The organism is Ideonella sp. WA131b, assembly GCA_023657425.1.
Taxonomy (GTDB): domain Bacteria; phylum Pseudomonadota; class Gammaproteobacteria; order Burkholderiales; family Burkholderiaceae_C; genus Rubrivivax.
On record JAGTJW010000003.1, the window covers coordinates 277,162 to 332,350 of the forward strand.

At 69.8% G+C, this 55,189-nt stretch carries 56 protein-coding genes and 2 tRNA genes (2 of these 58 running past the window's edge); 41 read left to right on the forward strand and 17 right to left on the reverse strand.

Annotated features, from left to right (window positions below; all coding sequences use genetic code 11):
• Together KA711_16415 and KA711_16420 are read left to right on the forward strand one after the other, a co-directional pair.
• Positions 1-1,206, forward strand: the 3' end of a protein-coding gene (locus KA711_16415; GenBank protein ID MCM0610555.1) for a PAS domain S-box protein. It extends 2,085 nt beyond the left edge of the window; only the last 1,206 of its 3,291 coding nucleotides appear in the window; its start codon lies beyond the left edge, outside the window; it ends in the stop codon at positions 1,204-1,206.
• A 10-nt stretch (positions 1,207-1,216) separates the two neighbouring features.
• Positions 1,217-1,873 (forward strand): response regulator, encoded by a 657-nt coding sequence (locus KA711_16420; GenBank protein ID MCM0610556.1) that lies wholly within the window; start codon positions 1,217-1,219, stop codon positions 1,871-1,873.
• Between the two features lie 16 nt (positions 1,874-1,889).
• On the opposite strand, the gene KA711_16425 is transcribed toward KA711_16420, so the two are convergent.
• The gene (locus KA711_16425) at positions 1,890-3,155 is read right to left on the reverse strand and encodes a hypothetical protein (GenBank protein MCM0610557.1); all 1,266 of its coding nucleotides are present in this window, start codon (positions 3,153-3,155) and stop codon (positions 1,890-1,892) included.
• Positions 3,156-3,345: 190 nt separating this feature from the next.
• Here KA711_16425 and KA711_16430 point away from each other — a divergent pair, with 190 nt between their 5' ends.
• The 8 genes from KA711_16430 (at position 3,346) to KA711_16465 (ending at position 11,715) form a co-directional block, all read left to right on the forward strand.
• The gene (locus KA711_16430) at positions 3,346-3,720 is read left to right on the forward strand and encodes an Hpt domain-containing protein (protein ID MCM0610558.1); all 375 of its coding nucleotides are present in this window, start codon (positions 3,346-3,348) and stop codon (positions 3,718-3,720) included.
• Between the two features lie 31 nt (positions 3,721-3,751).
• Complete coding sequence (locus KA711_16435) at positions 3,752-5,956, forward strand: EAL domain-containing protein (protein ID MCM0610559.1); 2,205 nt, start codon at positions 3,752-3,754, stop codon at positions 5,954-5,956.
• A 24-nt stretch (positions 5,957-5,980) separates the two neighbouring features.
• Positions 5,981-7,648 carry a GGDEF domain-containing protein gene (locus KA711_16440; protein ID MCM0610560.1) on the forward strand — a complete coding sequence of 556 codons (1,668 nt, stop codon included), beginning with the start codon at positions 5,981-5,983 and terminating at the stop codon, positions 7,646-7,648.
• A gap of 212 nt (positions 7,649-7,860) precedes the next feature.
• The gene (locus KA711_16445) at positions 7,861-8,718 is read left to right on the forward strand and encodes an ABC transporter ATP-binding protein (GenBank protein MCM0610561.1); all 858 of its coding nucleotides are present in this window, start codon (positions 7,861-7,863) and stop codon (positions 8,716-8,718) included.
• A gap of 9 nt (positions 8,719-8,727) precedes the next feature.
• A complete protein-coding gene (locus KA711_16450; GenBank protein MCM0610562.1) occupies positions 8,728-9,591 on the forward strand; it encodes a metal ABC transporter permease in 864 nt (287 codons plus the stop codon).
• Between the two features lie 5 nt (positions 9,592-9,596).
• Positions 9,597-10,517, forward strand: a complete 921-nt coding sequence (locus KA711_16455) for a zinc ABC transporter substrate-binding protein (protein MCM0610563.1) — start codon at positions 9,597-9,599, stop codon at positions 10,515-10,517.
• Between the two features lie 26 nt (positions 10,518-10,543).
• Positions 10,544-11,071 (forward strand): DUF2796 domain-containing protein, encoded by a 528-nt coding sequence (locus KA711_16460; GenBank protein MCM0610564.1) that lies wholly within the window; start codon positions 10,544-10,546, stop codon positions 11,069-11,071.
• 35 nt (positions 11,072-11,106) lie between these two features.
• A complete protein-coding gene (locus KA711_16465; protein MCM0610565.1) occupies positions 11,107-11,715 on the forward strand; it encodes a heme-binding protein in 609 nt (202 codons plus the stop codon).
• A 24-nt stretch (positions 11,716-11,739) separates the two neighbouring features.
• Here the strand turns inward: KA711_16465 and KA711_16470 are convergent.
• Together KA711_16470 and KA711_16475 are read right to left on the reverse strand one after the other, a co-directional pair.
• A tRNA-Ser gene (locus KA711_16470) sits at positions 11,740-11,827 on the reverse strand.
• Positions 11,828-11,841: 14 nt separating this feature from the next.
• Positions 11,842-12,666, reverse strand: a complete 825-nt coding sequence (locus KA711_16475; protein MCM0610566.1) for a symmetrical bis(5'-nucleosyl)-tetraphosphatase — start codon at positions 12,664-12,666, stop codon at positions 11,842-11,844.
• A gap of 62 nt (positions 12,667-12,728) precedes the next feature.
• Between KA711_16475 and KA711_16480 the strand changes: the two genes are divergently transcribed.
• Together KA711_16480 and KA711_16485 are read left to right on the forward strand one after the other, a co-directional pair.
• Positions 12,729-14,030 (forward strand): HlyC/CorC family transporter, encoded by a 1,302-nt coding sequence (locus KA711_16480; GenBank protein ID MCM0610567.1) that lies wholly within the window; start codon positions 12,729-12,731, stop codon positions 14,028-14,030.
• A complete protein-coding gene (locus KA711_16485) occupies positions 14,027-14,797 on the forward strand; it encodes a SapC family protein (GenBank protein MCM0610568.1) in 771 nt (256 codons plus the stop codon). The genes KA711_16480 and KA711_16485 overlap by 4 nt, the downstream gene beginning before the upstream one ends.
• Before the next feature lie 3 nt (positions 14,798-14,800).
• On the opposite strand, the gene KA711_16490 is transcribed toward KA711_16485, so the two are convergent.
• The gene (locus KA711_16490; GenBank protein MCM0610569.1) at positions 14,801-15,151 is read right to left on the reverse strand and encodes a hypothetical protein; all 351 of its coding nucleotides are present in this window, start codon (positions 15,149-15,151) and stop codon (positions 14,801-14,803) included.
• 171 nt (positions 15,152-15,322) lie between these two features.
• Between KA711_16490 and KA711_16495 the strand changes: the two genes are divergently transcribed.
• Positions 15,323-16,720, forward strand: a complete 1,398-nt coding sequence (locus KA711_16495; GenBank protein ID MCM0610570.1) for a leucyl aminopeptidase family protein — start codon at positions 15,323-15,325, stop codon at positions 16,718-16,720.
• Positions 16,721-16,988: 268 nt separating this feature from the next.
• Here KA711_16495 and KA711_16500 read toward each other — a convergent pair whose 3' ends face one another.
• The gene (locus tag KA711_16500) at positions 16,989-17,966 is read right to left on the reverse strand and encodes a tRNA-dihydrouridine synthase (protein ID MCM0610571.1); all 978 of its coding nucleotides are present in this window, start codon (positions 17,964-17,966) and stop codon (positions 16,989-16,991) included.
• A gap of 150 nt (positions 17,967-18,116) precedes the next feature.
• Here KA711_16500 and KA711_16505 point away from each other — a divergent pair, with 150 nt between their 5' ends.
• The 9 genes from KA711_16505 to KA711_16545 all read left to right on the forward strand — a co-directional run bounded on the left by KA711_16505 (position 18,117) and on the right by KA711_16545 (position 25,183).
• The gene (locus KA711_16505; GenBank protein MCM0610572.1) at positions 18,117-18,902 is read left to right on the forward strand and encodes a 2-(1,2-epoxy-1,2-dihydrophenyl)acetyl-CoA isomerase; all 786 of its coding nucleotides are present in this window, start codon (positions 18,117-18,119) and stop codon (positions 18,900-18,902) included.
• Between the two features lie 2 nt (positions 18,903-18,904).
• On the forward strand, positions 18,905-19,366 hold the full coding sequence (paaI, locus tag KA711_16510) for a hydroxyphenylacetyl-CoA thioesterase PaaI (protein MCM0610573.1): 462 nt from the start codon (positions 18,905-18,907) through the stop codon (positions 19,364-19,366).
• A 22-nt stretch (positions 19,367-19,388) separates the two neighbouring features.
• Positions 19,389-20,696: a phenylacetate--CoA ligase gene (gene paaF / locus KA711_16515; GenBank protein MCM0610574.1), complete on the forward strand. Its 1,308-nt coding sequence runs from the start codon at positions 19,389-19,391 to the stop codon at positions 20,694-20,696.
• Positions 20,697-20,707: 11 nt separating this feature from the next.
• Positions 20,708-21,709 carry a 1,2-phenylacetyl-CoA epoxidase subunit A gene (gene paaA, locus KA711_16520; protein ID MCM0610575.1) on the forward strand — a complete coding sequence of 334 codons (1,002 nt, stop codon included), beginning with the start codon at positions 20,708-20,710 and terminating at the stop codon, positions 21,707-21,709.
• The gene (paaB, locus tag KA711_16525) at positions 21,706-22,002 is read left to right on the forward strand and encodes a 1,2-phenylacetyl-CoA epoxidase subunit B (protein ID MCM0610576.1); all 297 of its coding nucleotides are present in this window, start codon (positions 21,706-21,708) and stop codon (positions 22,000-22,002) included. The genes paaA and paaB overlap by 4 nt, the downstream gene beginning before the upstream one ends.
• 7 nt (positions 22,003-22,009) lie before the next feature.
• Entirely contained in the window at positions 22,010-22,819 is an 810-nt protein-coding gene (gene paaC / locus KA711_16530; protein ID MCM0610577.1) for a phenylacetate-CoA oxygenase subunit PaaC, read from the forward strand.
• Positions 22,819-23,340 (forward strand): phenylacetate-CoA oxygenase subunit PaaJ, encoded by a 522-nt coding sequence (gene paaJ, locus KA711_16535; protein MCM0610578.1) that lies wholly within the window; start codon positions 22,819-22,821, stop codon positions 23,338-23,340. Before paaC ends, paaJ begins: the two co-directional genes overlap by 1 nt.
• A gap of 125 nt (positions 23,341-23,465) precedes the next feature.
• Positions 23,466-24,545 carry a 2Fe-2S iron-sulfur cluster binding domain-containing protein gene (locus KA711_16540; GenBank protein MCM0610579.1) on the forward strand — a complete coding sequence of 360 codons (1,080 nt, stop codon included), beginning with the start codon at positions 23,466-23,468 and terminating at the stop codon, positions 24,543-24,545.
• Between the two features lie 5 nt (positions 24,546-24,550).
• A complete protein-coding gene (locus tag KA711_16545; GenBank protein MCM0610580.1) occupies positions 24,551-25,183 on the forward strand; it encodes a TetR family transcriptional regulator in 633 nt (210 codons plus the stop codon).
• On the opposite strand, the gene KA711_16550 is transcribed toward KA711_16545, so the two are convergent.
• Positions 25,173-25,487 (reverse strand): VanZ family protein, encoded by a 315-nt coding sequence (locus KA711_16550; GenBank protein ID MCM0610581.1) that lies wholly within the window; start codon positions 25,485-25,487, stop codon positions 25,173-25,175. The genes KA711_16545 and KA711_16550 overlap by 11 nt on opposite strands.
• A gap of 58 nt (positions 25,488-25,545) precedes the next feature.
• Positions 25,546-26,295 carry a HesA/MoeB/ThiF family protein gene (locus KA711_16555; protein MCM0610582.1) on the reverse strand — a complete coding sequence of 250 codons (750 nt, stop codon included), beginning with the start codon at positions 26,293-26,295 and terminating at the stop codon, positions 25,546-25,548.
• A gap of 608 nt (positions 26,296-26,903) precedes the next feature.
• On the opposite strand from KA711_16555, the gene KA711_16560 reads away from it, so the two are divergent.
• Positions 26,904-26,979 (forward strand) — tRNA-Thr (locus KA711_16560).
• A gap of 236 nt (positions 26,980-27,215) precedes the next feature.
• Here the strand turns inward: KA711_16560 and KA711_16565 are convergent.
• From KA711_16565 to KA711_16595, 7 genes are all read right to left on the reverse strand, one after another.
• Entirely contained in the window at positions 27,216-27,461 is a 246-nt protein-coding gene (locus tag KA711_16565) for a hypothetical protein (GenBank protein MCM0610583.1), read from the reverse strand.
• On the reverse strand, positions 27,433-27,837 hold the full coding sequence (locus tag KA711_16570) for a VRR-NUC domain-containing protein (protein MCM0610584.1): 405 nt from the start codon (positions 27,835-27,837) through the stop codon (positions 27,433-27,435). The genes KA711_16565 and KA711_16570 overlap by 29 nt, the downstream gene beginning before the upstream one ends.
• A gap of 108 nt (positions 27,838-27,945) precedes the next feature.
• Positions 27,946-29,931 carry an AAA family ATPase gene (locus KA711_16575; protein ID MCM0610585.1) on the reverse strand — a complete coding sequence of 662 codons (1,986 nt, stop codon included), beginning with the start codon at positions 29,929-29,931 and terminating at the stop codon, positions 27,946-27,948.
• Between the two features lie 204 nt (positions 29,932-30,135).
• The gene (locus KA711_16580; protein MCM0610586.1) at positions 30,136-30,489 is read right to left on the reverse strand and encodes a hypothetical protein; all 354 of its coding nucleotides are present in this window, start codon (positions 30,487-30,489) and stop codon (positions 30,136-30,138) included.
• The gene (locus KA711_16585) at positions 30,486-30,734 is read right to left on the reverse strand and encodes a DNA-binding protein (GenBank protein MCM0610587.1); all 249 of its coding nucleotides are present in this window, start codon (positions 30,732-30,734) and stop codon (positions 30,486-30,488) included. Before KA711_16585 ends, KA711_16580 begins: the two co-directional genes overlap by 4 nt.
• Positions 30,735-30,873: 139 nt before the next feature.
• Positions 30,874-31,428, reverse strand: a complete 555-nt coding sequence (locus KA711_16590) for a hypothetical protein (protein ID MCM0610588.1) — start codon at positions 31,426-31,428, stop codon at positions 30,874-30,876.
• Positions 31,429-31,534: 106 nt separating this feature from the next.
• The gene (locus KA711_16595; protein MCM0610589.1) at positions 31,535-32,893 is read right to left on the reverse strand and encodes an integrase family protein; all 1,359 of its coding nucleotides are present in this window, start codon (positions 32,891-32,893) and stop codon (positions 31,535-31,537) included.
• Positions 32,894-33,236: 343 nt separating this feature from the next.
• Here KA711_16595 and KA711_16600 point away from each other — a divergent pair, with 343 nt between their 5' ends.
• The 5 genes from KA711_16600 to rlmD are packed head-to-tail and all read left to right on the forward strand — an operon-like array spanning position 33,237 to position 38,266.
• A complete protein-coding gene (locus tag KA711_16600; GenBank protein MCM0610590.1) occupies positions 33,237-34,355 on the forward strand; it encodes an IS630 family transposase in 1,119 nt (372 codons plus the stop codon).
• Positions 34,356-34,364: 9 nt separating this feature from the next.
• Positions 34,365-35,129, forward strand: a complete 765-nt coding sequence (surE, locus tag KA711_16605) for a 5'/3'-nucleotidase SurE (protein ID MCM0610591.1) — start codon at positions 34,365-34,367, stop codon at positions 35,127-35,129.
• On the forward strand, positions 35,126-35,941 hold the full coding sequence (locus tag KA711_16610; protein MCM0610592.1) for a protein-L-isoaspartate O-methyltransferase: 816 nt from the start codon (positions 35,126-35,128) through the stop codon (positions 35,939-35,941). Before surE ends, KA711_16610 begins: the two co-directional genes overlap by 4 nt.
• A 56-nt stretch (positions 35,942-35,997) precedes the next feature.
• On the forward strand, positions 35,998-36,906 hold the full coding sequence (locus tag KA711_16615) for a peptidoglycan DD-metalloendopeptidase family protein (GenBank protein MCM0610593.1): 909 nt from the start codon (positions 35,998-36,000) through the stop codon (positions 36,904-36,906).
• A gap of 4 nt (positions 36,907-36,910) precedes the next feature.
• On the forward strand, positions 36,911-38,266 hold the full coding sequence (gene rlmD / locus KA711_16620) for a 23S rRNA (uracil(1939)-C(5))-methyltransferase RlmD (GenBank protein MCM0610594.1): 1,356 nt from the start codon (positions 36,911-36,913) through the stop codon (positions 38,264-38,266).
• Between the two features lie 45 nt (positions 38,267-38,311).
• On the opposite strand, the gene KA711_16625 is transcribed toward rlmD, so the two are convergent.
• On the reverse strand, positions 38,312-39,007 hold the full coding sequence (locus tag KA711_16625) for a Bax inhibitor-1/YccA family protein (GenBank protein MCM0610595.1): 696 nt from the start codon (positions 39,005-39,007) through the stop codon (positions 38,312-38,314).
• A gap of 127 nt (positions 39,008-39,134) precedes the next feature.
• On the opposite strand from KA711_16625, the gene KA711_16630 reads away from it, so the two are divergent.
• From KA711_16630 to KA711_16650, 5 genes are all read left to right on the forward strand, one after another.
• On the forward strand, positions 39,135-39,542 hold the full coding sequence (locus tag KA711_16630; protein MCM0610596.1) for a heme-binding protein: 408 nt from the start codon (positions 39,135-39,137) through the stop codon (positions 39,540-39,542).
• 189 nt (positions 39,543-39,731) lie between these two features.
• The gene (gene carA / locus KA711_16635) at positions 39,732-40,907 is read left to right on the forward strand and encodes a glutamine-hydrolyzing carbamoyl-phosphate synthase small subunit (protein ID MCM0610597.1); all 1,176 of its coding nucleotides are present in this window, start codon (positions 39,732-39,734) and stop codon (positions 40,905-40,907) included.
• On the forward strand, positions 40,891-44,202 hold the full coding sequence (gene carB / locus KA711_16640) for a carbamoyl-phosphate synthase large subunit (protein MCM0610598.1): 3,312 nt from the start codon (positions 40,891-40,893) through the stop codon (positions 44,200-44,202). Before carA ends, carB begins: the two co-directional genes overlap by 17 nt.
• A gap of 106 nt (positions 44,203-44,308) precedes the next feature.
• Entirely contained in the window at positions 44,309-44,785 is a 477-nt protein-coding gene (gene greA / locus KA711_16645) for a transcription elongation factor GreA (protein ID MCM0610599.1), read from the forward strand.
• Positions 44,786-44,796: 11 nt separating this feature from the next.
• A complete protein-coding gene (locus tag KA711_16650; GenBank protein MCM0610600.1) occupies positions 44,797-45,273 on the forward strand; it encodes a DUF4149 domain-containing protein in 477 nt (158 codons plus the stop codon).
• On the opposite strand, the gene KA711_16655 is transcribed toward KA711_16650, so the two are convergent.
• A complete protein-coding gene (locus tag KA711_16655) occupies positions 45,251-45,724 on the reverse strand; it encodes a YhbY family RNA-binding protein (GenBank protein MCM0610601.1) in 474 nt (157 codons plus the stop codon). The genes KA711_16650 and KA711_16655 overlap by 23 nt on opposite strands.
• A 32-nt stretch (positions 45,725-45,756) precedes the next feature.
• On the opposite strand from KA711_16655, the gene KA711_16660 reads away from it, so the two are divergent.
• The 4 genes from KA711_16660 (at position 45,757) to glmM (ending at position 50,845) form a co-directional block, all read left to right on the forward strand.
• Positions 45,757-46,416 (forward strand): RlmE family RNA methyltransferase, encoded by a 660-nt coding sequence (locus KA711_16660; protein ID MCM0610602.1) that lies wholly within the window; start codon positions 45,757-45,759, stop codon positions 46,414-46,416.
• 210 nt (positions 46,417-46,626) lie between these two features.
• Positions 46,627-48,531, forward strand: a complete 1,905-nt coding sequence (gene ftsH, locus KA711_16665; GenBank protein MCM0610603.1) for an ATP-dependent zinc metalloprotease FtsH — start codon at positions 46,627-46,629, stop codon at positions 48,529-48,531.
• Between the two features lie 107 nt (positions 48,532-48,638).
• On the forward strand, positions 48,639-49,451 hold the full coding sequence (folP, locus tag KA711_16670; protein ID MCM0610604.1) for a dihydropteroate synthase: 813 nt from the start codon (positions 48,639-48,641) through the stop codon (positions 49,449-49,451).
• Positions 49,452-49,510: 59 nt separating this feature from the next.
• Positions 49,511-50,845 (forward strand): phosphoglucosamine mutase, encoded by a 1,335-nt coding sequence (gene glmM / locus KA711_16675; protein MCM0610605.1) that lies wholly within the window; start codon positions 49,511-49,513, stop codon positions 50,843-50,845.
• An 81-nt stretch (positions 50,846-50,926) separates the two neighbouring features.
• Here the strand turns inward: glmM and KA711_16680 are convergent, their stop codons facing one another.
• Positions 50,927-51,409: a fasciclin domain-containing protein gene (locus tag KA711_16680; protein MCM0610606.1), complete on the reverse strand. Its 483-nt coding sequence runs from the start codon at positions 51,407-51,409 to the stop codon at positions 50,927-50,929.
• 211 nt (positions 51,410-51,620) lie between these two features.
• Between KA711_16680 and pstS the strand changes: the two genes are divergently transcribed.
• The 4 genes from pstS to pstB form a co-directional block, all read left to right on the forward strand.
• The gene (gene pstS / locus KA711_16685; protein ID MCM0610607.1) at positions 51,621-52,661 is read left to right on the forward strand and encodes a phosphate ABC transporter substrate-binding protein PstS; all 1,041 of its coding nucleotides are present in this window, start codon (positions 51,621-51,623) and stop codon (positions 52,659-52,661) included.
• A gap of 119 nt (positions 52,662-52,780) precedes the next feature.
• Positions 52,781-53,791 (forward strand): phosphate ABC transporter permease subunit PstC, encoded by a 1,011-nt coding sequence (gene pstC, locus KA711_16690; protein ID MCM0610608.1) that lies wholly within the window; start codon positions 52,781-52,783, stop codon positions 53,789-53,791.
• A complete protein-coding gene (gene pstA, locus KA711_16695) occupies positions 53,788-54,654 on the forward strand; it encodes a phosphate ABC transporter permease PstA (GenBank protein ID MCM0610609.1) in 867 nt (288 codons plus the stop codon). Before pstC ends, pstA begins: the two co-directional genes overlap by 4 nt.
• 13 nt (positions 54,655-54,667) lie before the next feature.
• Positions 54,668-55,189 carry the 5' portion of a phosphate ABC transporter ATP-binding protein PstB gene (gene pstB, locus KA711_16700; protein ID MCM0610610.1) on the forward strand. The gene runs 264 nt beyond the window's last position, so 522 of the gene's 786 nt are visible here — the first part of the coding sequence; the start codon lies at positions 54,668-54,670; its stop codon lies off the right edge, out of view.

Below are 55,189 nucleotides of genomic sequence, written 5' to 3' on the forward strand. Positions count from 1 at the left end.
GCGGTGCTGCAGGAAGGCACGGCCGAGACTTTCGAGTGCCGTCTGCGCGGCCGCGACGGGCGCGAGTTCTGGGTGGCCGGCAACGCCGTGCTCAGCCGGGGCCTGAGCGGTGGTCGCGAGGTGACCTTCGCGCTCCTCGACATCGAGCGGCGCCGCCAGGCCGAACTGCGCATCGCCGAGGCCCAGGCCTCCCTGCAGCGCGTGATCGAGACCGCGCCGGCCGCCATCGCGCTGTTCGACGCCGACACGCAGGTCGTGCGCCAGGCCAATCAGACGGCCGGGGCCTTCCTCGGGGCCGGGCTGTTCGCGGGCCGCGGCGACGCGGTCGGTGCGGTCGTGGCCGACCCGGCCCTGGCGGATGCGCTCGCCGGGTGGCTTCGGAGTGTCGTGGCGGGTGGTGTCCAGCAGCGCCACGAGTGGCGCAGTGGTGGCGACGATGCCGCCGACGCGCGGGTGTGGGACTGTCGGCTGGCGCCGCTGTCGGAGCCCGGCGAGCCTGGTTCGCGGCTGGTGTTGCTGGTGGCCAGTGATGTCACCGAGCAGCGCGCCGCGGAGCAGGCACGCCTGCTGGCCGCGATCGCCCAGCGCGAGACCCTGGTGCGCGAGGTTCACCACCGCATCAAGAACAACCTGCAGGGCGTGGCGGGCCTGTTGATGCAGACCGCCGGCAAGCACCCGGCGGTGAAGGACATCCTGACCGATGCGGTGGGCCAGGTGCAGGCCATCGCCCAGGTTTACGGCCTGCAGATGGGACGCGCGGGCCCGCTGGCCCTGACAGGTCTGCTGCGCGCGGTGACCGCATCGATGGCGCGCATGTCCGGCCGCACGATCGATGTGCAGGTGCGGGGCGAGGTGCCGCACGAGCTGCCGGAGAACGAATCGATCCCGATCGCGCTGATCCTCAATGAGCTGCTGAGCAACGCCATACGCCACGGCCAGGGCGGCGACGTGCGCTGCACCTTGGCGGTTGACGGCGAGGCCGTGGTGCTGGGCATTGCCTCGCAGGGCCGCCTGCCCGAGGGCTTCGAGCTGCAGCGCACCGGGCGCAGCGCGGTGGCCGGTCTGGGCCTGGTCAGGGCCCTTCTGCCGCGGCGAAGCGGCCGCCTCAGGCTCGAGCAGCAGGGTCAGGAGGTGGTGGCCGTCATCGAGCTGCAGGCGCCGGCGGTGCGGTTGCCGACGCCATGGGCGGCCGACCCCGATCGGTGACAATCCGCAGATGGTGGATGCCCCCAACGCCCTGTCCCCGCCTGCCCCGGCCAGCAAGGGCCGGGTGCTCGTCGTCGACGATGACAGGCTGGTCCTGGCCACCGTCTCCCAGGGCCTTGCCGATGCCGGCTACGAGGTCATCGACGCTGAAAACGGCGACGATGCCATCCTCTTGGCGCGCCAGCACCGGCCCGCGCTGGCGCTGCTCGATATCCGCATGCCGGGCATGACCGGCTTTGATGTGGCCGAGACGCTGCGCGACAAGTACGGCATCCCATTCATGTTCTTGTCGGCCTTTTCTGACGAGCCGACATTGGCCACCGTAAAGGCGCTGGGTGCCATCGCCTATCTGGTGAAGCCGCTCGAGGTGGGGCAGATCGTGCCGGCCGTCGAGGCCGCCTTCGGGCGCCTGCGCAGCGAAGGCCTGCCGGCCCGGACGTCGCGGCGCGACGCCGCCGGCTATGCGACGGCCGTTCCCCTGGCCGAGCCTCGGGCTGACCCGCTGGCTGACCCGGTGCCGCTGGCGGTCGGTGTGCTGATGCACCGCTTCTCGCTCACGCGGTCGCAGGCACTGCAGCGCCTGCAGCGTCAGGCCCAGGAGCAGGGCCTGGCACTGGCGCAACAGGCTGCCCGGCTGCTCGTGGCCGTGGAGCAGTTGTCGGCCTGACCGGCCGGCCGCAAGCTCAGCCCGCACCCAGCACGACGTGGAAGCTGGCCCCGCGACCGGGGACGGAATCCGCCCATACCCGCCCGCCGTGGCGTTCAACGATGCGGCGAACCGAGGCCAGGCCCACCCCGTGGCCCGGGAAGTCGCTGGCGCTGTGCAGGCGCTGAAAGAGGCCGAACAGGCGGTCGGCCGAGCGCATGTCGAAGCCGGCGCCGTTGTCTCGCACCACGAAGCCCATCCCGCCCTTGCCACTGGGCGGCTCGCTCCGCACTTCGATGAGCGGGTGCGTGGCCTTGGCCGTGTACTTCCAGGCGTTGCCCAACAGGTTGTCGAGCACCAGGCGCAGCAACGTCGGGTCGCCATCGGCCTGCAGGGCGGGCTCGATATCCACTTCGACGACGCGATCGGGCGCGCTGCGCCGCAATTCCTCGACTACCAGGCCGGCCAGCTGCGACAGGTTCACCCGCTGGCGCGTCAACGGCTGCTGCGACAGCCGGGCCAGCGAGAGCATCGCGTCGATCATCAGGTTCATCCGCGCGGCGGCGCCGATCACGCGGTCGAGGTGGTCATTGCCGACGCGGTCGAGCTGCGTGCCGTAGTCTTCCTTCACGATCCGCGCGAAGCCCTCGACCACACGCAGCGGTGCACGCAGGTCGTGCGACAGCGTGAAGCCGAAGCTCTCAGACTCGGACCGCCGCTTGGAATCGGCACTGGCCACGGACAGCGCCGCCGCTGCGTGCCAGGCCAGCAGCCAGGACGGCCCCGCCAACAGCTGCCATGCGTCATCGGCCGCGGCGGCAGTCGGCCCAGCCAGGCGCTCGTGCAGCCCGCCCGGCCAGTTGTCGCCGTCTGCCTGCGGCCAGGTCCGGCGGGCCGCGGCGTTGGCGTGCCGACACTGCCATTCGGCCCCGTTCGACACCAGGAGCACGGCCGGCGCCGGAAGGGCGTCGGTCAGCGCCTCGGCCTGTGCCAGGCAGGCCGGGTTGACCGGGACGTGCATGGGCAAGGCCTTGCCCGGCACCTCAGTTTCGCGAGGGTCGCGCGCCTGGCGCCCCAGGCGATAGGCCAGCACCGCGGCCAGAGCGCCCAGCGCCACGGCCACCGCTCCCAGTGTGGCGCCGGCCACCGGGGCCAGCGCGGTATCGGCGTCGGCGGCGGTGGCGGCCGACAGCAGCGCGGCCGTCACCGCGGCTGACACCGCGGCCTGTCGCAGCGCGGCCTGTCGCAGCGCGGGGCGCGTCGGCGTTGACGGCCGACTGCGCAGCGGGTGGGTCCAAGGCATTCGAGGATTCTAGGGACCGCGCGCTGCGCATCGGAATCCGACCATGGGCTCAAGTTCGGGCCGGCAGGGGCCGAAACTGCAGCGGTGGGCGTCAATCGCCTGCAGGGCTTGAGCAGCGCCTGTGATGGTTATGCTGCGGCCCGGGCGCATCAACCGACCGGCCTTGACTCACCCCCGCGAAACAGAAGCCATGAGCGCTGACCCCGACCCCAAGCCCGAGCCGCTGGACGAGCAGGCGCTGACCCGATTGCGGGAGCTTGATCCTGACGGCCGCCAAGGCGTGGTCCGGCGGGTGCTCACGGCCTACGAGACCTCGCTCGCGCGCATGATCGCGCAGCTGCAATTGCAGACTGACACGGCCGATCCGGTCATCGTGGCAAGCATCGCGCACACGCTGAAGAGTTCGTCGGCCAGCGCCGGTGCGCTCTCGCTGGCACAGGCCTGCGCTGACGTCGAGGCGCGGCTGCGCGGTGGCCAGGTAGCGAACTTACGCCACGAAATCCACCGGCTCGTCGCGCTCGCAGAGGCGGCACAGCAATCGGTCGCCACTATTCTCCGCGGGTAAAACCACCCGCTGCCCAGCCCCACGCGCGCCAATGACATCCGCTCCGCTCCAGGTGGACGACGGCCTTCCCGAACAGCCTGCGGTCCTCCTCGTCGACGACGACGAAGTCAATCTCCTGTTCACGGCGCTGGCCCTTCGCGAACGCGGGTTCCGCATCACCGAGGCTGCCGGCGGGGAGCAGGCGCTGAAACTGCTTCGGCAGCAGACCTTCGACGTGGTGCTGCTCGACGCCATGATGCCGGGACTTGACGGCTTCGACACCTGTCGCTCGCTGCGCCGCATGCCGGGTCTGGAGAACCTCCCCGTGTTGATGCTGACCGGCCTGGACGACGACGCCTCGATCACGAAGGCGTACAACGTCGGCGCGACAGACTTCTTCGTGAAGAGCAACCAGTGGAGCCTGCTCGACGGACGCCTGCGTTACCTGCTGCGCGCCAGCCGCACCCGGATGGAGCTGGAGCGAAGCCGCGCCGAGCTTGCGCGCGCCCAGGATCTCGCCCGCATGGGCAGCCTGCAGACGCGGCGCCATTCCGGCTTCCGGCTCGCGCCCGAGGCGCTTCGGGTCTTCGGCTACCCGCCCCAGGATTCGATCTCGCTGCGCGCGCTGCTGCGCATGGTCCCGGTCGATTCACGCCGCAAGCTGTCCGACGAACTGCACAGGGCGCTGCGTCACATGTCGCCGGTGGCCATCGACGTGCCCACCGTGCTGCTCGATGGCCGCGCGCGCATCGTGCACGTCGAGGCCGAGCCCGAGTTCAACGAGGCCGGTCGCGCCTCGGCCTACCGCGGCATCGTTCAGGATGTGACCGAGCGCCGCCAGGCCGAGGACGAGATCCGTCGCCTGGCCAACTTCGACGCGCTCACCGGCCTGCCCAACCGTCGCCAGCTGATCCTGCGCGCCGAGCGGGCGCTCGAGCATGCCAAGCAGCTGCATCACCAGTTTGCGCTGCTGCTGATCGATCTCGACCGCTTCAAGGTGATCAACGACACGCTCGGCCACGGTGCCGGCGATGAGTTGCTGCTGCAGGTGGGCCGCAGGCTGGTGGCCTGCGTGCGCCACTCCGAAGCGGTGCTCGACGGCTCGATGGACAGCGCTGGGCTGCGCTCTCACCGCTCGCTCGAGGCCGTGGGCCGGCTGGGCGGCGACGAGTTCGTCGCGCTGCTGCCCGAGGTCGACGCCGACGCCGACGCGGAGCGTGTCGCCCAGCGGGTGCTGGACGAGCTGCGCGAGCCCTTCCTCGTGGCCGGGCAGGAGTGCTTCGTCACCGCCAGCGTGGGCGTGGCGATCTACCCGCGCGACGGCGTCAGCGTTGTCGACCTGCTGCGCAACGCCGACGTGGCGATGTATTCGGTCAAGAACCAGGGCAAGAATGCCGCAGCGGTGTTCAACCCCATGCTCGCCGGGCGGGGCCGCGAGAAGCTGGAGCTCGAGACGGCGCTGCACAAGGCCATCGAGCGAGACGAGCTGGTGCTGCACTACCAGCCGCAGATCGACGTCCTGGCGGGCCGCGTGTCCAAGGTCGAAGCGCTGATGCGCTGGCAGCGCCAGGGCCGGCTGGTGCCGCCGGGGGAGTTCATCCCGCTGGCCGAGGACACCGGTCTCATCGTGCCGATGTCGGAGTGGGCGCTGCGCGAGGCCTCGCGCCAGGCCCGGTTGTGGGTGGACTCGTTCGGTTTCGACGATGCCATTGCGGTGAACATGCCCAGCCGGATGTTCGAGCGCTCCGACCTCGTCGAGCGCATCCACGAGTACGTGTGCCAGGCCGGCGTGCCGCACCGCATGATCCACCTTGAGATCACCGAGGACAACCTGATGAAGGATCTCCAGAGCGTGATCCCTTCGATCCACCGGCTCAAGGACATTGGGGTCGAGATCGCGATCGACGACTTCGGCATGGGCTACTCGAGCCTGGCCTACCTTTCCCAGCTGCCGATCGCCGAGCTCAAGATCGACCGCAGCTTCGTGCGTGAGCTCGACCTTGCACCCAAGAGCACGGCGGTGGTCACGGCCATCATCGCGCTGGCACGCGCTCTGGGGCTGCGTGTGGTGGCCGAGGGCGTAGAGACCGACCGCCAGCTGCGGGTTCTGCAGCGCTTGGGCTGCACGGTGATGCAGGGCTTCAAGTTCAGCCGTGCGCTGCCGGCGGTTGAGCTGGAACGCTGGATCGATCAGAACCGGCAGCTCCTGGCGGTGATGGCCGACGACGACGGCCAGCCGCTGCAGGCCAACGGTTGAGCCGTGGCGGTGGCCGTCAGCGCGATGGCCGGTCCCGCGCCTGCGGAGCGACCGACGCCGGCCCAGCTGGCCAAGGGTGCGCTGCGACGCCTCGCCCAGGCCCAGCTCGAACCCACCCCCGAGCACTTCGCCCGGGCCTACGCCGAGGAAGCCGGCGGGCCGGTGGCGGCAGTGCCTCCCGCCGCCGACTCGCGCGCCATCGGCATGGCCTGGGTACAGCTCTTCGAGCGCCTTGCGCGCCAGCTGCCGCGGGGCGGTCGCCAGTGGACGCAGGCCCGCCGGCGCGACAGCCTGCAGCGCGTGCTGGATGGCAGCCGCAGCGATGCCGTCCGCCTGCAGCAGCGCCTGGGCGCTCTGATGACGGCCTGGGAGACCGATCAGGCGGCTGACCCGGTGATCAGCGGCCTGGAGGACGGCGGCCTGCCTCCGGCCGCCGCCGAGTCGCCGTCGCCGATGCCGGTGCCGGTGTCGGCCGGTGACATGGGGACCTGGAACGCGATCGTGGCGTCCCTGGCCGGCACGCTGCGTGTGGCACTGCCGGCTGCCGAGCCCGACGCCGCTGCACTTGCGCAGCGCCTGGCCGCGGTGGCCGAGGCCATCGCGGCCGACGGGGCCACTGCGGCGCATGTGCTGTCGGTGTCGGTGCTGTGCGACGAGGCCAGCGAGTTGCTCGGACGAGGGCACCGCATCGTCGAGCGGCTGGCAGCGCTCTGCCACGAGCTGACCGAGGGCCTTTCCGAGCTCACCGAGGACGACGGCTGGGTGCAGGGTCAGTGCGGGCGCCTGCGCGCCGCCGTGGCCGGTGATCGCAGCGTGCGGGGCCTGCGTGCCGCGCAGTCGTTGCTGGCCGAGACGCGCCAGCGCCAGCGCGGCATGCTCGGCGAACGCCGCGCCGCCCGCGAGGCGCTCAAGCTGCTGATGCAGGACATGGTGCGCGAGGTGGGCGACCTCGGCGAGCATACCGGCCGCTTCCAGCTGGCCACCGAGCAGCACGCCGAGGCCATCGCCGCGGCCGACTCGTTGCCCGGGCTGGCCCAGGTGGTGCAGGCCCTGCTCGACGACACGCGCACGGTGCACGGTGCGGTCACGCGCTCGAAGGAGAAGCTGCAGGCCGACCAGGCCCGGGCAGGCGAGCTCGAGGCGCGCGTGCGGGCACTCGAGGCCGAGCTCAAGCGGCTGTCGGACGAGGTCTCCACCGACCTGCTGACGCAGGTGGCCAACCGCCGCGGCCTGATGCTGGCCTTCGAGGCTGAAGTGGCGCGCTGCGACCGTGAGGCCGCCAGCGGCAGCGAGCCGCTGCTGGCGGTGGGCCTGATCGACATCGACAACTTCAAGAAGCTCAACGACACCCTGGGCCATGCCGCCGGCGACGAGGCGCTGAGGTCGTTGGCCTCCGCGGTGCGCCAGCGTCTGCGCCCTGAGGACCACTTCGCCCGCTTCGGGGGTGAGGAGTTCGTGGTGCTGATGCCGGGCACCGGCGTCGAGGAGGCGCGCCAGGCATTGACGCGGCTGCAGCGCAGCCTCTCCGAGGCCCTGTTTCTGCACGAGGGCGGTGAGGTCTTCGTCACCTTCTCGGGTGGCGTCACGGCCTGGCGAAGCGGCGAAGCCCTGGATCTGGCGCTGGAGCGTGCCGACCGCGCGCTCTATGAGGCCAAGCGAACCGGCAAGAACCGCACCTGCTTGCTCCGCTGAGTCCGTCCTCGCGTCTCTCGGCCGGAGGATGCCTTCGGTGACAGCGATCAGACCGGTTGGCGGGTGCGAGATGTCGACAAACAACCTGCGGTGGACGTTTGTTTGGTCACGGCGCCAGCCTCGCGTCCTGAGCCCATGGCCATCATCAGCCGGTCGGGGTAAACGTCCTGAGTTGATAATCTCGTCTCAACAAAGCCGAGACCCACCTGCTCATGAGGGCCCCCACCCCGACTGTTGCTGCGCCAGACCTGCGCCTGCTCGACCTGACGGTCGGCTACGACCGCCACCCGGCGGTGCACCACCTGCAGCTCGACGTGGCCGCGGGAGAGTTGCTGGCCGTCGTAGGCCCCAATGGCGCGGGCAAGTCGACGCTGCTCAAGGCGCTGGCCGGCGTGCTGCCGCCGATGGGCGGGCGCATCGAGCGGTCGGCCCAGGCGCAGGCCGGCGCGCGCACCGCCTACCTGCCGCAGCAGGCCGACATCGACCGCAGCTTTCCGGTCACGGTCATCGACACCGTGGCCATGGGCCTTTGGCACGAGATCGGCGCCTGGGGGCGCCTGGGCCGCGCGCGGCTGCAACGGTGCCGCGACGCGCTGGCCGAGGTGGGTCTCGACGGCTTCGACCGCCGCACGCTCGACACGCTGTCGGGCGGCCAGTTCCAGCGCGTTCTGTTCGCGCGGTTGATGCTGCGCGACGCCCAACTCATCCTGCTCGACGAGCCCTTCGCCGCCGTCGACGAGCCCACGGCCGACCATCTGCTTGAGCTGGTGCGGGTCTGGCACGCCCAGGGCCGCACCGTGGTCGTCGTGCTGCACGACCTGGCGCTGGTGCGCCGTGTGTTCCCACGCACCTTGCTGCTGGCGCGCGAGGCCATTGCCGCCGGGCCCACGGCCGAGGTTTTGGCGCCGGCCAACCTGCTGCGCGCGTCGGGCCTGGTGGAGGCCTTCGACGACCACGCCAAGCCGTGCGAGGCGCCTGGGCCGGCGGCGCCGGGACGCGAGGACGCCCGCTTGCACCCCCACCCGCACGCCCACCCGCGGGCGCATGCGCACGGCGACCACACCCACTGAAGGCGGCCGATGGATCTGCCCTGGAACCCCTACGCCGAGTTCGGCTTCATGCAGCGGGCCCTGCTGGGTTGCCTGCTGCTGAGTGTGAGCGCGCCGCTGGTGGGCGTGTTCCTGCTGCTGCGCCGCATGAGCCTGACCGGCGACGCCATGGCGCATGCCATCCTGCCCGGCGCAGCCTTGGGCTACCTCGTCTCGGGCCTGAGCCTGGGAGCGATGACGGTCGGTGGGCTGGTGGCTGGCCTGGCGGTGGTGTTGCTGTCGGGCCTGGTGGCGCGCAGCACCGTGCTGCGCGAAGACGCCAGCCTGGCCGCCTTCTACCTGCTGTCGCTGGCCGCGGGCGTGCTGATCATCTCCAGCCAGGGCCGCAATGTCGACCTGCTGCGCGTGCTCTTTGGCAGCGTGTTGGCGCTCGACGACCCCACGTTGGCCCTGCTGGGCCTGGTCGCCATCCTCACGGCGGCGGGCTTGTGGCTGCTGCAGCGTCCACTGGTGCTGGAATGCGTGGATCCGGCCTACCTGCGCTCGGTCAGCCGGCTCAGCCCGTTGGCACACTACGGTTTTCTGGTGCTGCTGGTGCTGAACCTCGTGGCCGGTTTCCATGCCCTGGGCACGCTGCTGTCGGTCGGCATGATGATCCTGCCGGCCGCCGCGGCGCGGCTGTGGGTGCGGCGGCTGCCGACGCTGCTGATGCTGGCGGGCGCGCTGTGCGCCGTCGGCAGCAGTGCCGGGCTGGCGCTGTCGTACCACCATGAACTGCCCACCGGTCCGGCCATCGTGCTGAGCCTGGGGATGATCTACATCGTGTCGGTGCTGCTGGCGCCGCGCGGGCTGCGTTCGGCCTCGCGGCCACCGGCTCGCCACCTGAGGGCTTGAACGTGATGCGAGTTTCGATCGTCGCCGTGGTGACGGCGCTGGGCATGGCCCTGGCCGGCAACGCGGCCGCGGCGAGCGTGCCGCCGCTGCCGGTGGTGGCCAGCTTCAGCATCCTGGGTGATGTGGTGTCCCAGGTCGGCGGCGATCGGGTCGCCGTCAAGGTGCTCGTAGGGCCGGGCAGTGACGCGCACGTGTTGCAGCCCACCCCCGCCCAGGCGCGGCAGGTGGCGCAAGCCCGCCTCGTGGTGTCGCACGGCCTGGGCTTCGAGGGTTGGATGCCGCGGCTGCTCAAGGCGGCCGGCTTCCGTGGCCGCGAGCTGCGCGTGGCCGAGGCCGCGTCGCTGCCGCCGCCGCTGCGTGCTGCACCGGGTGCCGACCGTCATGGCCACCAACACGACATCGACCCGCACACCTGGCAGGACGTTGGCCGGGTGCGGCAGTGGGTGCCGCTCATCGCCGATGCGCTGTGCGAGGCCGACGCCGAGGGCTGCGCCGGTTACCGCAGGCGCGCCGAGGCCTACGCCGCCCGGCTGCAGTCCCTGGACGCCGAGATCCGCGCCCAGTGGGCCGGCCTGGCGCCGGCCGAGCGCAAGCTCATCACCTCGCACGACGCTTTCGGGTACTACGCCGCGGCCTACGGCGTGCGCTTCTTGTCGCCGCAGGGCCTGAGCACCGAGGCGGAGGCCTCGGCGCGCGGGGTGGCCCAGCTGGTGCGGCAGATCCGCGCCGAGGGCATCCGCGCACTCTTCGTCGAGAGCATCGCCGACCCGCGGCTGATCGAACAGATCGGCCGCGAAACGGGCCTCAGGCCCGCCGGGCGGCTGTACAGCGATTCGCTGTCGCCGCCCGACGGGCCGACGGCCAGCTATGAGGCGCTGATGCGCCACAACACGCGGCTCATGGTCGAGGCGCTGCGCACGCGCTGACCGGCCACACCACCCGGAGTCGTCCCATGCCCATCGTTCCTGCCCTTGTCCTCGTGGCCCTGGCGATCACGGCCGTGCCCGCCACGGCCCACAAGGCCCACGTGCACGGCGTCATGACCCTGAACCTGGCGATCGACGGGCCCTTGCTCGCGGTGGAGCTGGTGACCCCGCAGGACAGCCTCGTGGGCCACGAGCGCCGCCCACGACCGGGCGCCGAGACCACCGCCGCCGCCGCGGCCCTGGCGCTGCTGCGCGAGGCCCCGCGCTGGCTGCGGCCCGATGCCGCTGCCGGGTGCACCGCCGGCACGGTGACCATCGTGCCGGGCAAGCTCGCTGGCGCGGCGCAGCCGGGCGAGAAGGACACCGGCCACGCCGATGTCGAGGCCCGTGTCGAGTGGCGTTGCCAGGCGCCGGCCGCGCTGCAGGGCGTGGACTTGCTGCTGTTCGAGGCCTTCCTTCGCACCGAGCGCATCGAGGTGCAGGTGGCCGGCGGCAGCGGCCCGGCCAGGCAGACGCTGCGCAAGGGGCAGCGCCGCGTCGTCCTGTCGCGCTGACGCTGCCAGCTGCCGGGTGGCGTAAGCTCGACGGCGTGAAGCGACTACTCGGGCTCCTGCTCGTGACCCTCCTGCCTGCCGCGGCGCCGGCCGTCGAGGAACCCCGGTACGCGCTCGTGCGCAACATCGACGAGCGCGTCGAGCTGCGCCTCTACCAGCCCTATGCCGTGGCCGAGGTCGAGCTCGACGTCGGTGCCGCCGAGGCCGGCAACCGGGCCTTCCCCATCCTGGCCGGCTACATCTTCGGCAAGAACAAGGGCGAGCGGAAGTTCGCGATGACGGCGCCCGTGACGCAGACCGCGGCGCCGGTGAAGATGGCGATGACGGCCCCGGTGACGCAGAGCGCCACGCGCGCGGGCACGCGGGTGCAGTTCGTGCTGCCCGCTGGCGTGACGCTGGCCACCGCGCCCGAGCCGCTGGACCCGCGCGTGCGCCTGCGCGAGGAGCCGGCAGCCACCTGGGCCGTCATCCGCTACTCGGGCAGCTGGTCGCAGGCCCGCTACGACGAGCACGTTCAGGCCTTGCGGGCGGCCCTGGCGGCGGCCGGCGTGGCCACCGAGGGCGAGCCGGTCTGGGCGCGCTACAACGGCCCGATGACGCCCTGGTTCCTGCGCCGCAACGAGATCTGGCTGGCGGTGCGCTGATCCGGGTGTTGGTCCGCGTCGCCGTGGCGGAGGCTGTGAGATTCGAACTCACGGGCCCTTGCGGGCCGGCAGTTTTCAAGACTGCTGGGTTAAACCGCTCCCCCAAGCCTCCGGACGTGCGAGATTCTAGGTTCCGGGCTGGCGCTGGGCCGTGCAAGGCACCTGCAGCAGTTCGACGCGCTCACCGTCGACGCAGGCCGCGCTGAGCGCGCCGCCCCAGACGCAGCCGGTGTCCAGCGCCATCAGCTGCGGCTCCAGCTTCAGGCCCAGCGTGCTCCAGTGCCCGAAGGCGATGCGCTCGGCCTGGCTGGCCCGGCCCGGCACCTCGAACCAGGGCATCAGCCCGGGCGGGGCGGTGCCGGCAGCCTCCTTCAGCTTAAAGTTCATGTCGCCGTCGGCGCTGCAAAACCGCAGCCGTGTCAGCGCATTGATGACGATCCGGTGGCGGTCGTCGCCGCGCAAGCCCTCGTCCCAGCGTGTGGGGGTGTTGCCGTACATGCGCGGCAGGAAGTCGGCCAAGGCCGGGTCGCGCAGCAGCGCCTCGACCTCGGCGGCCAGCGCCAGAGTCTGGTTGCCGTCCCAGGCCGGCAGCAGGCCGGCGTGCACGCACAGCCAGCCGGCCTCGCGCACGGCCAGGCGGCCGTGGCGCAGCCAGTCGATCCAGGCCGCGGCATCCGGGGCGGCCAGCACGTCGCCGAAGCTGTCGTCGCGGTGGCGATGGCGCGCGCCGTGGGCCACAGCCAGCAGGTGCAGGTCGTGGTTGCCCAGCAGCCGCACCGCAGAGTCGCCCCAGGCCGACACGCGGCGAAGCACGGCCAGCGAGGCGGGGCCGCGGTTGACGAGATCGCCCAGCAGCACGAGGCGGTGTCGCGAGGGGCTGGCTCCGGCCTCGGCCAGCAGGCGCGCCAGCGCGTCGTCGCAGCCCTGGACGTCGCCGATGAACAGATGCATACGGGCATTCTGCTACGCTGCCGCCCCTCTCGACCGACGACCGCCAATTGCCGGCGGCCTGCATGGACGTTGCGCTTCTGACCTTCTTGATCCTCTTGAACGCGGCCTTCGCGATGAGCGAGATGGCGCTGACCGCGGCCCGCAAGGCGCGGCTGCAGGTGATGGTGGAGAGCGGGGATTCGGGCGCGCAGGCCGCAATGGACCTGCACGAGAACCCGACCAAGTTCCTGTCGACGGTGCAGATCGGCATCACCTCGATCGGGGTGCTCAACGGCATTGTCGGAGAGGGCGCGTTCGCCGAACCCTTCGCCGTCTGGCTGGTGCAGGCCTTTGCGTTCAATCCCGAGATGGCGCGCTTCGGCGCCACCGCGCTGGTGGTGGTGGTGATCACGGTGCTGACCATCATCTTCGGCGAGCTGGTGCCCAAGCGGCTGGGCCAGATGTACCCGGAGGCCGTCGCCCGCCTGGTGGCCACGCCGATGAACTGGCTGAGCACGGCCACGCGGCCGCTGGTGGCGTTCCTGAGCCTGGCCACCGAAGGCGTTCTGCGGCTTCTGGGCATCCGCGGCGGACCGACGCGTGCCGTCACCGAAGAGGAGATCGCGGCGCAGCTCGAGGAGGGTCTGGACGCGGGCGTCATCGAGGCGCAAGAGCATCAGATGGTGCGCAATGTGTTCCGGCTCGATGACCGTCAGATCGGCTCGATGATGGTGCCGCGCGCCGAAATCGTCTGGCTCGACGAGTCGGCGACGCTGGCCGAGTTGCTGGCGGTGGTGGCCGACAGCGGCCACAGCCGCTATCCAGTGTGCCGGGGCTCCCTGGACGACGTGCGGGGCGTGCTCAGCGTGGCGCGGCTGCTGCCGGTGGCCGTGCAGGGCGGCGAGCCCGATCTGGCAACCCACCTGGACACGTCGGTGTTCGTGCCCGAGACGCTGTCGGGCATGGAACTGCTCGACCACTTCCGCGCCGCTGGCACCGACCTGGTGTTCGTGGTCGACGAGTACGGCGCCGTGCAGGGCTTGATCAGCGAGCGCGACCTGCTCGAAGCCATCACCGGCGAGTTCGGTGCGCCCACCGACGAGGACGCCTGGGCCGTCAAGCGCCCCGAAGGCGGCTGGTTGATGGACGGCCTGATCCCGGTGCCGGAGCTGAAGGACCGGCTCGAGATCAAGGAGCTTCCCGAAGAGGACCGCGGCCGCTACAACACCTTGGCTGGCATGATCATGCTGCTGCTGGGCCGGCTGCCCCGCACCGCGGACACGGTGCTGTGGGAAGGCTGGCGCTTCGAGGTCGTCGACCTCGACGGCAAACGTGTCGACAAGGTGTTGGCCACCCGCACCGAAACCCCTGGAGAAGACTCTTGATCAATCAGAACCTGCACCGCAAGCCCAAGGGACTGGACAGTGCCTTGCACCGCGAGCTCAAGCTGCAGCTGCCGGTCACCGACTGGAGCGTGGCCAGTCAGCTGAACGCGTTGTTCGTGGCGGCCGTGGAGTTCATCGACGTCTGCCTCGAGTTCCCGATCGTGTTCGTGAAGGCCGGCACCGAGCCCGACGGCAGCGATGCCATTGCCCCGATCGCTGTGCTGGGCCTGACGCAGAACAGCAACCTCTACCTGGCCGGCGATCAGTGGCGCGCCCGCTACATGCCGGCGCTGCTGCGCCTGTACCCCTTTTGCGTTGCCCGGCTCGACGAGCAGAAGTTCGCCGTCTGCTACGACGCCGACTGGCACGGCGCCCAGCAGGCCGAGGGCCAGACGCTGTTCGACCCCCAGGGCCAGCCCACCGAGCTGCTGAAGAAGGTGCAAGGCCAGCTCGAGATGCTGGAAAACGAAGTCCAGCGCACGCGCGCCACGTGCAAGCGCTTCCAGGAGCTGGGTCTGTTCCAGGACATGCGCTTCGACGTGACCTTGCCCGACGGCAGCAAGCACACGGTTGACGGCTTCATGACGCTGGACGACAAGAAGGTGACAGCTCTGCCCGACGACGTGGTGGGCGAGCTGCATCGCAACGGGCTGTTGGGCCTGATGCACCTGCACTGGGCCAGCATGGGCAACATGCGGCGCCTGGTGGACTGGCATGTCGAGCGTGCTGCCGCGGCACCAGCCCCAGCCGCCGTGCCGGCGGCCTGAACCTCAGGCACCGGCCGGGCGGCGCAGGGCCGCCACCACCTCGGCCGCCCTGGGTCCGGTGCGCTCGACCCAATCGTCGAAGCGGCGGCGGGCGTCGTCGCCATAACGCTGCCAGATCTTCCAGCCCACCCAGGCCACCAACCCCAGGAGCAGCAGCGACTTGAGCGCCCGCCCCAGGCTCGCCAGCACAGCAATGCCCATGCCCAGCGCCACCCACTTGAACCACCAGGTGCCGCTGTAGGTCATGTAGTTGATGACACCCGTGATGCCGACGACGAACAGCGCGCGGAACGGCATCACGAGCGCATCCAGCACGTCCTTCACAGGGCGCGTGACGATCTTGAACGGGTTCATGGGCGCTGCTCCAAGGCTTGAGTCAATCCGGTGCGGCATGTTCGGGCCGCTGCGTCCAGCGTGCAAGGCGGGTGCGACGGGCGGTGCCGGCGTGGTGCGTATCGACGCCGGGCCGGCGCGGACGGTGGGGCCACAATCCGCGCCTTCTTCGACTGCCGCCGGCCGTGACCCATGAGCGTTCGCCTCGCCAAGCCCCGCAAGGGCAGTGTTCCGATCCACGTCGTCGACCGCGAGCGCCTGGCCACGACCCTGGCTGCGCTGGAGCCGGCCGGCCGCGCCTGGGTACAGGCGCTGGGCTTCAGCGGCAGCCCTGACACGCACGTTCTGGTGCCTGGCGCCGACGGCAGGCCCGCCTCGGTGCTGGCCGGCGTGCGCTCGGGTGCTGACCCCTTTGCGCTGGCCAGCCTGCCCAAGGCGCTGCCCGCGGGCGCCTACCACCTGGCCCCGGTGCCCGAGGGCGGCGTGGCGCTGGACGACGGCACCGCGGCGCTGTCGTGGGAGCTGGGCGGCTACACCTTCGACCTCTTCAAGCCCGCACGCCGCGAACCGGCCGAGCTGACGCTGTCGTCCACCGACGAGGCGCGCCGCGCGCTCATCGTGGCCGAGGCCATGGCAGCCACGCGCGACCTGGTCAACACGCCGGCCGAGCAGCTGGGCCCGGGCGCGCTGGCCGAGGCCGTGCGCCTGGTGGCTCAGCAGCACGGCGCCAAGTTCCGCCAGGTGGTGGGCGACGAGCTGCTGGCGCAGAACTTCCCCGCCATTCACGCCGTGGGCCGCGCGGCCGATGCCGCCAGCGGGCGCGCGCCGCGCCTCATCGAGCTCACCTGGGGCCGCCCGAAGCACCCGCTGGTGACGATCGTCGGCAAGGGCGTGTGTTTCGACAGCGGCGGTCTGGACATCAAGAGCGCCGAGGGCATGCGCCTGATGAAGAAGGACATGGGCGGCGCCGCGCACGCGCTGGGCCTGGCGCAGCTGGTGATGGCGCTGGAGCTGCCGCTGCGCGTGCAGCTGCTCATTCCTGCGGTGGAAAACGCCATCGCCGGCAACGCCTTCCGCCCGGGCGACGTGTTCAAGACGCGCAAGGGCCTGCACATCGAGATCGGCAACACCGACGCCGAGGGCCGCGTGATCCTGAGCGACGCGCTGGCCTTTGGCGCCGAGAGCCAGCCGGCGCTGATGGTGGACATGGCCACGCTCACCGGCGCGGCGCGCATCGCGCTGGGCGCGCAGCTGCCGGCCCTCTTCTGCCGCGACACGGCCCAGGCGCGCGAGATCGTCGACCTGGGCCTGCAGATCGGCGACCCGCTGTGGCACCTGCCGCTGTGGGCCGGCTACCACGGGCTGATCGAGAGCGACATTGCCGACATCGTCAACACCGGCCGCGGCGGGCTGGCTGGCGCCATCACCGCGGCGCTCTTCCTCGAGGACTTCGTGCCTGCGGGCCAGGAATGGCTGCACCTGGACCTCTTCGCCTGGAACGACCAGGCCCGTCCTGGCCGGCCGGTGGGCGGCGAGGCGCAGACGCTGCGCACCTTGCTGGCCTACCTGCAGCGGCGCTTCGGCGCGTGAACCTCCCATGCCGGTCGCGCTGAGCCTGTCGAAGCGTCGGTGGTGTGCCGGCAGGGCTTCGACAGGCTCAGCCCGAACGGGAGGGAGATCCGTTCGCGCTGAGCCTGTCGAAGCGTGGATGACGCGCCGCAACTGGCCCTGATTCAGCCCGCAGTTCGTCACATCGCCGTCACCGCGTTGCGGCACACTGCGAAGCACCTCAGGCGGGAATCGGCCGCATCAATGGGCGGAAACTTGGAACCCGTCACCGCCGCCTGAAGTCTTGGTTTCAGACGAAGTCCGCGTGCTGCACAGGCCCGCGGGCTTTTTCCATGTCGGGCGCCGTGGGCGCCGTCATGGCCCGCACCACCTGCTCCAGCGCGTCGGCGTCGTGCAAGGTGCGCACGGCGTCGTACAGGGCCTGCGCCTGTGGGTGGCGGCGGCGCAGCTGGTTGATCCACTGCTTGAGCCGGCCACCGCGGTGGCGCGGCGCCACTCTCGGGCGCACGAGCTCGGCGTACAGCGTCAGCAGCGGGGCGATCTGCGCCCAGCCCGGCGCCGCCGCGCCGCGCACGGCGAGCGCCAGGCCGGGGTCGGCAACGAGGCCGCGCCCGAGCATCAGCGCGTCGCAGCCGCTCTCGGACAGGCACTGGCGGGCCTCGTCCTCAGTCCACACCTCGCCGTTGGCCACGACGCGCGTACCGCTGCCGGCCAGCGCCTCGCGCACGCGGGCGATGCGGTCCCAGTAGGCCGGCGGGCGGTAGCCGTGGACCTTGGTGCGTGCATGCACCACCAGCTCCTGCGCGCCCGCGGCGGCGATGCCGCGGGCGTTGTCGAGCAGCCTCTCTTCGTCGCGGTGGCCCAGGCGCATCTTGGCGCTCACGGGCACAGTGGCCGGGACGGCGCGGCGCACGGCGGCGACGATGGCGTGCACGAGCTCGGGCTCGTCCAGCAACACGGCGCCGCCGCGGTGGCGGTTCACGGTCTTGGCCGGGCAGCCGAAGTTCAGGTCCACACCCTCGGCGCCCAGCTCGGCCAGGCGGGCGGCGTTGTCGGCCAGCACGGCCGGGTCGGATCCCAGCAGCTGCGCGCGCACCGGCACGCCGGCCGGCGTGCGGCTGCCATGTTGCAGCTCGGGCATCAGCCGCAGGAACACGCGCGCCGGCAGCAGGCGGTCGGTGACGCGGATGAATTCCGAGACGCAGCGGTCGATGCCGCCCACGCGCGTGATCACGTCGCGCAGGCTGTGGTCGAGCACGCCCTCCATTGGGGCGAGCAGGATCAGGCGGGGCGGGGAAGCGGCGGTCATCGGGGCGGGCAGGGCGGCGTGGATTGTGGGGCGGGAAAGTCCCCGGATTGAATTATTCGACCGAACGGTCGAATAATTCGGTCCTCGCTTCCTGGAGCCTGCGCCGCCATGTCCGAACCGCCGCTGCTCGTTGCCACCGCCGGGCCGGTGTGCACGGTCACGCTCAACCGGCCGTCGGCGCTGAACGCCTTCACGGCGGAGATGCACGGCCTGCTGCTTCCGGCGCTGAACGCCGCGGCCGCCGACCCCGCCGTGCGCGTGGTGGTGATCACCGGCGCCGGCCGCGGCTTCTGCGCCGGGCAGGACCTGGCCGACCCCGCGATGCGCGGCGAAGGCGTCGACGTCGGCGCGGTGGTGGAGCGCTTCTACAAGCCTCTGGCGCTGCGCATCCGCTCGATGCCGGTGCCAGTGCTGGCAGCCGTCAATGGCGTGGCGGCGGGCGCGGGCGCCAATCTGGCGCTGTGCTGCGACATCGTGGTGGCCGCGCGCAGTGCCAGCTTCATCCAGGCCTTCAGCAAGATCGGCCTCGTGCCCGACTGCGGCGGCACCTGGCTGCTGCCGCGCCTGGTCGGTCGCGCCCGCGCCCTGGGTCTGGCGATGACGGGCGACAAGCTGCCGGCCGAAGCCGCCGGGCGCATGGGTCTGATCTGGCAGTGCGTGGACGACGCCGAGTTCCCCGCTGCGGTGCAGGCACTGGCCGCACGGCTGGCGGCCATGCCCTCGCGCGCGCTGGCCGAGACGCGCCGGCTCGTCGACGCTTCGGCGCCGGCCGACCTGGCGCAGGCGCTGTCCTGGGAGGCGCAGGCCCAGGGCGAACTCGGCCGCGCGCCCGACTTCGCCGAAGGCGTGGCGGCGTTCTTCGCCAAGCGCAGCCCCAGCTTCAAGGACCGCTGAGCATGGACGCCCAAGCGATTGCCGAAGCCTGTCGGGACGCGATGTGGGAGAACGACCGCGCCAGCCGCGGCCTGGGCATGGCCATCCTGGCCGTCGGCCCCGGCACCGCCACGCTGCGGATGACGGTGCGCGAGGACATGCTCAACGGCCACGACATCTGCCACGGCGGCTTCGTCACGCTGCTGGCCGACAGCTGCTTCGCCTTCGCCTGCAACGGCTACAACGAGATGACCGTGGCCTCGGGCTTTGACGTCAACCTGATCGCCGCGGCGCGCCGGGGCGACGTGCTCACCGCCGTGGCCACCGAGGTGGCCAAGAGCGGCCGCACCGGCGTGTATGACATCGAAGTGCGCAACCAGCGCGACGAGCGCGTGGCCGCCTTCCGTGGCCGCAGCTACACCATGAAGGGGCGACCGCTGGTCGAGGGCCTGCCCATGGGCAAGCAGCCCGCAGCCCGCACCTGAGCACCGGCGAAGGAGACCGACGATGCCCGTGAAGGCCCCCAAGCCCGGCGAGCTCGAGCCCATCGAGACCGCCAGCGCCGACGAGCTGCAGGCCCTGCAGCTGCAGCGCCTGCGCTGGACGCTGCAGCACGCCTACGACCACGTGCCCCACTACCGGCGGGCCTTCGACGCCAAGGGTGTGCACCCGTCGGACTGCCAGACGCCGTCGGACCTGGCGAAGTTCCCGTTCACCAGCAAGGCCGACCTGCGCGCCAACTACCCGTTCGGGATGTTCGCCGTGCCGCGCGAGCAGGTCGTGCGCGTCCACGCCAGCAGCGGCACCACCGGCAAGCCCACGGTGGTGGGCTACACCCAGAACGACATCGACACCTGGGCGCACCTCGTGGCGCGCAGCATCCGCGCCAGCGGCGGGCGGCCGGGCGACATCGTCCACATCGCCTATGGCTACGGCCTCTTCACCGGCGGCCTGGGCGCGCACTACGGTGCCGAACGCATGGGCTGCACCGTCATCCCGATGAGCGGTGGCCAGACCGAAAAGCAGGTGGCGCTGATCGAGGACTTCCGCCCCGACATCATCATGGTCACGCCGAGCTACATGCAAGTGATCTGCGAGGAGTTCCGCCGCCAGGGCAAAGACCCGCGCCACATGAGCGTGAGCGTGGGCATCTTCGGCGCCGAGCCCTGGACCGAGGCGATGCGCCGCGACATCGAGCAGTCGGCCGATATCGACGCCCTCGACATCTACGGCCTGAGCGAAGTGATGGGCCCGGGTGTGGCCAACGAATGCATCGAGGCGAAGGACGGGCCGGTGATCTGGGAAGACCATTTCTACCCGGAGATCATCGATCCCGAGACGGGTGAGGTGCTGCCTGAGGGATCTGAAGGCGAGCTCGTTTTCACCACGCTCACCAAGGAAGCGCTGCCCGTCATCCGCTACCGCACGCGCGACCTCACGCGCCTGTTGCCGCCCACCGCGCGCAGCATGCGGCGCATGGGCAAGATCGTCGGCCGCAGCGACGACATGCTCATCATCCGCGGCGTCAACCTGTTCCCGACGCAGATCGAGGAGCTGGTGCTGCAGCAGGGTCAGCTCTCGGGGCAGTACCAGCTGGTCGTCACGCGCGAGGCGCTGCTCGACGAGGTGACGGTGCGCTGCGAGCTCGCACCCGAGCACCGCCACGCCGCCCCCGCGCCGATTGCGCACGAGCTGCAGCAGCGCATCAAGACGCTGATCGGCGTGTCCACCACCGTCGACGTGGGGCTGCCGGATTCGATTGAACGCACGCTGGTCGGCAAGGCCCGCCGCGTGGTCGACAAACGCCCCCGCTAGAAGGAACTGCGATGTACACCCAAGCGATGGACACCGCCCCGAAGGAAGAACGCCGCGCCGTGCGCAGCCTGGAAGAGGCCGAGCTCGAGCGGCGCTTCGAGGCCCGCATCGACGACGGCGGCTTCATCGAGGCCAAGGACTGGATGCCCGAGCACTACCGCAAGACGCTGCTGCGGCAGATCAGCCAGCACGCGCACTCCGAGATTGTGGGTATGCTGCCCGAGGGCAACTGGGTCACGCGCGCGCCCACCCTCAAGCGCAAGGCAATTCTTCTCGCCAAGATCCAGGACGAGGGCGGCCACGGCCTCTATCTTTACGCCGCCGCCGAGACGCTGGGCACCAGCCGCGATCAGATGTTCGACGCGCTGCACAGCGGCCGTGCCAAGTACAGCAGCATCTTCAACTATCCCACGCTCTCCTGGGCCGACATCGGCGTGATCGGCTGGCTGGTGGACGGCGCGGCCATCATGAACCAGGTGCCGCTCACGCGCTGCAGCTATGCGCCCTACGCACGCGCGATGGTGCGCATCTGCCGCGAGGAGAGCTTCCACCAGCGCCAGGGCTTCGACAGCCTGCTGGTGATGATGAGCAAGGGCACGGACGCCCAGCGCGCGATGGTGCAGGACGCGGTGAACCGCTGGTGGTGGCCGAGCCTGATGATGTTCGGCCCGCCCGATGGCCAGAGCGTGCACGGCGCGCAGAGCGCGCGCTGGGGCATCAAGCGCCTGAGCAACGACGAGCTGCGGCAGAAGTTTGTCGACGCCTGCGTCGAGCAGGCGGCCGTGCTGGGCGTGACGCTGCCCGATCCGGCGCTGAAGTGGAACGCCGAGCGTGGCCACCACGACTTCGGTGCCATCGACTGGAGCGAGTTCTGGCGCGTGGTGGGCGGCCACGGCCCCTGCAACACCGAGCGGCTGGCCGCGCGCGTGGACGCCTGGGACGACGGGGCCTGGGTGCGAGACGCTGCGCTGGCCCACGCGCGCAGGCGTGCGGCAGGGAAGGAGGCGGCATGAGCGGCCCTTCGACGACCGAATGGCCGCTGTGGGAAGTGTTCGTGCGCCCCAAGGCAGGCCTCGAGCACAAGCACTGCGGCAGTCTGCACGCACCCGATGCCGCGATGGCCGTGCAGCTGGCGCGCGAGGTCTACACGCGGCGGCAAGAGGGCAGCAGCGTGTGGGTGGTTCCCAGCGCCCACATTTTCGCCAGCGACCCTGGCGACAAGGACATGCTCTTCGATCCGGCCGAAGACAAGGTGTACCGCCACCCCACGTTCTACGAGCTGCCGGCCTCGGTGAACCACCTGTGAACCCACGATGAGCGCCACCGCCGACTCCCTCGCGCTGCGCCTCACGCCGCCCGTGCGCTACCTGCTGCGCATCGCCGACACGGCGCTGATCCACGCGCAGCGCCTGTCGGAATGGTGCGGCCACGGCCCGGTGCTGGAGGAGGACATCGCGCTGTCGAACCTGGCGCTGGACAGCCTGGGCCAGGCGCGCGCGCTGCTCACGCACGCCGCGGCGCTGGAGGGCCAGGGCTTCGATGAAGACCAGCTCGCCTTCCTGCGCGAGGAGCGCCAATTCCTGAACCTCACGCTGGTGGAGCAGCCGCTGCGCAAGCCCAGCGCGCACAGTCCGGGCGGCGACTTCGCCGACACGGTGCTTCGCAATCTCCTCGTCGCCACCTGGCTGAAGGCGCTCTACACCCGGCTGCAGGGCTCGGCCGATGCCACGCTGGCCGCCATCGCCGCCAAGTCGCTGAAGGAGGTGCGCTACCACCAGCAGCACGCGGCCGATTGGGTGGTGCGGTTGGGCGACGGCACCGAGGAGTCCGCGCGCCGGCTGCAGGCCGCGCTGGTGCGGGCCTGGCCCTACACCGCCGAGCTGTTCGAGGCCGACGAGGTGGACGCCGAGGCCCTGGCCAGCGGCCTGGGCCCCTCGCGCGCCGAACTGCGCAAGCCCTGGCAGGCCGAGGTGATGGCCGTGCTGGCCGAGGCCCAGGCCGCGCTCCCGCCCGCCACGCCCTTCGTCAGCACCGGCACCTTGGGCCGGCACTCCGAGCACCTGGGCTTCATCCTCGCGGAGCTGCAGTACCTGCAGCGCCGCTACCCCGGTGGCGTGTGGTGATGTGCGGCGCCAAGCAGCTGAGCCTGGAGCAGGCCGAGGCCCGCGCCTGGGCCGCGCTGCGCGAGGTGATGGACCCCGAGGTGCCCGTGCTGAGCCTGGTGGACCTGGGCGTGGTGCGCGACGTGCGCTGCCGACCCGATGGACACGAGGGCACCGAAGTGGTTCTCACGCCCACCTACAGCGGCTGCCCGGCCACCGAGGTGATCGCGGACAGCGCCCGCACCGCCCTCGAAGCCGCCGGCTTGGGCCCCGTGCGCGTGACGCATCGGCTGGCCCCGGCCTGGACCACCGACTGGATCAGCGAGGCCGGCCGCGAGGCGCTGCGCCAATCCGGCATCGCGCCGCCGGGCCGCTGCGGCGATGCCGGCACGCCGGTGCGGGTGATGGCGCGCCAGGTGCCTTGTCCACGCTGCGACAGCGCCCAGGTCGAACGCCTCTCGGCCTTCGGCAGCACGGCCTGCAAGGCGCTGTACCGCTGCCTGGCCTGCCGCGAACCTTTCGAACACTTCAAACCCATCTGACGTGCCCCCAGGCTCGCATGCGATCGCCACCCCCGAGGGGGCCGCCCCGCGGCGGCTCGGCGGAGCCTTGCCGCGCGGGTGGCTTGGCCAGCCAGGCGCGCCGAGTTGAGTGAGCTGGTCCATCCATGAGCCTGCTTTTCCACCTGCTGCGCGTGCGCGCCGTGGTGCCCGAGACGGCCGAGGCGTGTGTCGTCAGCTTCGAGCCCGCTGACGGCGAGGCCGCCCTTTGGCGCTTCGAGCCCGGCCAGCACCTCACGCTGCGCGCCATGGTGGGCGGGCAGGAGCTGCGTCGCAGCTACTCGCTGTGCGCCGCGCCCGGCGAGGGCCTGCGCGTGGGCGTGCGGCGCGTTGCAGGAGGTGCCTTCTCCAGCTGGCTCCACGAGCACCTCAAGCCTGGCGACCTGATCGAGGCCATGCCCCCGCAAGGCGCCTTCGGCCGCGCGCTGGCGCTGGCGCCGCGCCACGTGCTGGCGGTGGCCGGCGGCAGCGGCATCACGCCAATGCTGTCGATCCTGAGGGCCCACCTGGCCGCCGCGCCGACGAATCGCGCCACGCTGGTGTACGCCAACCGCACGGCGGCCAGCACGATGTTCGCGGCCGAGCTCGACGACCTGAAGAACCGCCACCTCGCGCGGCTGGCCGTGTTCCCGGTGTTCTCGCGCGAGCAGGTCGATGCGCCGCTGGCCGCCGGCCGGCTGGATGGCGAACGCCTCGCGACCATCGTGCGCCTGGTGGGTGGCGGGGCGGCGGTGGGTCAGGCCTTCGTCTGTGGCCCGCACGCGATGAACGACGAGGTCGAGGCCGCGTTGCGCAGCGCCGGGGTCGACCCAGCGCGCATCCACGTCGAGCGCTTCGGCGTGCCGCCGGCCGAGCCCGCCACGGCCGCCGAACCGCGGCCCGGCGACGCCGAGCTCGCGCGCACCACGGCCCGCATCACCCTCGTGCGCGACGGCCTGACGCGCGAGTTCGGCTACATCGCCGCGGACGGCAATCTGCTAGACGCCGCCGCGCGCACCGGCCTGGACGTGCCGTACTCGTGCAAGAGCGGCGTCTGCGCCACCTGCCGCGCCAAGCTCGTGGAAGGCCAGGTGCGCATGGCGCGCAACTTCGCGCTCGAGCCCGGCGACATCGCCGCCGGTTTCGTGCTCACCTGCCAGGCGCACCCGCTCACCGAGCGCGTCGTCATCAGCTTCGACGAGCGCTGAAGGCCGTGGCCCGGCCGCGATCGCAGGGCTTCGACTCGCAGCGCGAGCAGCTGCTGGCCGCCGCCGCGCGACTCTTTGCCATCCAGGGCTACACCGCCACGACGATGCAACAGGTGGCCGAGGCCGCCGGCGTCGGCAAGGCCACGCTGTACCACTACGTGCGCGACAAGCCAGCGCTGCTGGCGGCCATTGCCGGGGGACACGTGGCCCGGCTGCTGGCGCTGGTCGACGAGGTCGCGGCCGAGGCTGCGCACGAGCGGCTCGCGCCCGAGCCGCATCTGGCTCGGCTGATCGAGCGCTTTCTGCGGGCCTACGCGAACGCCCAGCACGAGCACCGCGTGTTGACGGAGGATGTGAAGTTCCTTCCCGAGGCCGAGTGCACGGTGCTGCTGGCCGGCCAGCGCCGTGTGGTGCAGGCCTTTGCCGACGCCGTGGCGGCGATCCGGCCCGAGCTGGTCCCGGCGGGGCTGGCCAAGCCGGTGGCCATGCTGCTCTTCGGCATGATCAACTGGACCTTCACCTGGCTGCGCGGCGACGGCGCCTTGTGCCACGAGACGCTTGCGCCGCTGGTCACCCAGCTCTTCATCGGCGGGCTGCTGACGCTGCCCGAACCTGGGGGCGGCGCCTTCAGCGCCTGAGGCTGAAGGCGCGCGCGGCCAGAAGACCCAGCCCGATGCCGGCGGCATCGGCTGCCACATCGGCCAGGCTGGCGTGCCGCCCCGGCACCTGGGCCTGCACGAGCTCGATGAACACACCAAAAGCCAGCAAGGCCGTGCCGATGCGCCACCCGGCCGCGCGGCCATGCCCCCAGCCCTGGACAGCCACCCAGGCCAGCACGCAGAAGGCGGCCAGGTGGCGCAACTTGTCCAGTGGCAAGCCACCGTCGCGGAACTGCACCGGTGCGAACGCGAACCACGACACCACCCCCAGCAGGGCCAGCATGGTGCCCCGCCAGGCGCTTGGCGCACGCACCCAGCCGGAACACCGGCGGCGCCAAGCTTCAGTATCCATGGCAGACCTCGCAGCCGGGGAGCCGGGATACCGCAAGTTCGTCCCAGCGCATGGCGCGGGCGTCCAGCATCAGCAAGCGGCCTGCCAGCGGCGTGCCGGTGCCGAGCAGCAGTTTCAGCGCTTCGGCCGCCTGCACACTGCCGATCAGGCCCACCAGCGGTGCGAACACGCCCATCGTGGCGCAGGCCGCGTCCGGCTGCGCCACCGAAGGCGGGAACAGGCAGCCGTAGCACGGCGCTCCGGGGCGACGTACGTCGTAAACGCTCACCTGGCCGTCGTAGCCGAGCGCCGCGCCGCTGACCAGCGGCCTGGCGTGGCGCACGCAAGCGGCGTTGACGACATGGCGCGTGGCGAAGTTGTCACTGCAGTCCAGCACCACGTCGGCTGTGGGCACGAGTTCGTCCAGCAGCGCGGCATCGGCGCGCACCGGGCGTGCGTCGACCGCGACGTCGGGGTTGGTGGCGGCGATGCGTTGGGCTGCCGACTGCACCTTGGGCATGCCCAAGGTGGCCAGCGAGTGCACGATCTGCCGCTGCAGGTTGGTGGCATCCACCGTGTCGCCGTCGAGCACCGTGATGCGGCCGACACCGGCGCTGCTCAGGAAGAGCAGCACCGGCGAGCCCAGGCCACCGGCGCCGACCACCAGTGCGTGGCTCGCAAGCAGCCGCTGCTGGCCCTCGATGCCGATCTCGTCGAGCAGCACATGGCGGCTGTAGCGCAGGAGCTGGTCGTCGGTCATGCGGGCAGGGCGGCAGGGAGCGGGCGGGGCAGGGCGGACCGCATTGTCGTCTCGCCCGTCCGCGCGCGCCGTGGTGGGCCAGCCGGGGCAGCGCGGCCAGCGGAAGCTGCGCGGCGGTGGCGAAGGGCAGGGCCGTGGTGCAGCCGCGCGGCGTGGCCACACGCCACCGGCCGACGGCGTCCAGGTCGGCAAGCGGCCCGCCACCGCGCTCGCACTCGCGTGCGCGGCGGCGGGCCGTGTCGGTATCGACACCGTGCATGGTGTCGGCCGCGGTGGCGCCGATCATCACCAGGTGCCCGGCGGCCCAGGCTGCCTGTGGATTCGGGCGCACCACGACTGCGGCGTCGAGCGAGTCGGTCACACCATTGAGCGGTACGCGGCGCACGGCGCAGCGCGTGGCGGCGACCTGTGCCAGATGCGGCGGTGGCAGCGCCTCGGCGTCGAAGGCCTCGTCGGCCTGCCACGCGGCCAGCCTCGGCCATCTCCCTGCGTGGCGGGCGCGGTGGCGGTGGCGAAACGGATCGATGTCTGCAGCATGGCTCGCTCCTGGTGGTTTAGCGGGACTGCCCCGGTGCGGCCAGACCGATGGCCTATACTTGAAGGCTTTCGCCGGTGTAGCTCAGTTGGTAGAGCAGCGCATTCGTAATGCGAAGGTCGGGAGTTCGACTCTCTTCACCGGCACCAAGTATCGACGGGGGTTGGCAGGTAAGCGCCTGCTAACCCCTTTGTCGTTTCTGCAGCCGATGTAACGGCGGATGTAAGCGGTTTTCGTCGGCGCGGCTCCACAAACGACGAACCCAGCACGGGGCCGGGTCGGGTCTGGGTAGTGGTCGGGGCGAGCGCCTGCCCCGGAATCGGCTGGGTACTTCGCCGTACTTTGCCGACGGGTTCCCGGATTGCGCGCGGTTTCGGGCCTTTGTTTATCGGTCCGGTCCCGGCTCGGGGCTGCGCAGCGCCTCGGGCAGTCGCCAGTGTTCACGGTCGCGGCCGAACAGTCGGGGCGGTTCCCAGTGCCCATGCACCAGGGCCGACAGTCCCGTGATGACAAGGCGGTCAATCAGCGCCTGGGTGTTGTCCCTCGGGTGCAGTTCCTGCGCGGCCTGCAGCGCCAGCAGGGCGGCCGGGCCGGGCATGTAGTCAACGCGGACGCGGTTCGCCTTGCTCATGGCTTGGTTTCCTTCGCTTGTCGTCTAGCTCGCGCAGCACGTCGCGGCAGTCGCGGGCCACGAAGCCCACGCCACCGGCTGCCCGTATGCGCCCGATGAATTCGGCCTGCGCGGGGCGCAGCTTCCCGGCCGGGCCCTTCACTTCCACCCCCAGAAGGCGGCCGTCCTTCAGTTGCCCCAGCACGTCGGGGCAGCCCGGCCAGCCGAACCGCACAAAACGGGCACCCATGCGGGCGGCACCGGAGTTCATCCGCTCGCACCAGGCCACGGCGGGATGCGTGCGCAGGGCCTGCAGCACTTCCACCAGGGCGGCGGCTTCCTTGCGGTCGAGGATGCGCGGCTGCGCTTGCTCCAGGCCGAACAGGTCAGCAGCCATTGCCACTCCCGAACATGCGCCCCCGGATTCCCGCCCCCCTATAGGGGGAGCGGGGAATTTCGGGCCCGGGAACCCCCGAAAACGGGGAATTCGGGGAATTTCGGGGTGTCACGTCAGCCACAGCCAACCCTCCCCGCAGCCCAGCACACCACGCGCCACAAGGCCCGTAATCGCCTCTCTGGTGCGCTCGGTTCGCCGGTCGCTGGCGCAGGGCAGGGCGGCCCCTGCAGCGCATAGGGCGGGCTCCAGTTCGATGCACGGGCGCGATGCTGGCGCGCCACCCATGCCGAACCGGGGCGATGCCTTGAACATCGGGCGCAGTGCGTCGAGCACGATGCGCTGATTCCCGCCCTGCGGCAGCTTCACCCGTGCCACGTCGGCGGTCCCCATGTCGCGGCGCACCACGCACGATGAAACCGGCTCGCCGTCGCTCTCTTGCGGCAGTTGCACCACCTCCAGGCGGAACGGGTGCGCGTCACCATCGGCGCCGTCCTTTGCCTTGCTCACCTTCCACTCTTTGCGCTCGCCGTCGCGGGTCACTTCGACGGCAGCATCAAGTGCAGCGAAAAGGCTTGAGTGCCCGCGCAGGCCCCGGGCGGCATCCTTGCCCGTGTGATGCACCAGCACCACCAGGCCAGCGGTCAGCCGCTGCAGTTCCTTCGTGCCTTCCAGAATCTCGCCCATGTCGCGGCTTGAGTTCTCATCGGCCATCGGCGCGGCGCGGTTCAGGGTGTCAACGAACACCACGGCACCGGCACCCACGGCGGCGAGGATGGCGGCGGCGAGGTCGGGCACGTCGCCCGTCAGCTTGAACCCCTGCAGCACCAGGCGCAGGCCGGCCGGCAGCTTCCGGCCGTGCGCTTGCTCCCACGCCTCGGCGCGCAGCTTGAACCCGGCTTCGCCTTCCAGGACGACATACACCACAGGCGCGGCGGTCACGCGATACGCGAACCACTCGCGGCCCTCGGCGATATGCGCGGCCAGGTCGAAGGCAAGGAAAGACTTTCCCGATGCGCTGGGGCCGAACAATGCGGCCACGCCTACGGTAGGCAGCACGCCACGCACGCGCCAGGCCAGCGGCGGCAGCGCGGCGATGTCATCACGGCCCAGCAGCTTGAAGCGCGGTTCAGGTTTCGGCGGTTCGCTGGCGCTGGATAGAAGCACCTCCAGGGCGTCGATACCTTCGCGCAGTGCGTAGTCATTCGCATCGAAGTTCCGCGCCTCGCCCTCGGGCATCGCGGCCACGGCGGCGCCCACCTCGCGGGCGATGGTTTCGGCTTCCTCTTCCTTGCCCTTGTCGGGCACCAGCACCAGCCGCGCGGATGCGTCACGCTGGCGCAGTTCGGCGGCAACCCGGCGCACGTTACTCCAGCCGAACGCCACCACGGCAGCGAAGCCGGTCGCCTTCCAGCAGGCCCACGCGGTAGCGATGCCTTCGCACACGTAGGCAATGCCACCGGGCACCAGCTCGCCCACGATGAACACCCCGTCCATCGGTGCGCCCTTGAGGTTCAGCTTTCCAGGCTTGTCCTTCGCCTTCCATCGGTCGGCCACCTCGGGCGATGGTACGAACACCAGCGAAACCGGCTCGCCACCGGCCAGCGGCAGCACCGGCACCACCAGGCAGCCGGCCACGCTCTCGCCCTGAATCCGCAGCGGGTCACCCTCTGGCACCACGCGCAAGCCCTCGGGCCGGCCGTCCTTCTTCACGATGTAGCCATGCGCTTCAGTCGCGGGCCTGCAGCGCGCCCACACCTCGGCGGCACTCATCCCGGGGCGCGGCGCTTTCGCGGGCTCTACGGGGCGCGCAGGGGCCTTGCTGGGGCGCTCGCGGCGCTTCCCGTAGCCCCCATGCTCGGCGGCCATTCGGTACAGCGTGCCTTCGCCTATGCCCTTGCCCGGCTTGATGCTGCGCCAGGTGGCGAGGGCGGCGCGTTCGTCATAGTTTCCGGCCCCGGCGCTCCATTCGTTGAAGTCATCGAAGCCCAGGCCCGCAGCCTGCGCGGCCATGCCGGCACGCACCCACTCATCGCGCGGCAGGTCGGGCGGGATGGCTTGCAGCGCCTCGCGGGCGCGGTCGAGGTTAGCCAGCATCGCCACCCCCCGCCTCGCGCGCGCATGAGGGCGTTCCGGGGCAGCACGCGGCCAGCGCGGCGGAAAGGTTCCGGTGGATTCGCCGGAACCTATCGATGAAGGCGATGCGCGCGACCGCGACATTCACGGCATGCTCAGTGCCGATGCGCAGACTAGGGCGGCACGCGGCCAGCGCCTGCAGGCCTTCCAGCCATGCGGGCCCGTTCATCGCGCCACCCCGGCCAGTTGTGCCAGCGCCTCGGCGGCGTACTTCGCGGGCAGCTTGTAAAGGGCGATGGTGCGGCCCGGGTGTTCTTCGCTGGGGCTCGGCACTTCGATGGTTTCGATAGGCCAGCCCAGCGCGCGCAGTTGAAACACCACGGCGGCGAGGCGCCAGGACCCGGCCCCCTCCAGAAAGTCGGGATGGTCGAAGACGCGGCCATCAAGAAAGAGCTTCAGCGCGCGGTCGGCGAGGGTGTTGCGCTTCGGCCATGCGGGGCAGAATGGCGGCGGGTCAATCAGCGTCAGTTGTTCACCCAGGGCCCCGGCAGCCGGCAAGTTGTTCGGGGCCTTCTTCATGCTGGCACCCCCAGCACGCGGCGAAGCTCGGCCACCGGCCATGCCAGCCGGCCGTGTACGCGAATGGGACGCAACGGGCCGTTTTCTAGGCAAGCCCACGCGCGCAGCGTTTGCGGCTGGCGGTTCAGCCAGTAAGCGGCGGTCGCCGTATCGACGGCGGGGCGGGTTTCGCGGTCAAGCGGAACGAAGGCGGGGCCGGTCGCGGCCTGCCTCGCTTCCGGGCTGTGATGCGTTGCGGTTTCCATGGCTGGGCTTCCTTCGCCGTTGCGGCGTGTTGAAGCCCAAATGAGATTTCCCGGGTATCGCACCCCGTCAAGCGGGGTAGGCCTACCCCGTCAGCGGGCCATAGGTGCGCCAGCGTGAAGTCGGGGTAAGCGCGGGGTACTACTTCAGCAGCCGAATCAGCGCACCGCCCTTGCGCTCCTCGTCTCGTTCTTTGCGTGCCTTCCGAATGTCCTTGCCGATGTTCGAGCGGTCGGCGGTCGGTCTCGTTCGCTTCTCGGTCTTCGTGACGCGCGCCAGTGCGCCAGACTTCCCGCCGGCCGCAACCTCGGCATCGTGCATTTCCAGGAGGCGCCACCGGCGCTGCTCCGGTGTCTCGATTACCGGTGCCGACTCCGCTGCGGCTCCGTCGGCAATCAGCCGCAGTCCAATGCCGCGCGCTGCGACTAGCGGGCGCAGGTCTTCGAGCAGAAGCACGGAAGCCCGCAGGGTGCGCCCTACAGGGAAGGTTTGCGGGCCCAGCGTGAGCGGGTCACGAACCGTCAAGGCGCCCGAATCAACCTGCACCTTTAGCTCGGTCTCAAGGCCAATTTCAGCGCCTACCTGCGCCCACTCGCCTTCGTGCAGCACGCGAGCAATCAGGCGCGGCAGGTCACCAAAGCGAACCGGCACCCCCTGCGGCAGTTCCAGCCAGCGCGTGAAGCTCTCTTCGGCCATCGCATCCCCCCGATGCACCCCCGACGAAAGGTGCCCCAGCAGGCCAGCGGGGGGCTGGCGGTTCGGCCCGTTTTCGACGCGGGCCTAGCTGGGGCGGAACGAGAGTCTAGGCGGCGGTCACCAGCCGCAGGCCAGCGGGCGCGGCGGTCGCCGGGTCGAATTGAATCCCCGCCTTGTCGTGAATGAACCGCTCAATCTGCGCGAGGTAGGGGCGCAGCGCGTCAATCGAGCGGGGCCGGTAGCCCTCGGCAATGGCGCTCGGCTTGTGGCCCATAACCTGCGCGATGGCGCCAGCCGGTGCGCCTGCAGCCTCGCCCAGCAGCGAAAAGGTGCGGCGCAGCCCGTGAATCGAAACGTGCGGGATGCCAGCATCGGCCAGCACGTCGGAATGGGGCGCGCGGGGTTCGGCGATGCGGCCCGATGCGCTGGCCTGCACCCACTGCGGCGGCTCACCCTTGCGGCCCTTCTTCAGCCTAACGCTGGCGAACACCCATTCATTGATGCGCGGCAGCCCGTTGATAAGGTGCGCCATGTAGGGCGTGAGCGGGATAACGCGGGTCGCTTCCACCTTGTCGGCGATGGTCAGTTTCTGCCACTGAAAATCCACGTCAGCCCAGCGCAGCGCGGCCATTTCCTCGCGGCGGGCGCCGGTCAGCACCAGCGCCTGAAGGTAGGCGCGGGCAGCGCGGCTTTGCAGCTTGTCGGTGCCAGCGAACCATGCGGGCAGTTGGTCAATCTCCAGGGCGTCGCGGCGCTTGTTCACCCCGGGCAGCACGTCGCCTAGCTCGCTGGCGCGCGCGGCGTCCTTCTGCACCAGCGCGCGAAGGTCCTTCTTCGTTGCGCACCAGCCGAGGAACCCGGAGAACATCGCCACGGCGCGGGCTGCCTGAATCGGCGCCGTCTTGGCTTCCTTCGCATACCACTCGCGGATGGTGTCTTGGTCTATCGACGCCAGCCGCAGCGGCATCAATGCGGCCAGGTGCCCGGGCTTCGTCTTGCCCGTGCCTCGCTTCTTCGGCTCTCCACCCAGCGAAGCGGCCTTCTTCAGGTCGGCGACATAGCGCGGCTTCCATGCGGCTTTGCGCTTCGGCTTGCCCTCGGCCATGTAGCGCGGCCAAACCTCGGCCACGGTCAGCACGTCGGCCACTTCGGCGGTGCGCTTCGCCACATCGGCGGCGATGGTCTCGGCCTTCACTTCGCGGGGGTCCCGGCCGGCGTCAATCTGGCGCTGCAGTTCGCGGGCCCGTTCCTGAGCCTGCGGGATGCTCCAGGCGTCAGGGCTGCCGATGGTCACGCGCAGTGTCTTGTCCTGAAACCGGCCCTGGAAGATGTAGGCGGGCTTCCCGGTAGGCGTCACCCGCAGCCCTAGCCCAGGCGTTGCAGCGTCCCACTTGAACGCCTGCGCCTTGTCGGGCGGGCAGGTGAACCCCGCCACCTTCGGCGCCGTCAATCGTTCCTTTGCCATGCTGCCCCCGTCTGCTTACATCGGGCCTGATGTAACGAGGGATGTAAGCAATTTGCCCCCGAAGCCCTGAAGTGCCATCAATGCTCGGCGGCCTTGATGCTGGCCTAAAGCGTTGATTTGTATAGCTACCGCAGGGGAGTCTATCAACACCGATGAACGCGGGCAAACACTATTTCTCGCGCATTCGTAATGCGAAGGTCGGGAGTTCGACTCTCTTCACCGGCACCAACACCCTCCAAAGCCCGGCCTGCGCCGGGCTTCGTCGTTGGGTGGGCCGTCTCGGACGTGCTGCCTAGTGTAGTGTTCGACTCTTGAAGGAACGTAATTGAGTTTTCCACCTCCAATGCTCTACTTCGGTTTGCAATGGAGCGAAGAATTGCGAGTTGCCCCAGGGATAGAGTTGACGGATGAGCAAGAGGTCGAACTGACGAGGCTTGCGCGCTCCAAGCGCACCAGCGTCAGGCTGGCCCAGCGTGCACAGATCGTCCTGCTGGCCGCACAGGGCCTTCAGAACAAGGACATCGCCGAGCAACTGGGCGTAGGGCGCGTGCAGGTTGCTCGCTGGCGCGAGCGCTATCTGCAGTCCGGCCTTCCGGGGATTGAACAGGACCTGCCGCGCGGCGCCCCGCCCGTGAAGATGGACGTTGCCAAGTTGGTGGAGCTGACCACGCAGAGCACGCCCGTGGCTGCCACGCACTGGAGCACTCGCAAGATGGCTGCAGTGCTGAAGGTCAGCCCGAGCACGGTGATGAGCCACTGGCAGGCCAACGGCCTGAAGCCGCACTTGGTGCGCGGCTTCAAGGTGTCCCGCGACCCGAAGTTCGTCGAGAAGCTCGAAGACATCGTGGGCCTGTACATGTCCCCGCCCGAGCACGCGTTGGTGCTTTGCTGCGACGAGAAGAGCCAAGTACAGGCGCTGGACCGCACGCAGCCGGGCCTGCCGATGAAGAAGGGGCGCGCGCAGACGATGACGCACGACTACAAGCGCAATGGCACAACCACGTTGTTCGCGGCGCTCAACGTGCTGGACGGCACCGTCATTGGCCAATGCCAACAGCGTCACACGCACGCAGAGTGGCTGAAGTTCCTGCGCAAGATCGATCGTGAAACGCCCAAGGACAAAACGCTGCACTTGATCGCCGACAACTACGCCACGCACAAGCACCCTGCGGTGCAGGAATGGCTGGCCAAGCGCCCACGCTTCAACATGCATTTCACGCCGACCTCAGCGTCGTGGCTGAACATGGTGGAGCGATTCTTCCGGGACATCACAGTCAATCGGCTGCGCCGTGGCGTGTTCACGAGCGTGCCCGAGTTGATCACTGCCATTGAAAAGTACGTCGCCCATCACAACACCAAACCAAAGCCGTTCATCTGGACCAAGAGCGCCGCCGACATCCTGCAGAAGGTAATTCGGGCCAATGCGCGCTTAAGTTCCAAACAGAACGCAACACTACACTAGAATGCGGCGATGCGCATCCTCATCGCCAACGACGACGGCTACCTCGCCCCCGGCATTGCCGCCCTCGTGCGGGCCTGTCAAGGCCTTGGTCACATCGACGTCTACGCCCCCGAGCAGAACGCCAGTGGCACCAGCAACGCGCTCACACTGACGCGGCCGTTGTCCATTTTCCAGGCCAAGGTGGAGGGCGTGCAGGGCTTCAACGTCGTCAACGGCACTCCGTCGGACTGCGTGCACGTGGCGCTCACGGGCGTGCTTTCCCACAAGCCGGATCTTGTGCTCTCGGGCATCAACAACGGCGCCAACATGGGTGACGACACGCTCTACTCCGGCACCGTGGCCGCTGCGATGGAGGGCTTCTTGTTCGGCGTACCGGCAGTCGCCTTCTCGCAGGCCGAGAAGGGCTGGCGCGAACTCGACGCGGCGGCTGCGGCCGCACGTGCCATCGTCGACGAGCTCATCGCCGGCGACGCGTTGCGGCACGGGCCCTTCCTGCTGAACGTGAACCTGCCCAACCGCGCTGATGTGGCCTCCCGGCCCCGCGTCGTCACACGCCTGGGCCGGCGACATGCCAGCGAGCCTGTGATCCGCCAGACCAACCCGCGCGGCGATCCGATCTACTGGATCGGCCCGGCCGGCGACGCGCGCGAGGCCGGCGAAGGCACTGATTTCCACGCCGTGGCCCAGGGTTGCGTCTCGATCACGCCGCTCCAGGTGGACCTCACCGACCACGCGGCGCGCGCCGACTGGGTCAGCCGGCTGGCCCGCCCGTGAGCAAGCCGGCGACGCGCCGGTTCCCGCTCGGGCTGGACCGCGTCAGTCCTGGCGCGGCCGCGGCCCAGTCTGGCGGGCATGCCTTGCTGCGCCCCCAGCGCCCACTGCAACAGGCTGCGGCCGACCTGGCCCGCCAGGCCCCGCCCAGCGGACTGGGGCTGGACTCTGCCGCGGTCCGGGCTGGCATGGTGCTTCGCCTGCGAGCCGGCGGCCTGTGCTGCGAGCCGGTGCTTCAGGCCCTGGGCGCCGTCGAGCGCCACCGCTTCGTTGACAGCGCCCTCGTGCCGCAGGCCTACGAGGACACCAGCCTGCCGATCGGCCTGGGGCAGACGATCAGCAAGCCGTCGGTGGTGGGCTGGATGCTCGCGCTGCTGTTCGACGGTGCCACGGCGCGCCGCCAGGGTCACTTGGGCCGTGTGCTCGAGATCGGCACCGGCTGCGGCTACCAGGCTGCCTTGCTGCTCGGGCTGTCCGGCAGCGTGGTCAGCATCGAGCGTCTGGAGCCTTTGCACGACAAAGCCGCGGCCAACCTGGCAGGGCTGCGTCGGCAGCGCGATCTGAGGCTGGTCTTCGGCGACGGCATGCTGGGCCACGCGCCGCGTGCGCCCTACGACAGCATCATCGCTGCAGCGGGTGGCGATCAGCTGCCCACGCCCTGGCTGGCGCAACTGGCGCCCGGCGGGCGGCTGGTGGCGCCGGTGCAGTCGGCGTCGGGCCAGCGACTCGTGGTGGTGGACCATGCGCCCCAGGGGCTCGTCTCGCAGACGCTCGAGCCGGTGCAATTCGTCCCCCTAAAATCCGGTACGGCATGAGCGGTCCATTCCATCTCCTTTCGAACCCCGCACGCTTAGCGGTCCTGCTGGTGGTCATGGCGGCATGGTTGTCCGGCTGTGCCAGCCCCGATCACCGGGCCCCTGTCGAAGACCGCAGCGGCAAGGTGCGCAACCTGCCCGAGCCGCGGCTGCCCGGCGTGGTGCCCCGACCGCCCGCCTCGGCGGCACCGGCAGTTCCTCCCGTGGTCGAGGCCGCGCCCGCGCCGCTGCCCCCGGGTGCCGAGAACGCGGGCAAGCCGGGCTACTACACCGTCAAGCGCGGTGACACCCTCTACGCCATCGGTCTGGAAACCGGACAGGGCTATCGCGACATCGCGCGCTGGAACGGGCTTGAGAACCCCAACCTCATTGAGGTGGGTCAGGTGCTGCGCGTGGTACCCCCGGCGGCTGAGGCCGCGGGCGGCGTGACGCGGCCGGTGGCCTCGGCCGGCCGGATCGAAACACGGCCCTTGCCGGCTGCGCCGGGGTCGGCGACCACGACTATGCCGGCCACGGCAACCGCGCCGGCCGCCAGCGGCTCTGCGCCGCCAGCGCCAGGCGCCCCAGCGACGGCCCAGCCCACGAACGAAGGCGAGGATGGCATCGTCTGGTCCTGGCCAGCGGCCGGGCCCGTGGCCACGCCGTTCGAAGAGAACCGCACCAAGGGCCTGGCCATCGGCGGACGCGCCGGAGACCCGGTGCTGGCCGCCGCCGACGGCCGGGTCGTTTACGCCGGCTCGGGGCTGCGCGGCTATGGCAACCTGGTCATCGTCAAGCACAACAACCTGTTCCTCAGTGCCTACGCGCACAACCAGACGCTGTTGGTGAAGGAAGACCAGATCGTGCGTCGCGGCCAGCGCATTGCCGAGATGGGGAATACCGACGCCGAGCGCGTGCAGCTGCACTTTGAGATCCGTCGCCAGGGCAAGCCGGTCGATCCGGCACGGCTGCTGCCGCCGCGCTAGGCCCGTGGCCGACGGACACGATTGGCTGGAGGTCGAGTCGCTCGACCTCGAGGCCCAGGGCGTGGCGCGCCGTGCCGACGGCAAAGTGGTGTTTATCGAGGGCGCGCTGCCCGGCGAGCGCGTGCAGGTGCAGGTGTCGCGCCGCAAGAACGCCTGGGAGCAGGGGCCGATGTCGGCGCTGGCCCGCGAAAGCGCGCAGCGCGTCAAGCCCGGCTGTCCCCACTTCGGCCTGCACGCCGGAGCCTGCGGCGGCTGCAAGATGCAGCACCTGCACCCGGCGGCTCAGGTCGCCGTGAAGGCGCGCGTGCTGGAGGACAACCTCCACCATCTGGCCAAGGTCAAGCCCGAGCGGCTGCTGCGCCCGCTGCATGGCCCGGACTGGGGCTACCGCTTTCGGGCGCGGCTGTCGGTGCGCTTCGTCGCCAAGAAGAACACCGTGCTCATCGGCTTTCACGAGCGCAAGAGCCGCTACGTGGCCGATATTCGGGTGTGCCCGGTGCTCCACCCTGCCGTCAGCGCGTTGTTGATGCCGCTGCGCGCGCTGATCGGCACCATGGACCAGCGCGACCGGCTGCCGCAGATCGAGCTCGCGGCCGGCGACGAGGTGGTGGCGCTGGTGCTGCGCCACCTGGAGTCGCTGTCGCCGGCCGACGCCGAGCGTCTGCGCGTCTTCGGCCATGCGCACGGCGTGCAGTGGTGGCTACAGCCTGGCGGGCCCGATACCGCGCACCTGCTGGATGAAGGCGGCCCCGTGCTGGCCTACGCGCTGCCGGAGTTCGGCGTGACCATGCCCTTCAAGCCGACCGACTTTACGCAAGTCAACCCGCAGATCAACCGCGCGCTGGTGCAGCGGGCGGTGCGGCTGCTCGGCGTGGAGCCGGGCCACCGCGTGATCGATTGGTTCTGCGGCCTGGGCAACTTCACGCTCCCGCTGGCGACGCGGGCGCGCGAGGTCCTGGGCATCGAGGGCAGCGAAGCGCTGGTTCAGCGCGCGCGAGACAACGCCCGCCTGAACGCTCGTGCCCAAGGCCTGGCGGCGAACACCCGCTTCGAGGCGCAGAACCTGTTCGAGATCGGCCCGGCCGACCTCGCGCGTCACGGCGTCGCCGAGCGCTGGCTGGTGGACCCCCCGCGCGAAGGCGCCTTTGCCCTGGCCAAGGCCGTGGCCGACGTGCATGCCGCGGGCGGCGCGGGGCTGCCGGGGCGCATCGTCTACGTCAGCTGCAACCCGGCCACGCTGGCGCGCGACGCCGGACTGCTGGTGCACCAGGGTGGTTACCGCTGCACCGCGGCGGGGGTGGTGAACATGTTCCCGCACACGGCGCACGTCGAGAGCATTGCGGTCTTCGACCGGGCATGAAAAAGGGGCTCCGAGGAGCCCCTGGTCGTGCGTGCCGCGGCGATCTCAGTCGTCGCTGCCGCCAGCGATGCCAAACAGCGCCAGCAGGCTCTGGAACACGTTGTAGATGCTCAGGTACACGCCCAGCGTGGCGGTGATGTAGTTTGTCTCCTCGCCGTCCTGCACACGCTTCAAGTCGTACAGGATGAAGAAGGAAAAGATGCCGATCACCGCCACCGACAGCGTGATCATCAGCGCGCTGCTCTGGATGAAGAAGTTGGCGATGCCGGCCACGATCACCAGGATCACGCCCACGAACATGAACTTGGCCATGTTCGACAGGTCGCGCTTGACGATGCTCGACAGCGAGGCCATGCCCAGGAAGATGGCGCCGGTGCCGGCGAAGGCCATCATCACCAGGTTGGCGCCGTTGCCCATGCCGAGCACCACCGCCAGCAGTCGCGACAGCATCACGCCCATGAAGAAAGTGAAACCCAGCAGGATGGGCACGCCGGCGGCCGAGTTCTTGAACTTGTCGATCGCAAACATGAAGCCGAAGGCGCCAGCCAGGAAGACGATCAGGCCGATTCCGGGCGTGAGGATGCGGTTGATGCCGATGCTCATGCCGACCCAGGCCCCCAGCACCGTGGGCACCATCGACAGCGCCAGGAGCCAGTAGGTGTTGCGCAGGACGCGGTTGCGTTGCGCCGCGAGCGCACCGCCGCCGGCCAGGCCGGGGAAGTTCTGCACGCCTTGATCCATGGTGTCGACCTCCGAGAGTGAAGTGGCCAACTGGGCCACCAGCGCGCGATTCTAGGTGGCGCGGTCACGGCTGAAATGCCCCTAAACGCAGCAGCGACATGGTCTTTGGGGCGTTATCTTCGCAGCCATGAAAACACAACCCGTGCTCGGCCTTGACGACGTCAAGGCTATCGCCGCGGCCGCCGAGGCCGAGGCCCTGAAGAACCAGTGGGCGGTGACCATCGCCATCGTCGATGCCGGCGGCCACCTGCTGTGGCTGCAGCGCCTGGACGGCGCGGCGCCCGTCTCGGCGGCCATCGCCCCGGCCAAGGCCCGCACCGCGGCGCTGGGCCGCCGCGAGACCAAGGTCTACGAGGACATGATCAACGGCGGCCGCACCTCCTTCCTGAGCGCACCGCTGATCGACGGCATGCTCGAAGGCGGCGTGCCGGTGCTGGTGGACGGCCACTGCGTGGGCGCCATGGGCGTGAGCGGCGTCAAGAGCACCGAGGACGCGCAGATCGCGCGGGCCGGCATCGCCGCGCTGGGCGCCTGAGCAGCGCCGGGCTGGGGCTGCGCGGCAGGGTTTCAGACGGCCGGCCGGGCTATACTCCGGCGGTTTGCCTGCACCCACCCCGCGCGCTCGAAACTCCGCTGTCGGTTTCCCTCGATCCCTCTGTCGCCACCCGGTGCCCGCACCGGGCCGGCGGCGGGTGATGAGCGCGCGAACCCCGGAGCTTTCCACTTGCTGCCCCACCTTGCCCCCGCGCTGCTCGCCCTCGCAGACGGGACCGTCTTCCACGGCCACCGCGCCGGCGCTGCCGGCCACACCGTGGGGGAAGTGGTGTTCAACACCGCACTCACCGGCTACCAGGAGATCCTCACCGATCCCAGCTACTGCCGGCAGATCGTCACCCTCACGTACCCGCACATCGGCAACACCGGTGTCAACGACGAGGACGTCGAGTCGCGCGGCGTCTTCGCCGCGGGGCTGATCGTCAAGGATGTTCCCCGCCGCGTCTCGAACTTCCGCGCCACCGCGAGCCTGCCGGAGTACCTGGAGCGCGAGGGGACCGTGGCCATCGCCGGCATCGACACGCGCCGCCTGACGCGCGTGCTGCGCCGCACCGGCGCGCAGAACGGCTGCATCGTGGGCTTCGAGCCGGGCACCGTGATCGGCGATGCACAGGTCGCCGAGGCCGTGGCGCGCGCGAAGGCCGCGCCGTCGATGGCCGGCCTCGACCTGGCCAAGGTGGTGAGCACCACCGAACGCATCGGGTGGACCGAGACCGAATGGCAGCTGGGCCAGGGCGTCGGCCGCCTCGAGAACCCGCGCTTCCACGTCGTGGCCTACGACTTCGGCGTCAAGCGCAACATCCTGCGCATGCTGGCCAGCCGCGGCTGCCGCGTGACGGTGGTGCCCGCGCAGACGCCTGCGGCCGAGGTGCTGGCGCTGCGCCCCGACGGCGTGTTCCTGAGCAACGGCCCGGGCGACCCCGAGCCCTGCGACTACGCCATCGCCGCCACGCGCGCCATCGTCGAGGCCGGCGTGCCCACCTTCGGCATCTGCCTGGGCCACCAGATCCTGGCGCTGGCCTCGGGTGCCAAGACCTTCAAGATGAAGTTCGGCCACCACGGCGCCAACCACCCGGTGAAGGACCTCGATACCGGCCGCGTCGCCATCACCAGCCAGAACCACGGCTTCGCGGTGGACGAGGAGACGCTGCCGGCGACGCTGCGCCCCACGCACGTGAGCCTGTTCGACGGCACGCTGCAGGGCATCGCCCGCACCGACCGCCCGGCCTTCGGCTTCCAGGGCCACCCGGAGGCCAGCCCGGGCCCGCACGACATCGGCAGCCTGTTCGACCGCTTCACGGCGCTCATGGCCAGCAAGGAGAAGGCGCATGCCCAAGCGCACTGATCTGCAGAGCATCCTCATCATCGGCGCCGGCCCCATCGTCATCGGCCAGGCCTGCGAGTTCGACTACTCCGGCGCCCAGGCCTGCAAGGCGCTGCGCGAGGAGGGCTACCGCGTCGTGCTGGTGAACAGCAACCCGGCGACGATCATGACCGACCCCGGGACGGCCGACGCCACCTACATCGAGCCCATCACCTGGCAGGTGGTCGAGAAGATCATCGCCAAGGAGCGCGCCGAGCACCCGCAAGAGACGATGGCGCTGCTGCCCACCATGGGCGGTCAGACGGCGCTGAACTGCGCGCTCGACCTGCACCGCCACGGCGTGCTGGCCCGGCACGGCGTCGAGATGATCGGCGCCAACGAGCACGCCATCGAGAAGGCCGAGGACCGCCTCAAGTTCAAGGACGCGATGACCTCCATCGGCCTGGACTCCGCCCGCAGCGGCATCGCCCACAGCATGGAAGAGGCCCTGGCGGTGCAAAAGCGCATCCAGGCGCAGATCGGTGGCACGGGTTTCCCGATGGTTATCCGCCCGAGCTTCACGCTCGGCGGCACGGGCGGCGGCATCGCCTACAACCCGGAGGAGTTCGAGGAGATCTGCAAGCGCGGCCTCGACCTGTCGCCCACCAAGGAGCTGCTGATCGAGGAGAGCCTGATCGGCTGGAAGGAGTACGAGATGGAAGTCGTCCGCGACCGCGCGGACAACTGCATCATCGTGTGCGCGATCGAGAACCTCGATCCGATGGGCATCCACACCGGCGACAGCATCACGGTGGCCCCTGCGCAGACGCTCACCGACAAGGAATACCAGGTGATGCGCAACGCCAGCATCGCCATCCTGCGCGAGATCGGCGTCGACACCGGCGGCTCGAACGTGCAGTTCGCGGTGAACCCGGCCAACGGCCGGCTCATCGTGATCGAGATGAACCCGCGCGTGTCACGCTCCTCGGCTCTGGCGTCCAAGGCCACCGGCTTCCCGATCGCCAAGGTGGCGGCCAAGCTGGCGGTGGGCTACACGCTCGACGAGCTGCGCAACGACATCACGGGCGGCGCCACGCCCGCGAGCTTCGAGCCCTCGATTGACTACGTGGTGACGAAGATCCCGCGCTTCGCCTTCGAGAAGTTCCCGGCCGCCGATCCGCACCTGACCACGCAGATGAAGAGCGTGGGCGAGGTCATGGCCATGGGTCGTACCTTCCAGGAGAGCTTCCAGAAGGCGCTGCGCGGCCTGGAAACCGGCATCGACGGCCTCACGCCGCGCAGCACGGAGCGCGACGAGATCGTCGACGAGATCGGCAACCCCGGCCCCGAGCGCATCCTCTTTGTAGGCGACGCCTTCCGCATCGGCATGACGCTCGACGAGGTCTTCGACGAGACCGCCATCGACCCCTGGTTCCTGTCGCAGATCGAAGAGCTGGTGCAGCTGGAGCAGACGCTCGAGAGCCGCACGGTCGATTCGCTCACGGCCGCCGAGCTGCGCTTCCTCAAGAGCAAGGGCTTCTCCGACAAGCGCCTGGGCACGCTGATGGGCTCGCACCAGCACGCCGTGCGCGAGCGCCGCTGGTCCTTGAACGTGCGCCCGGTCTACAAGCGCGTGGACACCTGCGCCGCCGAGTTCGCCACCGATACCGCGTACCTGTACAGCAGCTACGACGAAGAGTGCGAGGCCGAGCCGAGCACGCGCCGCAAGATCATGGTGCTGGGCGGCGGGCCCAACCGCATCGGCCAGGGCATCGAGTTCGACTACTGCTGCGTGCACGCCGCGCTGGCGCTGCGCGAAGACGGGTTCGAGACCATCATGGTCAACTGCAACCCCGAGACGGTATCGACCGACTACGACACCTCCGACCGCCTGTACTTCGAGCCCGTGACGCTGGAAGATGTGCTCGAGATCGTGGCCAAGGAAAAGCCCGAGGGCGTGATCGTGCAGTACGGCGGCCAGACGCCGCTGAAGCTGGCGCTGGACCTCGAGCGCGCCGGCGTGCCCATCATCGGCACCAGCCCCGACAGCATCGACGTGGCGGAAGACCGCGAGCGCTTCCAGCAGCTGCTGCACACGCTGGGCCTGAAGCAGCCGCCCAACCGCACGGCGCGCACCGAAGAGCAGGCGCTGGCGCTGGCGCACGAGATCGGCTACCCGCTGGTGGTGCGCCCGAGCTACGTGCTGGGCGGCCGCGCGATGGAGATCGTGCACGGCGACAAGGACCTCGAGCGCTACATGCGCGAGGCCGTGCGCGTGAGCGAGAAGAGCCCGGTGCTTCTGGACCGCTTCCTCGACGACGCCATCGAGGTCGACGTCGACTGCATCGCCGACGGCAGCGATGGCGATGCCGGCGTGATGATCGGCGGCATCATGGAGCACGTGGAGGCCGCCGGCATCCACAGCGGCGACTCCGCATGCTCGCTGCCGCCGTACTCGCTGAGCCCCGAGCTGCAGGACGAGCTGCGCCGCCAGACGGCCGCGATGGCGCGCGCGCTCAAGGTCGTGGGCCTGATGAACGTGCAGTTCGCCATCCAGGGCGAAGGTTCCGAAGCCGTGGTCTACGTGCTCGAGGTGAACCCGCGCGCCAGCCGCACCGTGCCCTTCGTGAGCAAGGCCACGGGCCAGCCGCTGGCCAAGATCGCCGCCCGCTGCATGGCCGGCCAGAAGCTGGCCGCGCAGACGGGCATCGGCGGCCGCGCGCCGCTCGAGGTGGTGCCGCCGTACTTCAGCATCAAGGAGGCGGTGTTCCCGTTCAACAAGTTCCCGGGCGTCGACCCCATCCTCGGCCCCGAGATGCGCTCCACCGGTGAGGTCATGGGCGTGGGCCTGAGCTTCGGCGAGGCCATGCTCAAGAGCCAGCTCGGCGCCGGCTCGCGCCTGCCGGCGAAGGGCACGGTGGTGATCACGGTCAAGAACGCCGACAAGGCGCGGGCCGTCAAGGTGGCCTCGGACCTCGTCGACCTGGGCTTCAGTGTTGTCGCCACCAAGGGCACGGCGGCGGCCATTGCGGCGGCTGGCGTGCCGGTGGGCGTGGTCAACAAGGTCAAGGACGGGCGGCCGCACATCGCCGACATGGTCAAGGCCGGCGAGATACAACTCGTCTACACCACGGTCGACGAAACCCGCCAGGCCATCGCCGACAGCCGCTACATCCGCACCGCGGCGCTGGCCAACCGCGTGACCTACTACACCACGATGGCCGGCGCCGAGGCCGCCACTGAGGCGCTGAAGCACGCCGAAGGCATCGAGGTGCAGTCGCTGCAGGCGCTGCACGCCGAACTGGAAGAGGGGCTTGCGGCGACGCCCGCTGCTTGACTTAAACTTCGTCGGCCGATCGCCGCCGCAGCCAGCCCCACCGGGCTTCCTGCGGCGGTTTCACTTTTCCGCTGCCTGCGCTGCCCTTCTTCCCCGGATCCTCGCCATGAACACCATTCCCCTCACGCGCCGCGGTGCCGAGCTGCTGAAGAACGAGCTGCACCGCCTGAAGACGGTGGAGCGTCACGCCGTGATCCAGGCCATCGCCGAGGCGCGGGCGCAGGGCGACCTGTCCGAGAACGCCGAGTATGACGCCGCCAAGGACAAGCAGGGCTTCATCGAGGGCCGCATCAAGGAGATCGAGGGCAAGCTCGCCGCGGCCCAGGTCATCGACCCCAGCGCCCTGGCGGCCGACGGCAAGGTGGTGTTCGGCGCGACGGTGGACCTGGAAGACGAGGACAGCGGCACCAAGGCCACCTACCAGATCGTCGGCGACGACGAGGCCGACTTGAAGCAGGGCCTGATCAGCATCTCCAGCCCCATCGCGCGGGCCCTGATCGGCAAGGAAGTGGGCGACGTCGCCGAGGTGCAGGCCCCCGGCGGGCTCAAGCACTGGGAGATCGTCGACGTCCGCTACGCCTGAGCCCGCAGCCGATGACGCTGGAGCGCTGGCGGCGCCTGCTGCCCGGCCTGTGGCTGGGATGGATGCTGTGCGTGGCCATCGTGGCCACGCCTGCGGCGTTTGCGCTCCTCGAGCGTGCCGATGCCGGCCGCGTGGTGGCGCGCGTGCTGCGCTGGGAGGCGAACAGCGCGCTCCTGCTGGGCGCCGCGCTGCTGGCGCTGGAGCGCGTCCGCGCCAAGCGCCTGGCCGACGAGGGCGGCGGCAGCCAGTTCAGCACGGAGTTGGCGCTGGCAGCCGCAGCGCTGTTCTGCACGGTGGCCGGCTACTTCGGCCTGCAGCCGCTGATGGCGGCAGCGCGGGCGGGGCAGGGCGCCTTGAGCTTCGGCCAGCTGCACGTCGTGAGCATGGGGTTCTACGGCGTGAAGGTGCTGCTCGTGGCCGTGCTGGCCTGGCGTGCGGCCGGCATGGCCGCGGCCCCGGGTGCCGTCAGTCCTGGGCCTTCTTCTTGACGCTGGTGGGGCGCACCTTGGCCCGCTTGATCTGGCCGCCCGACGTGACGCGCTCGTTGCCGAACACCTTGACCTTGCGCACCGTGGCGCGGTGGTTGCCGCTTTTGGAAAAGCTCACGAGCTTCACCGTGCGCGGCCCCGGCATGCGATCCTCGCGCTCAGCCTTCGGCCTGGGCGGGACGGGCCGCCACAGCACCAGCAGCTTGCCGATGTGCTGGATGGGCGCGGCCGAGAGCTTGTCGGACAGCTCGGCCAGCAGGGCCTCGCGAGCGGCGCGGTCGTCGGAGAAGACGCGCACCTTCACCAGGCCATGGGCCTTGAGCGCGGCGTCGATTTCCTTCTCGACGGCGGCGGTGGCGCCGTCGGCGCCGATCATGACCACGGGGGCGAGGTGATGGGCAGCGGCGCGGTGTTCCTTGCGCTGGGCGGGTGTGAGCGTGATGGCGGGCATTGCCGGATTATCGGCCGCGCTCAGCACCGGGGGTGGGGATGAAGCCGAAGAGCAGACGAGTGAACCGGGCGTGGTTGCACGATCACATGAACGATCCCTACGTGCGGCTGGCGCAGCGCGAGGGCTACCGCGCCCGCGCCGCCTACAAGCTCAAGGAGATCGACGAGACGCTCAAGCTCGTCAAGCCCGGGCAGGTGGTCGTGGACCTCGGTGCCACGCCCGGCGCCTGGAGCCAGTACCTGCGGCGCCGCTTCGCACCCGAGGGCGCGGCGGCCGGCGCGCTTGACGGCACCATCATCGCGCTGGACGTCCTGCCCTTCGAACCCATCGAGGGCGTGCAGTTCCTCCAGGGCGACTTCCGCGACGACGCCGTGGCCGCGCTGCTGGCCCAGGCGCTGGCTGGCCGTCCGGTGGACCTGGTGGTGTCGGATATGGCGCCCAACCTCTCGGGCATCGAGTCGGCCGACTCGGCGCGCATCGCCCACCTGGTGGAGCTGGCGGTGGAGTTCGCCGAGCGCCATCTCAAGCCCGAGGGCGCGCTGGTGTGCAAGTGCTTCCACGGCAGCGGCTACAGCCAGCTGGTGCGGCTGTTCAAGGATCGCTTCCGTGTCGTCAAGCCGATCAAGCCGAAGGCCTCGCGCGACAAATCGGCAGAAACCTTTCTCGTAGGGATGGGTCTGAAGAACAGCTAAGGTCCGCACGATGCATCTCGGACTCCACCCGCCCGGCCCGGCCCGGCCGGGCGCGGAAGCAAGGCGTGTCAAGCCCGCTTTTCGAGGCCATCTCGCAAGGTCGCGTCAGGCCCACCCCGGCTTGACGGCACTAGAATCGACCGCATATGCCGTGGAATGAGGCGTAAGCTGAGCAGGTGCGCCGCCCGCTGAACTGGAAAAGGAGCCGCGGTGAACAACCAATGGTTTTCGAAGGTCGCTGTCTGGCTGGTGATCGCCCTCGTGCTGTTCACTGTGTTCAAGCAGTTCGATCGGGGCGTGGCGCAAGGCAGCCAGATTGCCTATTCGGACTTCCTCGACGAAGTGAAGGCGAGGCGCATCAAGCAGGTGACGCTGCAAGAGAACCCCGGAGGCGGCACCGAGATCCAGGCACTGCGCGAAGACGGCAGCCGCGTGCGCTCCACCGCCACCTTCCTGGACCGTGGCCTCGTCGGCGACCTGATCAACAACGGCGTCAAGTTTGACGTCAAGCCGCGTGAGGAGCCCAGCCTGCTGATGAGCATCCTCGTCAGCTGGGGCCCGATGCTGCTGCTGATCGGCGTCTGGATCTACTTCATGCGCCAGATGCAGGGCGGCGGCAAGGGCGGCGCCTTCAGCTTCGGCAAGAGCAAGGCCCGCATGCTCGACGAGGCCAACAACTCCACCACCTTCGCGGATGTGGCCGGCTGCGACGAGGCCAAGGAGGAGGTCAAGGAGCTGGTCGACTTCCTGAAGGACCCGCAGAAGTTCCAGAAGCTCGGTGGCCGCATCCCGCGTGGCGTGCTGCTGGTCGGCCCCCCGGGCACCGGCAAGACGCTGCTGGCCAAGGCCATTGCCGGCGAGGCCAAGGTGCCGTTCTTCAGCATCAGCGGCTCCGACTTCGTCGAGATGTTCGTCGGCGTGGGCGCGGCGCGTGTGCGCGACATGTTCGAGCAGGCCAAGAAGAGCGCGCCCTGCATCATCTTCATCGACGAGATCGACGCCGTGGGCCGCCATCGCGGGGCCGGCCTGGGCGGCGGCAACGACGAGCGCGAGCAGACCTTGAACCAGATGCTGGTCGAGATGGACGGCTTCGAGACCAACCTCGGCGTCATCGTCATGGCCGCCACCAACCGGCCTGACATCCTCGACCCGGCGCTGCTGCGCCCGGGCCGCTTCGACCGGCAGGTGTACGTGACGCTGCCCGACGTGCGCGGCCGGGAGCAGATCCTGGGCGTGCACATGCGCAAGGTGCCGGTGGGCCAGGACATCCGCGCCGACATCCTGGCGCGGGGCACGCCGGGCTTCAGCGGTGCCGACCTGGCCAACCTCGTGAACGAGGCGGCCCTTTTTGCTGCGCGCCGCAACGGTCGCGTGGTGGAGATGGTCGACTTCGAGAAGGCCAAGGACAAGATCATGATGGGCCCCGAGCGGAAGTCCATGGTCATGCCCGAAGAAGAGCGCAAGAACACGGCCTACCACGAGGCTGGCCACGCGCTGGTGGCCCGCCTGATGCCCAAGACCGACCCGGTGCACAAGGTCACCGTCATTCCGCGCGGTCGCGCCCTGGGCGTGACGATGCAGCTGCCGGAAGGCGACCGCTACAGCATGGACAAGGAGCGCATGCTCAGCACCATCAGCGTTCTCTTCGGTGGCCGCATCGCCGAAGAGGTGTTCATGAACCAGATGACCACCGGCGCCAGCAACGATTTTGAACGTGCCACGGCCATCGCCCGCGACATGGTCACGCGCTATGGCATGACCGACGAACTCGGCCCGATGGTCTACGCCGAGAACGAGGGCGAGGTCTTCCTGGGTCGCAGTGTCACGAAGACGACGACGATGTCGGAAGAGACGATGCGCAAGGTGGATGTCCAGATCCGCAGGATCATTGACGAGCAGTACGGAATCGCCCGTCGCCTCATCGAGGAGAACAAAGACAAGATGCATGCCATGGCGCTGGCCCTGCTTGAGTGGGAGACCATCGACAGCGACCAGATCGACGACATCATGGCCGGCAAGCCGCCCAGGGCGCCCAAGGACTGGTCGCCATCGTCGAACAAGCCCAGCGGCCCGACCCCGCCGGTCAACGCCGACGGCGCGCCGGCCGCGGCCTGAAGGCTCGTGTGACGACGACGGACGGGGCCTCGGGCCCCGTTTCTCATGGTGAGTGCCCCGTCTGGCGGGCGGGCCGGTTCTTGATCGAGCTCGATCGGCCGCGCGTGATGGGCATCGTCAACGTCACGCCCGACTCCTTCTTCGACGGCGCTCGCCATGCTCAGGTCGGCGCTGCCCAACGCCATTGCGAGCTGCTTCTGGAGCAGGGTGCCGACATCCTGGACATTGGGGGCGAGTCCACCCGCCCGGGGGCGGTGGCGCCGTCGCCTGACGAGGAGTGCGCGCGCGTGTTGCCGGTGCTGCGTCATGCGCTCGGCTTGGGCGTGCCCGTCTCGGTCGACACCAGCGAGCCGCAGCTGATGCGGGCGGCGCTGGAGGCCGGCGTCGACATCGTCAACGACGTGCGCAGCCTGCGGCGCCCGGGGGCGCTGGCCGAGCTGGCCGGCCATGCGAGCGCCGGTGTCTGCCTGATGCACATGCGTGGCGAACCCCGCGGCATGGATCAACAGACTGACTATGTCGACGTGGTGGACGAGGTGGCCCGTTGGCTGGGCGCCCGGCTGCGCGAGGTGGTGGCTGCGGGCATCGGGGCCGATCGGGTGGTGCTGGATCCGGGCATCGGCTTTGCCAAGACCCGCGAGCAGGACCTCGAGTTGCTCCGTCGCCAGCACGAGCTGATGTCGCTGCCGCGCCCGCTGCTGGCGGGGTGGTCGCGCAAGCGCACGGTGGGCAGCGTCACCGGGCGGCCGGTGGCCGAGCGCTTGGCCGGCAGCGTGGCCGCGGCGCTGCTGGCGGTGCAGCGCGGGGCGCGGATCGTGCGTGTGCACGACGTGGGCGAGACCGCGGATGCGCTCAGTCTCTGGCGGGCTGTTCAGCCTCAGGCCGGGCGCGCGGCGCCTCCTCGTGCAGCGCCGTCCTGAGGAGGTCGGCGCCGGCCGGTCCGGCACACTATGCAGTCCCAACAGGAGGAACCGGCCCGATGACCCGCATCTACTTTGGCACCGACGGCATCCGTGGCACGGTGGGCGCCGAGCCGATCACGCCGGATTTCGTGTTGCGCCTGGGCCACGCCGTCGGCCAGGTGTTGCGCCGAGCAACACCGCGCCCCACGGTGCTGATCGGCAAGGACACCCGCATCTCGGGCTACATGCTCGAATCGGCGCTGGAAGCCGGCTTCGCATCGGCCGGGGTCGATGTGCTGCTCACGGGCCCGCTGCCCACGCCGGGTGTGGCCTACCTCACGCGGGCCCAGCGACTGGACTTGGGCGTGGTGATCAGCGCGTCGCACAACGCTTTTGCCGACAACGGCATCAAGTTCTTCTCTGCGCGCGGCGAGAAGTTGCCCGACGAGTGGGAGGCGGCGGTTGAAGCGGCGCTGGTGCAGCCGCCGCGCTGGGTGCCCTCAGCGGAGTTGGGCAAGGCCCGCCGCCTCGATGATGCCGGCGGCCGTTACATCGAGTTCTGCAAGAGCACGGTGCTGCACTCGCTCTCGCTGCGTGGCATGAAGCTGGTGGTCGATGCGGCCCACGGTGCCGCCTACCACGTGGCGCCAGCGGTGTTTCACGAGTTGGGCGCCACGACCGTGAAGATCGGCTGCCAGCCCGATGGGATGAACATCAACGAGGGCGTCGGCGCCACCGCCCCGGCCGCCCTGGTGGCGGCGGTGGCGGAGCACCGCGCCGACTACGGCATCGCGCTCGACGGTGACGCCGACCGGCTGCAGCTGGTCGACGCGCAAGGGCGCCTGTACAACGGCGACGAGCTGCTCTACGTGATGGCGATGGACCGGCTGGCCCAGCAGCACCCGGTGCCGGGCGTGGTGGGCACCCTGATGACCAACATGGCCGTCGAGCAGGCGTTGGCCCGCCATGGCGTGCCGATGGTGCGGGCCAAGGTGGGCGACCGTTACGTCCTCGAGGAGCTCGTGGCGCGCGGCTGGCAACTCGGCGGCGAGGGCTCGGGCCACCTGCTGGCGCTGGACCGCCACACCACAGGTGACGGCATCGTCAGCGCCTTGCAGGTCCTGCAGGCCGTGCGACGCCACGGCAAGACCTTGGCGTCGCTGCTCGACGGGGTGACTCTGTTCCCCCAGACCTTGATCAACGTGCGCCTGCGCGGCGCTGGCGACTGGACAACCAATGCCGCGGTTCAAGACGCTCGCGACACGGCCGAGCGTGAACTTGGCGATGGGGGCCGGGTGCTGATCCGCCCATCAGGCACTGAACCGGTACTGCGCGTGATGGTCGAGGCGCGAGACGCCGTGCTCGGTCGCCGCTGCGCCGAACGCATCGCCGCGGCAGCAACATCTGCCTGAGCGTCGTGTCCCGGCGACACTCACAGTTGCGCCGGTTCGCTTCGCCTTCCAGGTCCGCGCTGGCGGACCTGGAGCCGCAGCTCAGCGCCGGGGCGGCATCAGCACCTTGTCGATGATGTGGACGACGCCGTTGGTGGCAGCCACATCGGCCTGCGTCACGACCGCGTCCTCCACCGTCACGAAGGTGCCGGCCTTGGACAGGGCGATGTTGGCGCCCTGAACGGTCTTGACGTTGCCGGTCTTGACGTCGGCCGAGCCCACGTTGCCGGGGATCACGTGGTAGCTGAGCACCGATGCCAGAAGGGCCTTGTCCCTGGCCAGCTGCTCCAGCATGGCGGCGGGCACGGCCTTGAAGGCGTCGTCACTTGGGGCGAACACCGTGAACGGCCCGGCGCCGCGCAGGGTGTCGGCCAGGCCGGCGTCGTTGAGCAGCTTGGTCAGGGTCGACAGCTGCGGTGTGCGTGCGGCGGTGTCGGTGATGGTGGCAGGGGCGGGTGTGCTGGCGCAGCCGGCCAAGGCCAGGGCGGCGCTGGCGGCCAGCAGGGCGAAGGCGCGCTTGGTCATCGTCATGGGAGCAGTCTCCGTGGGAGGGGGCTTGTGCACGGCGCCCGAGGCGGGCGATACCGTGTGGGACAGCACGCTATCGGCCCTTCATGACAGTCCCGTGAAACTGCAAGCTCATTCCGTGACAGCCCCGCGCGGATCACGGATGTCATCGCTCTGTCACTGCTCACTTCTATCGTCGTTCCGTCCATTCGATAGGAACCCACCTGAAATGATTCCGACCTCCCTGATCCGTGCCCTCGCCTTCGCGGCGACTGCCACGCTGGCCACGCTTCCGGCCGTCGCGCAGGACGTCACTGGCGCCGGAGCTACCTTTCCCGCGCCGCTCTACGCCAAGTGGGCTGATGCCTACAACAAAGCCACGGGGACCAAGATCAACTACCAGAGCGTCGGTTCTGGTGCCGGCATGCGCCAGATCCGGGGCAAGACGGTCGACTTCGGCGCTTCTGACGTTCCGCTGACCGACGCCGATCTGGCCAAGGATGGCCTCATCCAGTTCCCCACCGTGATCGGCGGGGTGGTTCCGGTGGTGAATGTCCGCGGCATTGGTCCTGGCCAGCTCAAGCTGACCGGCCAGATCCTGGGTGACATCTTCCTGGGCAAGATCACCAAGTGGAACGATCCGGCCATCAAGGGCCTCAACCCGAACCTGGCGCTGCCCGACACGGCGATCGCACCTGTGCGTCGCGCCGACGGCTCAGGCACCACCTTCATCTTCACCAACTACCTGTCGAAGGTGAACGCCGAGTGGAAGGCCAAGGTCGGCGAGGCGCCTGCCGTCAACTGGCCCACAGGTGCCGGCGGCAAGGGCAACGAGGGGGTCGCAGCGTTTGTCCAACGCCTGCCCAACTCCATCGGCTACGTCGAGTACAGCTACGCGCGCACCAACAAGATGGCACACGTTCAACTGCGGAACCAAGCCGGCAGTTTCGTGAACCCTGACGACAGCAGCTTCAAGGCCGCCGCCGCCGGTGCCGACTGGACCAAGAGCTTCTACCAGATCCTCACGGAGCAGCCGGGCGCGGGCAGCTGGCCCATCACCGGGGCCACCTTTATCCTGATGCACGCCAAGCAGGACAAGCCTGCGCAGGGCTCGGCCTCGCTCAAATTCTTCGAATGGGCCTACAGCAACGGCGATGCGATGGCCACCGAACTTGAGTATGTGCCGCTGCCCTCCAGCGTGAAGGAGCTGGTGCGCCGTGAGTGGGCGAAAATCCAGGACGGCTCCGGCAAGGCCATCGCCTTCAAGTGACGCCATGGGCGGACTGACCTGAGCCGCCGCCACGACGACGCAGACGCAGACGCCCGCCGACACGGTGGGCGTTTGCGTGTGAGAGAACCGACGAACGAGGAGGAGCCGTGTCCTTGACCTTGCCGGCCCAGAACGTCCCGCCCGAGAAGGCCACAGCGCAGTCGCTGTCCGGCGGCGCACCGCCCAGCCATACACAACGCTCGCCCTGGGCGGACAAGGTCTTCGCCTTCGCCGCGCAGTCGGCCGCGTGGATCACACTGGCCCTGCTGGCCGGCATCCTGGCCTCCCTGGTGTACGGTGCGTGGCCGGCCATCCGCGAGTTCGGCCTCGGCTTCCTCTTCAGCACCGACTGGGACCCCGTCGAGGACAAGTACGGCGGCCTGGTCATGATCTACGGCACGCTGATGTCGGCGGCCATCGCGCTGATCATCGCCGTGCCGGTGAGCTTCGGCATCGCGCTGTTCCTCACCGAGCTCGCTCCCAACTGGTTGCGCCGCCCGCTGGGCGTGGCCATCGAACTGCTGGCCGCCGTGCCGTCCATCGTCTACGGCATGTGGGGGCTGTTGGTGTTCGGCCCCATCCTCGCCACCTACGTGCAGCAGCCGCTTCAGTCGGCCTTCGAAGACGTGCCCTTTCTCGGCACGCTCTTCTCGGGCCCGCCCGTGGGTATCGGACTGTTGTCGGCCGGCATCATCCTAGCGATCATGGTGATTCCGTTCATCGCCTCGGTGATGCGTGATGTGTTCGAGACGACGCCGGCGCTGCTCAAGGAGTCGGCCTACGGGCTGGGAGCCACCACCTGGGAGGTCGTCTCCAAGGTCGTGCTGCCCTACACCAGGACCGGCGTCGTGGGCGCCATCATGCTGGGCCTGGGCCGCGCCCTGGGCGAAACGATGGCCGTCACCTTTGTGATCGGCAACTTCAGCCAAGTCGACTCCTTGTCGTTGTTCCAGGCCGCCAACAGCATCACCGCGGCCATCGCGAACGAGTTCGCCGAGGCCGATACCAAGCTGCACCAGCCGGCCCTGATGTACCTGGGCCTGGTGCTGTTCTTCATCACCTTCTGCGTGCTGGCGCTGTCGAAGCTGCTGCTGATGCGCATGCAGCGCGGCGAGGGGACCCGGACATGAACCTCTTTGCACTCGACGCGGGCCGTCTTCACCTGCACCGCCGCCGCAAGGCCATGAACGCCGTGGCGCTGACGCTGTCCTTGGCGGCCATGGCCTTCGGCTTGTTCTGGCTGGCCTGGATCTTGTTCGAGACCATCCGGCTGGGCATCGGCGGCATGGCGCTGTCGGTGTTTACCGAGATGACGCCGCCGCCGCAGGCCGACAGTGGCGGCCTGGCCAACGCCATCTACGGCTCGCTGCTCATGGTGCTGCTGGCCACCGCGCTGGGCACGCCCATTGGCATTCTGTGTGGCATCTACCTGGCTGAGTACGGCAAGACGACTTGGCTGGGCAGCGTCACCGGATTCATCAACGACATCCTGCTGTCGGCGCCGTCCATCGTGATCGGCCTGTTCATCTACGCCGTGGTCGTGGCGCAGGTGAAGAGCTTCTCCGGCTGGGCCGGCATCCTGGCGCTGGCGCTCATTGTCATTCCGGTCGTGGTGCGCACCACCGAGAACATGCTGAGCCTCATTCCCAATGCGCTGCGCGAGGCCGCCTACGCCCTGGGTTCTCCCAAGTGGAAGGTGATCTCGTCGGTGACGTTGCGCGCCGCGCGGGCGGGCGTGATCACTGGTGTGCTGCTGGCGCTGGCGCGCATCGCCGGCGAGACGGCGCCACTGCTGTTCACGGCGCTGAACAACCAGTTCTTCACCAGCAGCCTGAGCGAGCCGATGGCCAGCCTGCCGGTGACGATCTTCAAGTACGCGATGAGCCCCTACGACAACTGGCGCGAGCTGGCCTGGGCGGGCGTGTTCCTCATCACCCTGGGCGTGCTGGGACTGAACATCCTGGCCCGCGTCCTGTTCCGCAAGAAATTCTGAACGAGGTCACCCGATGGACACCAAGGTCGACAACGTTGCCGGCGAGAAGATCAAGGTCCAGGTGAAGGACCTGAACTTCTACTACGGCAAATTCCACGCGCTCAAGCACATCAATCTCGAGATCCCCGAGCGCAAGGTCACCGCCTTCATCGGCCCCTCGGGCTGCGGCAAGAGCACACTGCTGCGCGTCTTCAACCGCATGTTCGAGCTCTACCCCGAGCAACGCGCCGAGGGCACGGTCCTGCTTGATGGGCAGGACATCCTCGTCACCAAGACCGACGTCTCGCTGATCCGCGCCAAGATCGGCATGGTGTTCCAGAAGCCGACGCCGTTCCCGATGTCGATCTACGACAACATCGCCTTCGGGGTGCGCCTGTTCGAGACCTTGCCGCGCGCGGAGATGGACGAGCGCGTGGAGTGGGCGCTGAAGAAGGCGGCGCTGTGGAACGAGGTCAAGGACAAGCTGCAGCAGAGTGGATCCAGCCTCTCGGGGGGCCAGCAGCAGCGCCTGTGCATCGCCCGTGGCATTGCCATC

Excerpts from the sequence above, each read along its gene's own strand:
- KA711_16575 (MCM0610585.1), bottom strand. The coding sequence starts at position 29,931 with ATGCTGGCTAACCTCGACCGCGCCCGCGAGGCGCTGCAAGCCATCCCG.
- KA711_16500 (MCM0610571.1), bottom strand. The coding sequence starts at position 17,966 with ATGGAGGGCGTGCTCGACCACAGCCTGCGCGACGTGATCACGCGCGTG.
- KA711_16580 (MCM0610586.1), bottom strand. The coding sequence starts at position 30,489 with ATGAAGAAGGCCCCGAACAACTTGCCGGCTGCCGGGGCCCTGGGTGAA.
- surE (MCM0610591.1), top strand. The coding sequence starts at position 34,365 with ATGCGCATCCTCATCGCCAACGACGACGGCTACCTCGCCCCCGGCATT.
- KA711_16655 (MCM0610601.1), bottom strand. The coding sequence starts at position 45,724 with ATGCCCGCCATCACGCTCACACCCGCCCAGCGCAAGGAACACCGCGCC.
- KA711_16600 (MCM0610590.1), top strand. The coding sequence starts at position 33,237 with ATGCTCTACTTCGGTTTGCAATGGAGCGAAGAATTGCGAGTTGCCCCA.
- paaB (MCM0610576.1), top strand. The coding sequence starts at position 21,706 with ATGAGCGGCCCTTCGACGACCGAATGGCCGCTGTGGGAAGTGTTCGTG.
- KA711_16420 (MCM0610556.1), top strand. The coding sequence starts at position 1,217 with ATGGTGGATGCCCCCAACGCCCTGTCCCCGCCTGCCCCGGCCAGCAAG.
- KA711_16550 (MCM0610581.1), bottom strand. The coding sequence starts at position 25,487 with ATGCTGGCCCTGCTGGGGGTGGTGTCGTGGTTCGCGTTCGCACCGGTG.
- paaI (MCM0610573.1), top strand. The coding sequence starts at position 18,905 with ATGGACGCCCAAGCGATTGCCGAAGCCTGTCGGGACGCGATGTGGGAG.
- pstA (MCM0610609.1), top strand. The coding sequence starts at position 53,788 with ATGAACCTCTTTGCACTCGACGCGGGCCGTCTTCACCTGCACCGCCGC.
- KA711_16570 (MCM0610584.1), bottom strand. The coding sequence starts at position 27,837 with ATGGCTGCTGACCTGTTCGGCCTGGAGCAAGCGCAGCCGCGCATCCTC.
- KA711_16460 (MCM0610564.1), top strand. The coding sequence starts at position 10,544 with ATGCCCATCGTTCCTGCCCTTGTCCTCGTGGCCCTGGCGATCACGGCC.
- KA711_16505 (MCM0610572.1), top strand. The coding sequence starts at position 18,117 with ATGTCCGAACCGCCGCTGCTCGTTGCCACCGCCGGGCCGGTGTGCACG.
- KA711_16495 (MCM0610570.1), top strand. The coding sequence starts at position 15,323 with ATGAGCGTTCGCCTCGCCAAGCCCCGCAAGGGCAGTGTTCCGATCCAC.
- KA711_16565 (MCM0610583.1), bottom strand. The coding sequence starts at position 27,461 with ATGAGCAAGGCGAACCGCGTCCGCGTTGACTACATGCCCGGCCCGGCC.
- paaF (MCM0610574.1), top strand. The coding sequence starts at position 19,389 with ATGCCCGTGAAGGCCCCCAAGCCCGGCGAGCTCGAGCCCATCGAGACC.
- KA711_16445 (MCM0610561.1), top strand. The coding sequence starts at position 7,861 with ATGAGGGCCCCCACCCCGACTGTTGCTGCGCCAGACCTGCGCCTGCTC.
- KA711_16625 (MCM0610595.1), bottom strand. The coding sequence starts at position 39,007 with ATGGATCAAGGCGTGCAGAACTTCCCCGGCCTGGCCGGCGGCGGTGCG.
- KA711_16455 (MCM0610563.1), top strand. The coding sequence starts at position 9,597 with ATGCGAGTTTCGATCGTCGCCGTGGTGACGGCGCTGGGCATGGCCCTG.
- glmM (MCM0610605.1), top strand. The coding sequence starts at position 49,511 with ATGACCCGCATCTACTTTGGCACCGACGGCATCCGTGGCACGGTGGGC.
- KA711_16475 (MCM0610566.1), bottom strand. The coding sequence starts at position 12,666 with ATGCATCTGTTCATCGGCGACGTCCAGGGCTGCGACGACGCGCTGGCG.
- KA711_16480 (MCM0610567.1), top strand. The coding sequence starts at position 12,729 with ATGGACGTTGCGCTTCTGACCTTCTTGATCCTCTTGAACGCGGCCTTC.
- pstS (MCM0610607.1), top strand. The coding sequence starts at position 51,621 with ATGATTCCGACCTCCCTGATCCGTGCCCTCGCCTTCGCGGCGACTGCC.
- paaA (MCM0610575.1), top strand. The coding sequence starts at position 20,708 with ATGTACACCCAAGCGATGGACACCGCCCCGAAGGAAGAACGCCGCGCC.
- KA711_16440 (MCM0610560.1), top strand. The coding sequence starts at position 5,981 with ATGGCCGGTCCCGCGCCTGCGGAGCGACCGACGCCGGCCCAGCTGGCC.
- greA (MCM0610599.1), top strand. The coding sequence starts at position 44,309 with ATGAACACCATTCCCCTCACGCGCCGCGGTGCCGAGCTGCTGAAGAAC.
- KA711_16435 (MCM0610559.1), top strand. The coding sequence starts at position 3,752 with ATGACATCCGCTCCGCTCCAGGTGGACGACGGCCTTCCCGAACAGCCT.
- KA711_16585 (MCM0610587.1), bottom strand. The coding sequence starts at position 30,734 with ATGGAAACCGCAACGCATCACAGCCCGGAAGCGAGGCAGGCCGCGACC.
- KA711_16540 (MCM0610579.1), top strand. The coding sequence starts at position 23,466 with ATGAGCCTGCTTTTCCACCTGCTGCGCGTGCGCGCCGTGGTGCCCGAG.
- KA711_16615 (MCM0610593.1), top strand. The coding sequence starts at position 35,998 with ATGGCGGCATGGTTGTCCGGCTGTGCCAGCCCCGATCACCGGGCCCCT.
- folP (MCM0610604.1), top strand. The coding sequence starts at position 48,639 with ATGGGCATCGTCAACGTCACGCCCGACTCCTTCTTCGACGGCGCTCGC.
- paaJ (MCM0610578.1), top strand. The coding sequence starts at position 22,819 with ATGTGCGGCGCCAAGCAGCTGAGCCTGGAGCAGGCCGAGGCCCGCGCC.
- KA711_16590 (MCM0610588.1), bottom strand. The coding sequence starts at position 31,428 with ATGGCCGAAGAGAGCTTCACGCGCTGGCTGGAACTGCCGCAGGGGGTG.
- KA711_16555 (MCM0610582.1), bottom strand. The coding sequence starts at position 26,295 with ATGACCGACGACCAGCTCCTGCGCTACAGCCGCCATGTGCTGCTCGAC.
- KA711_16425 (MCM0610557.1), bottom strand. The coding sequence starts at position 3,155 with ATGCCTTGGACCCACCCGCTGCGCAGTCGGCCGTCAACGCCGACGCGC.
- KA711_16630 (MCM0610596.1), top strand. The coding sequence starts at position 39,135 with ATGAAAACACAACCCGTGCTCGGCCTTGACGACGTCAAGGCTATCGCC.
- paaC (MCM0610577.1), top strand. The coding sequence starts at position 22,010 with ATGAGCGCCACCGCCGACTCCCTCGCGCTGCGCCTCACGCCGCCCGTG.
- KA711_16490 (MCM0610569.1), bottom strand. The coding sequence starts at position 15,151 with ATGAACCCGTTCAAGATCGTCACGCGCCCTGTGAAGGACGTGCTGGAT.
- carB (MCM0610598.1), top strand. The coding sequence starts at position 40,891 with ATGCCCAAGCGCACTGATCTGCAGAGCATCCTCATCATCGGCGCCGGC.
- KA711_16450 (MCM0610562.1), top strand. The coding sequence starts at position 8,728 with ATGGATCTGCCCTGGAACCCCTACGCCGAGTTCGGCTTCATGCAGCGG.
- KA711_16595 (MCM0610589.1), bottom strand. The coding sequence starts at position 32,893 with ATGGCAAAGGAACGATTGACGGCGCCGAAGGTGGCGGGGTTCACCTGC.
- KA711_16430 (MCM0610558.1), top strand. The coding sequence starts at position 3,346 with ATGAGCGCTGACCCCGACCCCAAGCCCGAGCCGCTGGACGAGCAGGCG.
- KA711_16680 (MCM0610606.1), bottom strand. The coding sequence starts at position 51,409 with ATGACCAAGCGCGCCTTCGCCCTGCTGGCCGCCAGCGCCGCCCTGGCC.
- KA711_16650 (MCM0610600.1), top strand. The coding sequence starts at position 44,797 with ATGACGCTGGAGCGCTGGCGGCGCCTGCTGCCCGGCCTGTGGCTGGGA.